The organism is Paracidobacterium acidisoli, assembly GCF_003428625.2.
GTDB lineage: Bacteria > Acidobacteriota > Terriglobia > Terriglobales > Acidobacteriaceae > Paracidobacterium > Paracidobacterium acidisoli.
Genome location: NZ_QVQT02000005.1, coordinates 1 through 57,671 on the forward strand (window position 1 = coordinate 1; position 57,671 = coordinate 57,671).

Sequence of the window (57,671 nt, forward strand, 5' to 3'; positions counted from 1 at the left end):
CGCGTCAGAATCGTCGCCCGGTGCGTCATCTGATAGTAGCTGCCCCGATACACCTGACGAAGCGGAACCCGCAACATCAACACCTCTATCCGGGTAATCTTCAAAGTCTGCAAAGACATCATCTGCTCCTGTGTGCCCGGCTCATCCGCGGGCTGTCTGTTTTTTGACTGGAAACGTTTCTAATCTAGGCTTTTCTCCTTTTTATGGTCAAGGGCCTGCATCGGCCACCCCTGCGTGTAGGATGTTGGAGCAGAGGCGCTCCTCAGGGCCCGGTTCTTCCGAAAGATGGCGATGGCATTGCAGAGGCCGCAGACGAAAGAGAAGAAAATCCCCGACCAGACTGGGATCAGGCAGGTCGCCAAACGTGCCGGGGTTGGAATCGGTTCGGTCTCCCGTGTATTTTCCGGCGCAGCCGGAGTCAGCGATCAGATGCGTGCCCGTGTCCTCAGGGCCGCTGAAATCGTCGGCTACTCTCCCAACATGCTGGCCCAGGCGCTGCGTCGTCAAAAGACGCAGTCGGTCGGCTTCGTTGTCTCCGACATTGCAAACCCCCTCGTCTCTTCCATCATTCACGGAGCCGAGGCCGTGCTCAGCGCCGCGGGATACTCCCTTCTGCTGACCAACTCCGGCGGCGAGCCCGCCGTCGATGCCAGGCGCATCCGTCTTCTGCAGCAGCGCCGCGTCGATGGACTCATCCTGCTGCCCGCAGTCGAAGATGATCCGGCCATGCTGGCAGCGCTCGGCGCCTCCGGCATCCCGCTCGTTGTCATCGATCGCAGCCTGCCGGACTCGATTGAAGCGCGGTACGTCTACTCCGATCACTACACCGGCGTCGGACAGGCCGCCCGCCATCTCCTCGAGCTCGGCCACCGGTCCCTCGGAGTCATCGTCGGTCTCGATGTGCGGCCTTCAAGAGAGCGCATTCGCGCCGTCACCGATGCCTATCGGGAAAGAAAGATGAAGCCGAAATTCCTGGTCGACGCCGGCCCGCTCTCCGCAGAGCACGGCGCAGCCACCATGAAGCGCTGGCTCAGTGCTCCCAATCCACCGACCGCTGTAATCCTCGGAGGCAATCAGCTTCTGGTCGGTGCTCTGGAGACGATTCGCTCGCGCAATCTCCGGCTCGGCCGCGATCTCTCTCTGGTCGTCTGCGATGACGTGCCGCTCGGCCGCCTCTTCGATCCTCCCATCTCCACCGTCATGCGCGACACCGATCTGATGGGCCAGACCGCCGCGCGCTTTCTGCTCGATGCCATCTCGCAGCCCGAACAGGCCGCTTCCATCGCCGTGCTTCCCACCTGGTACGTGCCCCGGGTAAGCTGCGGAGCGCCAGTCACCCGGTAAGTCCCTTTGCGGGTTGCGACAGACGCGCGAAACCGGAATATTGCATCGTCCATAGATCCGCCCTGGCTTGACCCTTTTTAAAACGGTCAAATACCATGCTCTCCGTAGGTGTTCACAGCATTGCATCCTTCGCTGCTCCAAAAGAGAACGCATCAGAGGAACTGAGCGGGCAGCTGGCCGCCACAGGAATGGAAACGTTTCCGGTTCGAGGGGAACCTCATTCCACAGCATGGAAAGGCTCTGCGTCCGTCCTGCGGCGTCGCGCCTGAAGTATCGGAAGGGGAATGACGAGCTTATGACCAGTCAGGTTGATAATGTTGAATTTCGCGCTCCTGTCTCAGCGCGGTATGCGGAGATTCTCACGCCGGAAGCAACGGCCTTTGCCGTAAAGCTGCAGCGGGCATTCAATGGCCGCCGGAAGGAGCTGCTCCAGCGCCGCGCAGACCGTCAGCAGCGCCTCGATGCGGGCGAATTGCCCAACTTCCTGCCCGAAACCAAAGAAATCCGCGACCGTGAATGGACGGTCGCTCCGCTGCCCGCGGATCTGCTCGACCGGCGCGTCGAGATCACCGGTCCTGTCGACCGCAAAATGGTGATCAATGCCCTGAACTCCGGCGCAAAGGTCTTCATGGCCGACTTCGAGGACTCCACGACCCCCATCTGGGCCAATGTTGTCGAAGGACAGCTCAACCTTCGCGACGCCGTTCGGCGCACCATCACCTTCGACGATCCATCTACCGGCAAGCACTACGAGCTGGGAGAAAAGCCCGCCGTCCTCTTCGTGCGTGCACGCGGATGGCACCTCGAAGAGCGCCATATGTTTGTCGATGGCGAGCCGATGAGCGGCTCCATCTTCGACTTCGCGCTTTACGCCTTCCATAACGCGAAAGAGCTGCTCGCGCGTGGCTCCGGCCCATATTTCTATCTGCCCAAGATGGAGAGCCATCTCGAAGCGCGTCTGTGGAACGACATCTTCGTTGAAGCGGAGCGCGATCTCGGCCTCGCCGCCGGCTCCATTCGCGCGACCGTGCTCATCGAAACCATTCTGGCCACATTTGAAATGGATGAGATTCTGTGGGAGCTGAAAGACCACTCCGCAGGTCTGAACTGCGGCCGCTGGGACTACATCTTCTCCTACATCAAGAAGCGCGCCGCCGATCGCTCCATCCTGCTGCCCGACCGTGCGCAGGTCACCATGACCACCCACTTCATGCGCAGCTATTCGAAGCTGGCCATCAAAACCTGTCACCGCCGCCGCGTCAGCGCCATGGGCGGCATGAGCGCGCTCATTCCCATCAGGAACGACGCAACTGCCAATGAGCGGGCCATCGCCGGTGTGCGCGCCGACAAGGAGCGCGAAGCGACCGACGGTCACGATGGAACCTGGGTGGCTCATCCCGGTCTGGTTCCGGTGGCTATGGAAGTCTTCGACCGTCTGATGCCGAACCCGAACCAGATCGACAAGCAGCTTCCGGACTTCAACCCCACCCCGCAGGATCTCCTTCAGGTGCCTCCCGGAACCATCACCGAGGCCGGGCTGGTGCAGAACGTCGCCGTCGGGCTTGGCTACATCGAAGCGTGGCTGCGCGGTATCGGATGCGTTCCGCTCTTCAATCTGATGGAAGATGCGGCCACCGCAGAGATCAGCCGCGCGCAGCTCTGGCAGTGGGTCCATCATGGAGCAGTCCTGCAGGACGGCCGTCCCGTCACCGCCGAGCTCTGCGACAGCTACATGCAGGCCGAGCTGGCGCGTGCCAAAGAGGCCGTGGATGCCAAACGGTATCAGGCATACGAGCAGGCCGCTTCGCTGATGCGGGATCTGATCCGTGCTCCGAAGTTCACCGAGTTCCTCACCGTCCCCGCATACGACAGAGTCATGTCGGCGGAGGCGGCAGTGACGGCCTCTGCGCGCTGACATATCCTTGTTCCCGTGATGGAAGCAGCGGACTCCATCACGGGCATCCGCATAACCCTCCGCCGCATAACGGTTCCCCATGCTTCCTGCCAGTGTGATAGCCGAATTCGAAACCATCGTCGGCACAGATGGTCTGATCGTCGAGCGCAGCCAGTTGCAGACGTACGAGTGCGACGGGCTCACCGCGATCCGCACCGTGCCTTCAGCCGTCGTGCTGCCGCGCACCGCCGGTCAGGTGCAGAAGATCGTGCGCCTCTGCTCGCTTCACACCATTCCCTTCGTCGCGCGCGGCGCAGGCACCGGCCTCTCCGGCGGAGCGCTTCCCGCAGCCGAAGGCATCGTCATCAGCTTCGCGCGCATGACGAGCATTCTGTCGCTCGATCTCCCGAATCAGCGCATCACCGTGCAGCCCGGCGTCATCAACAGCCATGTCACGCGGCATGTCTCGCCGTACGGATACTTCTACGCGCCCGATCCCTCATCGCAGAGCGTCTGCACCATCGGCGGCAACGTCGCCGAGAACTCCGGTGGCGCGCACTGCCTCAAATATGGGTTCACCACCACCCACGTTCTGGGCCTCGAGATCGTCACGCCCACCGGAGATCTGATGCACATCGGCGCTCCCAGCCTCGACGCGCCGGGCTACGATCTCACCGCCGTCTTTGTAGGCTCCGAGGGAACGCTCGGCGTCGCCACTGCGGTAACGCTTCGCATCGTGAAGAAGCCCGAGGTGGTGAAGGTGCTACTCGCCGCCTTTGACAGCATTACCGCGGCCGGGCAGACCGTCTCCGACATCATCGCTGCATCCATCCTGCCCTCGGCCATGGAGATCATGGACCGGCTCTCCATCGTCTCCGCCGAAGCCGCAGTCCACCCGAACTACCCGCAGTGCGAGGCTCTGCTGCTGGTCGAGCTCGACGGCCCGTCCATCGAAGCCGAGCTTCAGACACAGCAGGTACACGATCTCTGCCGCGCGAACGGCGCCTGGGAGGTTCGCCTCGCCCAGAGTGAGCACGAGCGCATGCTGATCTGGAAGGGCCGCAAGGCCGCCTTCGCTGCCGCAGGACGTCTGGCGCCGAACTACATCGTGCAGGATGGCGTCATTCCCCGCACCCGCCTGCCTGAAGTGCTCGAAGAGATAGGGCGCATGGCGCAGACCGTGGATCTGCGCGTCTCCAATGTCTTCCACGCCGGCGACGGCAATCTTCATCCCATCGTCCTGTACGACGCATCCATCCCCGGTCAGGAGCACATCGCCGTCGATCTCTCTCTGCGCATCCTGCGGCTCTGCGTCGACCTCGGCGGCTCCATCACCGGCGAGCACGGAGTCGGCAAAGAAAAACAGGAGGCGATGGGCTATATGTTCTCCGAGCCCGATCTCGACACCATGCAGCGCGTGCGCTGCGCATTCGATCCGCAGAACATCGCGAATCCCGATAAGCTCTTTCCCCGTCCGCGCCTGTGCGGCGAAAAAACCGGACCCTACACGCCCCACCCCCTCGAAAAGGCCGGCGTGGCGGAGTTCTTCTAGCTCGTCGCAGCACTCACTTCGATCTCAATGCCCATGCAATCAGCAGTCACGGAAAACATCACCGGCGCGATAACCGCCCTCTGCGGTGCGGAACACACAGCGTCTTCGCGCGGTGTCATCACCGTCGCTCCGGCCGATACCGATCAGGTGGCTTCTGTGCTTCGCCTTGCCGGTCAGGCCGGGCTGGCTGTTGAGCCGCGCGGCGCGGGCACAAAAACGGCCTGGCTCAATGACGGGCGCACCAGCCTCATCCTGCAGACGCATCGCTTCTCCGCACTGCGCGAGCACATCTGGCAGGACATGACCTGCACCGTCGGCGCGGGATGCGCTTGGTCGGCACTCCAGTCCGCGCTTGCCCGGCACGGTCAGTTCGTTGCGCTCGATCCGCTCTGGCCCGATCGCGCCACCGTCGGCGGCATCATCGCCGCAAACGACTCCGGAGCTCTGCGCCTTCGCTACGGCGGCCTGCGCGACATCGTTCTCGGAATGACCATCGTCCTCGCCGACGGCACCGTGGCGCGCAGTGGCGGCAAGGTCGTTAAAAATGTGGCTGGTTACGATCTGCATAAGCTCATGTGCGGAGCCTTCGGAACCCTCGGCATCGTCACCGAAGTGACCTTTCGCCTGCATGCGATTCCCGGAAACACTGCCACACTCACCGTCGTCTCGCCATCGGCTGAGCCGCTGGGCAATCTGCTGCTGCAGCTTCTCGACTCCCACTTCAGCACGCAGAGCATGCAGTTGCGCGCCTCCGGAGAAGCCTTTGCTCTCGATATCCGGCTTGCTGCCATTCCCGAAGTGCTCATGCCGCAGACCGAATCGCTCATCGCCCTGGCAGGGAAGCAGGGCCTCTCCGCGCAGCCGGCATTGCCTGAGGTCTGGTCGGCTCGCGAGAAGGTGATGGAGCATGCCGCCGCCTTCAAAGCGACCATGCTGCCCGATGAGATATCCCGCGCATCGGCCGCTGTTCTTGCTCTCGGCGGCACTGCCGTAATCCAGGCTACCGGCATCATGACCGGCAGCGTGCCCTCGGTCGCATGCTTTCCCGGCCTGATCGCTTTGCGCCGGCAGCTCGAATCCTCAGGTGGATCGCTGACGCTGCTCTCCGCCTTGCCGGAGGCGCAGATCGACCGTTGGGGCCGGCTTCCGCAGGGCACAGAGCTGATGCGTGAAATCAGGCGCCGCTTCGATCCTGGTGCGCTTCTCAATCCTGGCCGCTTCCTGGGGGGCATCTGAATGACTGAACTGGTTCAACTGGAAGCGGCGAAGACCTCCGGCTTCGACACGCATCACCCGCCGGAAAAAGAGCTGCTCGAAGACTGCGTCCACTGCGGCTTCTGCCTTCCCGCCTGCCCCACCTACGTGCTCTGGGGCGAAGAGATGGACTCGCCTCGCGGCCGCATCTACATGATGAACAAAATCTCTCGCGGCGAGAGCCCCCTGAATGAGCGCTTTCGCGAGCACATCGACCACTGCCTCGGCTGCATGGCCTGCATGACCGCCTGCCCCTCCGGCGTGCAGTACAACAAGCTCATCGAAGACACGCGGGGACAGATCGAGCGTAATCTTCCGCGCTCTGCGGAAGACGCTTCCTTCCGTAAACTGCTCTACGCCGTCTTCCCGCATGCCGGCCGTCTGCGCCTCCTTGCACTGCCGCTCCTCGTGTATCAGCGTACCGGCCTGCAGCGGCTCGTCCGCGCCTCCGGCCTGCTGAAAATGCTGCCTCGCCGCATGGCGGCCATGGAATCCCTGCTCCCGGCCGTTCCGTCAAAGCTCTTTCAGCGTCTGCCCGCAAAAATCACGCCCGCAAAACCGCGTCTGCGCGTCGGCATGCTCGCCGGCTGTGTGCAGCAGGTCTTCTTCCAGCATGTGAATCAGGCCACCGCGCGGGTGCTCGCTGCCGAAGGCTGTGAAGTCATCATCCCGCAGCAGCAGGAGTGCTGTGGTGCTCTCATGCTGCACTCCGGGCTTGAGGAAGACGCCGCCGGCCTCGCGCGTCGCATGATTGCAGCTTTTGAAGCCGCCTCCGTCGACATCATCGTCATCAACGCCGCCGGATGCGGATCGACCATGAAGGAGTATGGCTATCTGCTGCGCGACGATCCCGCCTGGGCCTCACGCGCCGCCGCCTTCAGCGCAAAATGCCGCGACATTTCTGAAATCCTGAGCGAGCTGCCCCCTCAGTCGCCGCGTCATCCGCTGCCACTCCGCGTGGCCTATCATGACGCCTGCCATCTCCGCCATGCCCAGGGCGTGTACGAGCCGCCGCGCGCGCTGCTCGCCGCCATTCCGCAGCTGCAGGTCGCCGAGCTCGAAGAGGCAAATCTCTGCTGCGGCTCAGCAGGAATCTATAACCTGCTTCATCCCGAGCCGGCCAGCCAGCTCGGCGATCGCAAAGTCGAAAATCTGCTCGCGGCCAAAGCCGAAGCCGTCGTCTCCGCCAATCCCGGATGTCTCCTGCAGCTGATGAGCGGTCTGCAGCGTCGCGGCGCCAGTGCCATGCCGGCCTTTCATATGATCGAGCTGCTGGACGCCTCCATTCGCAACGTCTCCGCCGAGTCTCTGCTGCAGCAGCGCCACTAAAAAATCTCTGACGGTAGCCGCATCGCGGTCTTGATCCAAAACGAATTGTCATCCCGACCGAAGCATCGCGGAGTGGAGGGATCTGCAGTTCTGCTTTTGAGCTGCAACATACTCTCTCGTGCATGCATGACACGATCGCGGCCTTCGATCACATCGCCGAGCGCACTTCGATCGACACCAGGTTTCGCACCGACCGCGCCGGACGCTTATCCGCCGTTACCACCAGCCGGAACGGCCCGGTTTTCGCATCGAGCGGCTTGCCGTCCATCGCATCGGCCACCAGAACATCGCCTGGATGAAACTCCGGGTCGGCCTCCGCCAGCGACACGACTGCCTTATAGCCGTCGGAGCCTGTCGCGACCACATACTCCGAGAGCGCCTTTCCGCGCATATCATGGCCGTGCGGAACGCCCTCCCTCGCCAGCAGATCCATCAGCGGCACCCCGGAGAATGTCTCGTCCGCGTCGGCATGCGGATTGTGAACCGTGACCGTGATGTGAGGCAGCGCTTTGAGAGCCGCCGGCAGCAGCGTCTCGCTCTTCTCCGGCGTCTGTATCTTCAGCGCGCCGGAGTTCGAATCCGCCGGCGATCCGGCAGGTGCCTGCGCCAGGCAGACAGAAGCAGCCAGCAGCACCTGCAGAGCCAGGGTACGGTGAGAAATTCGTATCCGCATCATGAGCCAGTCCTTTGCTGAGCAGGAATCCGTTTCCCTGCTGAGTGGGAATCGGTTTAGCGGTGCAGCGCCTGATTCTGACGAACACAGCCCGTGTAGCTTTCCAGAAAATGATTCCGCAGCTGCTCATACTCCCCATACGTCTGAAACTTTCGCTGCCATGAGCTCTGGTTCAGAAAATAAACCGTAGTGGCAATATGCGACAGATCGTCGAAGAGCAGATACATGCCGAGGACGTTGCCTTCCAGCTTGCCCCGGTCGGTTCCATGTACTTCAAAGCCGTGCAGTGCGGAAGGCAGCGCCTGGTTCGCCGCCGTTCCCGGAGACCGGCTGGCGACATAGGACAGGTTATCGATCAGCTCCCGCTTCAGCTCCGGATACTTCGCCGCAGGCAGCAGCTCTGCCTTCACATTGGCGAAGAAATCCGTAAACGGATACGAAAACAGCACCCGCACGCCTCCGTCCATGTCGATCTCTCCGGAGCCCTTCGCCGTCTCCACCGGACGCGACTGCACATCCTGCGGCAGCGGATCGAACCGGACCACCTGCAGCCCATCCGGAAAATTGCAGGCCGTATAAGCCGTCAGCGGTTTGGGATAAGACCCGCCCTGCCCATACAGCAGCCCGGGAAGAAGAAGGATCGCCGCCAGTCCGGCGACGGCAGCCGCGCACTTGCGTCTCAGCACAGGATTTCGTTTTTCCATCAGTCTGCTTTCCGGCAGGGAAGCCTGCGCATCTCGTTCCTGGCCGGAATCGGCCTGTATACTGTCCCTATGTCCATCGTGCGTAATATTGCCGCCATTAGTAAAGGCATGAGCATCACTTTTCGTGAGATGTTCCAGCCCACGGAGGTGGAGAACTACCCCGATGGTCCCGGCCCCGCGCGCGGTGCCGTGCTGCAGGAGCGCTTCCGCGGCGCCCACGTGCTGCAGCGCGATGAAAACGGACTCGAAAAGTGTGTTGCCTGCTTTCTCTGCGCAGCCGCTTGCCCGTCGAACTGCATTTACATCGAAGCTGATGAAAATACAGGCGAAAAGCGCATCTCCAGCTCCGAGCGGTACGCGAAAGTCTACAACATCGACTACAACCGCTGTATTTTCTGCGGATACTGTGTGGAAGCCTGCCCGACCGACGCCATCACGCATGGACATGGCTTTGAGCTGGCCAGCATGAATGCCACCAGTCTCGTCATGCGCAAGGAAGATATGCTGGTGCCCTCTGTGGGCATGCCCGGTGAGCTGGCCGCGCACTCTGATTCCATTAAATAGCAATCAGCCAAAGAGCAGGAACCAGCCGAAACGATCTGTGGGACAGGATCTGCATTCCATCGGAACGTGGTGTGAGTGCTCTGAGCCGTTGCCCGGCAGCCTGGGATTGAATCGTCAGCCTGCGTGAGCAGCTTCTCAAGCAGCGCTGTCAGGTGGACCAGACGCTTGCCATGACCGCATCATCCGGGCCGAATTTAATCCCCAGGCCATGGCCGATGGCGTAAAAAGATGATTCAATCGGAAAACTGGATAGTGTCCTAATTTCGCCAGAGGCAAAATATCAGGTCCATGCCAACATAAGGGCTATCGCTACCAGCCACAAAGAGTAGGCTAGAACCAAAAAGCGCTCAAAATGGCCCAATGGCGTTCGCGGTCTCCGGCCTGAAATTAGAGTCGCACCTATAAAGATGAGGAATCCACTCCACGGTAGGGCTGAGAGCGCGGGCAACCAATAACGAGCCGGGACCGACGCGACTTTACCGGCTGTGCCAATGTCGACGATCGTAGCCATGATCGGAAAAACCACGATAACGACGAAGGCGAACAGTACATGCAACGCGCCACTTCGAGTCTGTGCTTTTTGGGCCAACGATACGGGGTCGGTAACGAAAACTCCCGCCCCAGCAAAGCCAACGCTACAAATGATAAGCAATGCTGGACCAACCGACAGTGGAAGCGCCCATATGGCTGCCGCCAACACGCCACAGCTTAGAGCCATGCAAAAGAAGGCGAATTGCATGATCCAACCGTTAGGCCCACGGGCGTACTCGCTGATCATGCGAGTACGGGGATCAAGCTCAGGTTTGATGAAGTGCAGAAGCAGAATGATGATGAGCCACAGAGCAGCGGCGCCTGCAGTCGTCAATTCGAGTGGGCACGAGCTTGTCATGGTGCCTCATATAGCCTAAACAAATTAGGACACTACCGAAAACTGAATCAGAAAGCCGAATCATCGCGGCAGCGTATAGACTGAATGGTTTCAGCGGTCCCCCATACAAATTTTGATCAACAGGCTTTCATCGCACGGAGAGGAACATGAGTTCACCGCAGGACGATTTTCTTCTGAAGTCAGCCACAGCGGCGCAGGCTGCCGGTCATATTTTCCCGGAATACGCCGCCTGTGAAGCCGCTCTCGAGTCTGGCTGGGGAAACTCCCAGCTCAGTCAGCAAGCGAACAACCTCTTCGGACAAAAGCAGTCTCACCCTCCGGTCGATGGCACCGGAACGCTTACTCTGCCCACACGCGAGTTTCTCAACGGAGCATGGGTAACGGTGCAGGCCAACTGGGTAAGCTTTCCCGACCTGGCATCGTGCTTCGGAGCGCGCATGGCGCTGCTGCAGCGTCTGAGCGGCACCTATCCGCACTATCAGGCGGCGCTCGCTGCCACCACCGGCGAGCAGTTCATCAACGAAGTGTCGCAGACCTGGTCTACCGATCCCGGCCGCGCCGGCAAGGTGCTGGCCATTTATGACGCGCACAGCAGCGCCTTTGCCGGCCTCAGCTCGCCTTCTTCAGCGCCTGCCCCGGCCGCTTCTTAGTTGGGGTAAGCTGTTTGAACTCCGCCCTGAGCTGTGCTGCGCGAAGCGGCTTTTCGTGCAGCAGCAGCTCCACGGCCTGCATCTGCGGATTGGCATGGAACCAGCGCTGCACGGCCGCATCGTCCAGCAGGTTCAGCAGAGCGAGCAGCGACATCCCCAGATGGTGCGCCATCCACTCCCGTACAAGCGACGGATGCTTCAGCGACTCTGAATAATCCGCCGCCTCATAAAGTCCGTATATGCCCTTCCACTTCGACGCTTCCATCCGCCGCAGATTGTGGACCGCCGCCACCGGAGCCACGCCCAGCGCAAGATAAGTCGAATACGGCGAGATGAGCGGACCGGCCTCCGCATCCCACTTCAGCGCAATCTGCGGAATGCCGAACGCCTGGTAGTGATAATGGCCCGCATCGTCTTTCTTCGCGTAGCCCGACTCCGAAATACCCCATGGAATACCGTGCTCGCGGCCGAAGGCGCGCTGAATCTCCACGGCATTGACCAGAGACTTCGAGATCAGCGTCTCCGGATAGCTGTGCATCCATACCGACGGCATCAGATACTCGAACATCGTGCCCGTCCATGAAAGCAGCACCGGCCGCCCATAAGCCTGGGTATGCGTGCGCGACATGCGGAACCAGCCCTGCTGCGGCAGCTCGCCGCGCGCCACGGCAATGTAGGTGGCAATACGCGCCTCCGAGGCCAGCATGTCGTAGCAGGCCCAGTGAACCTTGCTGGTCGCCAGCTCATAGCCGATCGAGAGCAGTTGACGCCCCTCGTCCGCAAGGAAGGCAAAATCCATCTCTTCGGCCAGCCGCAGCGCCTCGGCAGAAACGGTGCGCACTCTGTCTGCCAGCTCTGTCATCCGGGCCCGTGCCGCCGGCAGCTCCGAGCGAAGCTTCTCCACCAGAAAGGCCTGATGACTGTTTCCGTTGGCCTCGCTCGCACTCAGCATCGCCCACAGCATCGCAAGACGCTGCTCCAGCGCCGCCGAAAAGTCTGCGCTCTCCTCCAGCACCGGGAATCCGCCTTTATTCTGCAGTCCCGCATAAGCATTGGTGAGCAGGAAGGCGTAATCGGAATGCAGCCACGGCAAATAGTCCCTCACAATGGCTGAAATGGCGAGCAGCCGGTTGCGCAGCTCATCCATCCACCAGATCGCCTCATCGGCCGACGGCCCGGTATATGCAGCGGCATCGGCAATGAAGGGAAGCTCCGCCGCCCGTGCAATCCATGCCATCCACTCCGTGGCCTCTGCATGCTCCCCCGGAAGCGCAAGGCTCTTTATCTCTGCGGGAGCTGTCTTCAGCCCGCGCAGCAGCAGCCACTGCGTGCGAATGCCTGCAAATAATCGCGCATCGATCAGCGGACGCTGCAGCAGCGAGCGCGCTCCCGTGCGCACCGTGTAATACGAAGCTGCCAGATTCCCGCTGTCCACCGAGGAAACCGTGATTGGCTGCAGCGGCTCCAGCGTATGCGTGTTGTACCAGTTGTAAAGGTGTCCGCGATACCGCGGCAGCTTCTCCACCGTGGCATAGCTGGCCAGCATCAGATCCGTGAACTCCGGAATCGTCAGGAATCCAAGCTCTACCGCTGCCTGGCGTGCATTCAGCAGCAGTCCGAAGTTGGTCGGCGATACGCGCGCGGCCTCGAACAGCCCCTCTTCCTCGACATTATCCGGAATCAGATAATTGTGCCGCGCTCCGCCGAACTCGTGAAAGAAGCGCCAGATGCGCAGCGCATGTTCGCGCAGAAAGCCCTCATCCTCCGTGCGTATGGCCTGCTTTTCTTCACGGGGCGGCGAATTCAGCCATTCCGTCACGCCGCTCTCAAAGCCCCACAGCAGCAAAATCGGCGCAGCCACCAGAAGTGAGATCGGTCTGAAGAAAGCAACCACGATCGCCAGCGCCAGCGAGAAAAGCGCCGTGAGCGCAAGATAGCGGTCGACCGGTGTTCGCAGCCCCTTCGACGATTCGGCCTCCGCCGCCGTCTCCCACTCCAGCAGCCGCTGGCCGGTAATAAAGCGGCGCACCAGCGAGCGAATGATGGCGTCGATCGAAAGCATCGTCTGGTGCGGCAGAAATGCCAGGTTCAGCAGCGTGATGAAGAGCGACTGCCAGAATCCCAGCAGCGCCTCGCGCACCGCGCCCTGCTGCTCGATAAACATCGCGCGGCCCACGCCGAAGGCAAGCTGCAGCAGCGTCGGCACAAAAAGCAGAAACAGCGTGACCAGCGTCCAGTAAAGCGCGCCGCCCGGCAGCCCCAGCCACCCGGCCACCAGCAGAATCAGCGTGAGCGGCTCCACCAGCGAGCGCCGCAGGTTATCGAAGATCTTCCACCGCGAGATCGTGGAGATCGGGTTGCGCACCCAGCGGCCCGACTCGTCCGGAACGCGCGAGAACAGCCACTGCGCAATCTGCCAGTCGCCGCGCACCCAGCGATGCTTGCGCCGGCTCCATGCGCTGTAGTGCGACGGGTAATCGTCGATCACTTCGATATCCGTCACCAGTCCTGCGCGGGCGTATGCGCCTTCGATCAGGTCGTGGCTCAGCAGCGAGTTGCGCGGAAAGCGGCGATCGAGCACCGCATGCAGCGTCGCGGCCTCGTAAATGCCCTTGCCCGTAAAGCTGCCTTCGCCGTACAGGTCCTGGTATGCGTCAGAGACGGCGCGCGTATACAGATCGAAGCCGGTCTGCCCCGAATAAAGCGAAGCCAGCCGCGAGCGCGAAGCCGAATGCACGCTCACCCCGACGCGCGGCTGCAGAATCCCGTACCCCTGCGAAACGATCCGGCTCTGCGGATCGATAATGGCCCGGTTCAGCGGATGAGCCATCGTCCCGATCATGCCGTGCGCCGTGCCGCGCGGAAGCTGCGTGTCGGAATCGAGAGTGATGATGTACTTCACCTTCTGCAGAATCTCCATGTTTCCGGCCTTCACCGGAAACGCGTCAAACTGCCCGGCAAGCAGTTTGTTCAGGTCCAGCAGCTTTCCGCGTTTGCGCTCCCAGCCCATCCACACGCCCTGCCGCGCGTTGAAGATGCGGTGCCGGTGCAGAAGCAGAATCGCTCCGTGCTTTCCATGCGATCTGTACTGCTCGTTCAGCTCGTTGATCAGACGCACCGCCAGAATCACCAGCGGGTCCGAGTCCTTCTCGCCCGGCTTCGACACCGAATCGGGCAGATCCGTCAGCAGCGCGAAGTGCAGGTTCGGGTCCTGATTGGCCAGAAAGCGTATCTCCAGGTCCAGAACCAGCTCCCGCACCTGTTTTTCATGCATCAGCAGGGTCGGCACCACCACCAGCGTGGCGCACTCCTCCGGAATGCCTTTGCTGTAATCGAGCTTCAGCAGCGGATGCGCGCGAAACAGTGCGGTCGTCGTGTTGTTCAGCAGATCGACTGCGCCCTGCGTCGCCGGCAGCAGCAGCAGCAGAAACGCAAACGTCAGGCCGCCAATGACGGAGTAGTTCGGAATCAGCGGCAGCAGAATCGCCGCGATCAGAATCACCGTCATGATCTCGATGCCGCCGATATAAAAATCGTCCGCATGGCGGTGGATCGTCATACGCAGACGATCGATAAAGCGCGGCCGCCAGCCGATCTGCAGCCGCAGTTGTTCAAAGCCCTGATCGAACAGGTAATAACCCACATGCGCGCGCCGCTCGTGCAGGCGAATATCCTCTGCCGGCCTCTGCGCCGCTTCCGCCGCCAGTTCCAGCGCCGCCGCGGCCACTTCAGACTCCGAGGAGTCCGCATGCCGCGCAATCTCCGCCACTCGCTTGCGGCAGACCTCGCGGCTGTCGAAATCCATGCGCGGATAAGCCCCCGCGGGGTCTTTCTGCAGCGCCGCATCGAAGGCCACCATCGGCTCCAGGATCGAAGGCCAGTCCGCATAGCCCGTCTCTCTCAGGCTTTTGATCGCCGCCGTCAACTGCTTCGCCGATTCGTCATCTCTGAAGCTGCCCGCATGCCGCCGCTCTTCGGCTCCCGCCAGAATGCGCTCCAGCAGAACCAGCCGCAGCATCACCGGCAGCACCCACAGCTCTTCCAGAAACAGAGGATCGGTCTGCTGCTCTTCATTGATGTAGATGTGCAGCGCCGCCGGGTCCCATGCCAGCCCGCTCGCAGAGAGATAGCCCGCCGCCACCGCTGCCGCGCGAGGCTCGTCCGCTCCATCCGGATGCATCTCCACCGGCAGATGCCGAACCTTGCGTATTACGGACTTCACCTCCACGGCAGCCGTCCGCAGCAGCCGCGGATTCTCGCGAATCTCAAGCAGCGGATCGGGACCGGCGACACTTTCCGCGGTCAGCGTATCGAGATCGGCGAGCAGCCTCTCGAGCGACGCCCGTGCCGCTTCCACCCGCATGCCGTAGCTCTGTGTTTTTGTCTGCGGTCTGTGCACCACATGGTGCCCCTGCGCCGCCGTCCGCGCCTCCGACCGCAGCCGGTCAATGGAGATCCCCGCCTTCGCGAGCCGTTGCTGATCAGCGTTCGTTATCTGTTCCGGCATGAGTCTCCATCAGCGATAACTTGCGGCCTGCATCTCGAACATCCGGGCATAGCGTCCTCCCAGCGCGATCAGTTGCTGGTGCGAGCCTTCTTCCACCAGCCGGCCGCCTTCAAGCACTACGATGCGGTCTGCCATGCGAACCGTCGAAAAACGATGCGAAATCAGCAGCGCCATCTTCCCGGCCGTCAATTCGGCAAAACGCTCAAAAACCTCCAGCTCGCTCTTTGCATCGAGCGCTGCCGTGGGCTCGTCGAGAACCAGAAGCTGCGCATCGCGCAGATAAGCGCGCGCCAGCGCCATCTTCTGCCACTCGCCGCCCGAGAGATCCACCCCGCCCTCGAAGCGCCGCCCCAGCATCTGGTCATACCCCTGCGAAAGCTTCTTCACCACGCCCTCTGCCAGGCTCTTCTGCGCCGCATGCTCAATCTCTTCTTCCGTGTGCGGAATCTCGATCCGTCCAACGGCGATATTCTCCCGCGCCGTCATCTCGTAGCGCATGAAATCCTGAAAGATCACGCCGATCTCTTTGTGCAGATCGTCCAGGTCGTATTCACGCAGATCCACGCCATCGAGCAGAATCTGCCCCTCCGTCGGATCGTACAGCCGCGTAATCAGCTTCACGATCGTCGTCTTGCCCTGTCCGTTTTCTCCGATCAGCGCAATCCGCTCTCCCGGGCTCAGCGTGAAGTTAAAGTTCTTCAGCACGCGCCGCTCGGTCCCCGGATAAACGAAGGAGACATTGCGAAACTCGAAGCCCCGCTGCACCGGACGCGGCGCCGGCAGCGCATCCGGCTTCGACTGCACCATCGGCTTCATCTCGAAGAAGGCGATCAGGTCGGTAAGGAACAGCGCCTGATCGGCAATGCCCGAGGCCGTCGAGAAGACCTGCTGCAGGTTCGAGCTCGCCTGCTGAATGGCGGTCGTGATGAAGACGAAGGTGCCGATCGAATACAGCCCATGAACCGCCCGCCAGATCACAAAGGCGTATGAGCCGTAATAGCCGAGGATGCCCAGCATCGAGAGCAGCCCGCCCCAGAAGAGCTTGCGCTTCGAAAGATCGACGTTTTCCAGGTAGATCTGCTCCGACAGCGCCGAAAACCGGTCGGTAAGATAGCCGCTCAGGTTGAAGAGTTTCAGCTCCTTGGCTGCTTCCTTGCTGCCTCCCACCTGGCGCAGATAATCCATCTGCCGCTTTGCCGGTGTCTGCCGGAAGTTCTTCGCATAGCCCAGAAAAGCAAAGTGCGTCTCACCCACGAATGACGGCAGCACGCCCACGCACAGCAGCAGTACCAGCCACGGCGAGTAATAGAGCAGCGTGCCGGTGAAGATCAGGGTAGTCAGAGCCTGCTGGAACAGCCGCCCCATCTGCTGAATCATCGCCAGCCGGTCCGTCGCCTGAACCCGCGCCCGCTCCAGCCGGTCATAGTAAGCCGGATCTTCGTAGGTGGTCAGGTCCAGCTGCGCCGCCTGCCGCATCACTTCAATGCTCACGTGATGGGTATAGCGGTCCGAGAGCAGCGCGTCGCAGTAGTCGATCAGCCGCCCCACCGCCGCCGTCAGCACCGCCAGCGCGACCTCGGCGCCTACGATCCACCAGAAATGCGGCCGCAGTCCCTCGTGCCGTATCACCTGCTCGACGCCCTGCACGATCCAGGCGGCGACCCGCGCAATCCCCCACGGCAGAGCCGCGAAAATAACCCGCAGAATGATGCCCCACGTCACCACTGCGGGACCGGACTCCCAGAGAATATGCAGCACCGGAGGAACATTCCTCAGTGCACGGATACGGTCTCCCCAGGCGTTCCCGGAACCCTGTTGCGCTTTCTTGGTCATGAGTCTCGTATGAAGCGTTTTACGCAGGTGGCAGCACTTCCGCAATGCGAACGGAAAGGGCGAATCTGTGGCTTTCTGATGCGTCTGTCCCGAGTTTATGTTGTATTGACGCGATTCCGCCAGAAGCGCCGCATTCCCTGCCGCCGCAGCCGCAAAGCCGGACGAAAGCTGGACAATGGCAGGGACTTTTCTGTAATGATGGTAGAGGATGAGAAAAGGTTTTCTCAGCGGACAGTCCTCCACCCGCCGTCCGCAGCTCTCCCCACGAACGAGACAGAGGAAAGAGAACAAATGACCGTCGTCGCCGGTGTCGATTTTGGAACCCTCAGTGTCCGCGTGACCCTGCTCGACAGCGAGCGCGGTCGCCTGGGAACCGCTTCGGCTGAATACCCGCTGAAGCGCCGCCGCGATGACCCCGACTTCGCCACCCAGTCTCACGCCGATCAGATGAGCGCTCTGGTCTCCGCCATGCGCGCCGTCCTCAGAGAGACCGGCTTCGACGGCAATCAGCTCGCCGCCATCGCCCTCGACACCACCGGCTCCAGCGTGGTCCCCGTCGATGCCTCCCTCCAGCCCCTCGACGATTACTACCTCTGGTGCGATCATCGCGCCCACGCCGAGGCGAACGAGATCACCATCCTCGCCCACACCCTCGGTCTCGAGGCCATTGAGTGGTGCGGTGGCGTTTACTCTCACGAGTGGGGCTTCGCCAAGCTTCTGCACTGGCTGCGCCACAACCCCGAAAAGCGGGAGCGCTTTGCCAGCGCCTTCGAGCACTGCGACATGGTCGCGGCGACCCTCACCGGGGTAACCGATCCGCGTCTGGCCAAACGCAGTGTCTGCGCCATGGGCCATAAATGGATGTGGAATCCGAAATGGGGTGGTCTCCCCGCGGAGGAATTCCTCGTCCAGGTCGATCCGCTCTTCGCCGGTGTGCGCGAAAAGCTGCAGGGCGACTACCGGACCTCCGACCACATCGCCGGATACCTCTCTGAACAATGGGCGAATGAAATGGGAATTCGCGCCGGCATCCCCATCCCTGTCGGAGCCTTCGACGCGCACTGGGACGCCATCGGCTCCGGCATCCGCGAAGGCGATGTCGTCAATGTCGTCGGCACTTCAACCTGCATCATCGCCATGTCGCGGCAGGCGCAGCTGGTCCCCGGTGTCTGCGGCGTCGTCCCCGGCAGCGTGCATCCCGCCTGGACCGGCATTGAAGCCGGATTATCCGCGACCGGCGATATCTTCGACGCCATCGCCCGCCGCGCCGGCAGCACCGTCGCCGCTCTCTCCGAAGGCCTGGAACGGTATCGCGCCGGACAGACCGGCCTGCTCCGCCTCAGCTGGGATAACGGCGACCGCACCGTCCTGGTCAATCCCGAGCTCGGCGGAGTCACCCTCGGCTGGAATCTCATCCACACCGCGCAGGACGAGCTCTTTGCCGCCATCGAAGGGACCGCCTTCCACACCCGCATCATCCTCGAGCGTATGGCAGAGCATGGAGTACCCGTGGATCGCGTCATCAACGCCGGCGGAGTTCCCCAGCGAAATGCGATCCTCAATCAGGTCTACGCCAACGTGCTGAACAAGCCGGTGCTGGTGCCCGATGGAGTGCCCACCAGCCTCGGCTCCGGCATCATGGCTCTGCTCGCCGCCAAAGCATTCCCTTCGATCGAGGAAGCCCAGCAGGCCATGTGCCTGCGTTACAGGACCATTACGCCCGATCCGGCCGCGGCCGCCGTCTGCGATGAGCTCTTTGTCCATTACAGCAATCTCTATTTCTCGCTTGGCCGTCGCGCGGCCTCCCCCGCTGCGCTCGGCTCCGTATTGCCCGACCTGCGCCGTATTGCCGCAAATGTCCGGAAGAAATTTAACGCGTGAAAATGGTCAGTTTCTGCATCGGCATTGCCGCGGCAATGTATCAGTTTTTCTGATACTTCCGGCCTGAAGCCGTTTTTGTTCATTTGCCGTTACAAATTGTTACAAAACACTGCCCCTTTCCGCCGTTCCGGCCGGCATTGCCGTGCAACAAAATCGGACCCTCGGGCGTCAACAAAAGTACACTCAGACCAGTGCGGCAATGCCCTGTCCGCTCGTAAAATAAAACTGGCTCTGCATTGTTCCTGAGCCGTTCAACGGTTTTGCGCCTGGCGGGCTGGAATGCCGGGATGTACAACCCTCGAATTCCCGACTGCCTGCGCCAAGGACCAACAGCATCAGATGCAAGAAGAAAAGAATCCGGAGCAAAAGCCTGCCTCGCACGTTCCGCTGGACCATCAGCTGCCCGCGCCCGGTGCCACCGCATCGCCACGTAAGCGCCACCGCTGGGTCTGGATTGTCATTCTGCTGCTGTGCGCGTTGTTTGCGTACGTCATCCTGCGCCATTCCGACCAGGGACAGGCCAAAGCGCCCGGATCAGGTCGGGGCGGCCGTCGTTTCGGCATGAGCGGCCCGGTGCCTGTCACCACCGCCACGGCAAAATCGGGAAGCATTGGTGTCTATCAGTCCGCAATCGGCACCGTGACGCCGGTCTTCACGGACTCGATCACCGCTCAGGTCACCGGTGTCATCACCGCCGTTCACTACCGTGAAGGCCAGAGAGTCCGCAAGGGCGATCCGCTGATCGATATCGACTCGCGGCAGTATGATGCCCAGCTCGAAGAGGCTCAGGGCGCGCTGCAGCGGGATCAGAACCTCCTCGCCGAGGCGGAGATGGATCTCGATCGTTACAAGACCGCCTGGGCGCATAACGCCATCCCGCGCCAGCAGTATGAGGACCAGGAGAAGCTCGTCCTCCAGACTCAGGGCACGGTAAAGAACGACGAGGGCACCGTTCACTACGATGAGGTGCAGGTCGGCTATTGCCACATCACCTCGCCCATCACCGGACGGGTCGGTCTTCGCCTCGTCGATCCGGGGAATCTGGTGACCGCCAACGGTGGTACGACGCTGGTCGTCGTGACCCAGGAGCAGCCCATCACCGTCGTCTTCACCCTCGCCGAAGACGGCCTGAATCAGGTGCTGGATCAGATGCACCACGGCAAGGCGCTCACCGTCGAGGCATGGGATCGCAGCCAGTCGAAGAAGATCGAGGATGGCCGTCTCATCACCATCGACAATCAGATCGACACCACCACTGGAACGGTCCGCCTGCGCGCGCAGTTTGACAACCGGACAGGCGAGCTCTTCCCCAATCAGTTCGTCAACACCCGTCTGCTGGTGCAGACGCTTCAGAATCAGACGCTGATACCGTCCTCTGCCGTGCAGCACAATGGCGACGAGGCCTTTGTGTACCTCATCCAGAACGGCGCGGTAAAAATGCAGCCTGTAAAAACCGGTGTCACCGACGGCGGGAATAGTGTTGTGGAGGGCATCAAGCCTGGGGATGTGGTAGCGGACAGCAGCTTTGAAAAGCTGCAGAGCGGATCGAAGATCACGATCTCGAAGGTCGTCATTCCGTCCACGTCGCCTGAGAGCAACGCCCCGTGAGTCCGTCTCGCCCATTTATTCTGCGGCCGGTCGCCACCTCGCTGCTGATGGCGGCGATTTTGCTGGCGGGTATTGTCGCCTTCACGCAGCTTCCGGTATCGGCGCTGCCTGAGGTGGACTATCCCACCATCCAGGTGCTCACGTTTTATCCGGGAGCCAGCCCGGATGTCATGGCCAGCACGGTCACGGCTCCGCTCGAGCGCCAGTTCGGCGAAATGCAGGGCCTCAGCCAGATGACCTCGACCAGCTCAGGCGGCGTTTCGGTCATCGTCCTGCAGTTCAGCCTCACGCTCAATATTGATGTTGCGGAAGAAGAGGTGCAGGCGGCCATTAACGCCGGCTCCAGCTTCCTCCCCTCCGATCTGCCGACGCCGCCGATCTACAGCAAGAGCAATCCTGCCGACGCGCCGATTCTTACCCTGGGCATTACCTCGAATACGATGGCGCTGCCCGAGGTGGAAGACCTCATCGACACCCGCCTAGCTCCGAAGATTTCGCAGCTGGCCGGAGTAGGCCTCGTCAGCATCAGCGGCGGCCAGAAGCCGGCCGTCCGCATCCAGGTCAACCCCGTGGCCATCTCCTCCTACGGCATCAATATGGAGGATGTCCGCACCGCCCTGACCTCGGCCAGCGTCAATGCCGCCAAGGGAAACTTCGACGGCCCGCGCCAGGACTATCAGATCGACGCGAACGATCAGATATCTGAGGCCGACGGATACAAAAACGTCGTCATCGCCTATCGCAACGGCGCTCCCGTCTTCGTGAAAGACGTCGCCACCATCGTCAACAGTGTCGAGAACACAAAGCAGGCCGCCTGGATGAACAAGACGCCTGCCATCATTCTCAACATCCAGCGCCAGCCCGGCGCCAATACCATCAGCGTCGTCAAAAGCATCCGGAACCTCATGCCTCAGCTTGAGGCCAACCTTCCGGCCGGCATCAAAATCACGACGCTCACCGACATGACCACCAGCATCCAGGCATCGGTCAACGACGTTGAGTTTGAGCTGATGCTCACCATCGGCCTGGTGGTTCTGGTCATCTTCCTCTTTCTGCGCAGCGTTTACGCCACCATCATTCCCAGCATCGCCGTGCCGCTCTCGCTGGTCGGCACCTTCGGTGTGATGTACCTGCTCGGCTACAGCCTCGACAACCTCTCGCTCATGGCGCTCACCATCTCGACCGGCTTCGTCGTCGACGACGCCATCGTGATGATCGAGAACATCGCTCGCTATCTGGAGGAAGGCGATCCGCCGCTGCAGGCCGCTCTCAAAGGCGCCGAGCAGATCGGCTTCACCATTCTGTCGCTGACCATCTCGCTGATCGCCGTGCTGATCCCGCTGCTCTTCATGGGCGACGTGGTCGGCCGCCTCTTCCGCGAGTTTGCCGTCACGCTGGCCGTCACCATCATCATCTCCGCCGTCGTCTCGCTGACCCTGACGCCGATGATGTGCGCCCGCATCCTGCGCCACAATCCGGAAGAGCAGAACACGCGCTTCTATCGTGCCTCGGAGCACGTCTTCAACAGCATGATCGAGTTTTACGGACGCACGCTGAAGGTCGTGCTCCGCTTCCAGGGGCTGACGCTGATCATCGCGCTCGCCACTCTGGTTCTCACCGTCATTCTCTACATCATCATCCCCAAAGGCTTCTTCCCGGTGCAGGACACCGGCGTGATCCAGGCCATCTCGCAGGCGCCGCAGTCCATCTCCTTCGATGCGATGAAGCAGAAACAGCAGGAAGCGGCGAATATCATTCTTCAGGACCCGGCCGTTTTAAGCCTGTCCTCCTTCATCGGTGCCGACGGCACCAACACCACGCTCAACAGCGGCCGCATGTCGATCAATCTCAAGCCGCTCGAGCAGCGCGATCTCAGCGCCTCCGACGTCATCCGCCGCCTGCAGCGATCGCTTGAAAAGGTGCAGGGAATCCACCTCTACATGCAGCCGGTGCAGAACATCACCGTCGATGACCGCGTAAGCCGCACGCAGTATCAGTTCACGCTCGAATCGCCCGACAGCCAGGAGCTGAACGACTGGACCAACCGGTTTGTCGCCCGCCTGAAGAAGCTGCCGGATCTCGAAGACGTGGCCACCGATCAGCAGACCGGCGCCCGCGCGCTTTCGCTCATGATCGATCGCGTCACCGCGTCGCGTCTGGGGATCGCGCCTTCGACCATCGACAACACGCTGTACGATGCTTATGGCCAGCGGCAGATCAACACGCTGTACACGCAGCTCAATCAATACCACGTAGTGCTCGAAGCGCAGCCGAAGTGGCAGCAGAATCCGGAAAACCTCGGAGACCTTTACCTGCGGGCCAATGCGTCGTCCGGAGCCAGCGGCGCCGGAGCGGTCAGCTCCTTCTCCACCTCTGCATCCGCATCGGCCGGCTCCAGTGCGACCACCACCTCGGTGCTTTACACGCCCTCCGGCGGCATTCTCGTCGCTCCGGCCAAAACCCTCACCGCCACCGGCAGCTCCAGCACCGCCCCAGGCTCTTCAGCGGGACAGGCCATTCCGCTCAGTGCCTTTACGCACCTGTCCACCACCACCGAGTCGCTCTCGATCAATCACCAGGGCCAGTTCCCGTCAGTGACCGTTTCCTTCAATCTCGGTCCCCATGCGGCGCTCGGAACAGCCATCTCCGAGATCGAAAAAGTTGTAAAGCAGATGAACTTCCCGCCCAGCCTGCAGGCGGACTTCCAGGGAACCGCGGCTTCGTTCCGCAATTCGCTCTCGAATGAAGCGCTGCTGATCCTTGCCGCTCTGGTGACTGTTTACATCGTGCTGGGCGTGCTCTACGAGAGCTTCATTCACCCCATCACCATTCTTTCCACGCTGCCTTCCGCCGGTGTGGGAGCGCTGCTCTCGCTCATGCTCTTCGGGCAGGATCTCAGCGTCGTCGCTATCATCGGCATCATTCTTCTCATCGGTATTGTGAAGAAAAACGGCATCATGATCGTCGACTTCGCGCTTGAGGCGGAGCGCGAACGCGGTCTCAGTTCGACCGATGCCATCTATGAAGCCAGCCTGCTGCGCTTCCGCCCCATCATGATGACCACCATGGCCGCGCTGCTCGGCGGAATTCCGCTGGCCTTCGGTACCGGACTCGGCTCCGAGCTGCGGCGCCCCCTCGGCATTTCCATGGTCGGCGGCCTGCTCCTCAGCCAGATCCTCACCTTGTACACCACGCCGGTCATCTATATCTTCTTTGACCGGATCGCGCAGCGCTTCTCCCGTAAAGCGAAGAACGAAAGTCACGGCGGCAGCACGGCAATGCCCGCAACGGAGCAGCCGTGAACCTCTCCGCCCCATTTATCCGCCGGCCGGTAGCCACCACGCTGCTCACCGTCGCGGTGGCCATTGCCGGCGCCATCGCCTTTGCGGTGCTCCCTGTATCGCCGCTGCCCCAGGTGGATTTCCCCACCATCAGCGTCAATGCGAGTCTGCCCGGCGCCAGCGCGCAGATCATGGCCTCCGCCGTTGCCACGCCGCTCGAGCGTCAGCTCGGCCATATCGCCGGCATCACCGAGATGACCTCTTCGAGCTCGCTCGGCAATACCAACGTCACCATGCAGTTCGATCTCAGCCGCAACATCGACGGAGCGGCGCGCGATGTGCAGGCGGCCATCAATGCGGCGCGTACCTATCTGCCCGCAAACCTGCCCTCCAATCCGAGCTATCGCAAGGTCAATCCCGCCGACTCGCCGATCATGATCATCGGTCTCACGTCGAATAAATACGACGTCACCAAGGTCTATGACCTGGCCTCGACCATCCTCGAGCAGAAGCTTTCGCAGATCGACGGTGTCGGACAGGTCTACGTCGGCGGCGGCGCCACTCCGGCCGTTCGCGTCGAAGCGAACCCCACCAAACTCGAAAGCTACGGCCTCACTCTCAGCAGCATCCGCTCCGCGCTCAGTCTGCAGAACTCCCACGAGCCGCGCGGCCAGATCTCAAACGGCGTGCTCACCGCCGATATCATCACCAACGATCAGATCTCGCACGCCGATGACTACAAGCCTCTGATCGTCGGCACCCACAACGGAACCGCCATTCACCTCTCCGATGTGGCCGATGTCATCGACTCCACGCAGGACGTCCGCAACGCGGGCTACATGGATGGCAGCCGGTCGGTTTTCGTGATCATCTTCCGCCAGCCCGGCGCCAATATCATCCAGACGATCGATCGGGTTCGCGGCCAGCTTCCGTTCCTGAATGCCGTCCTGCCGCAGGGCATCCAGTCCACCATCGTGCTCGATCGCACCACCACCATCCGCGCCTCCGTGCATGAGGTGGAGCGCACGCTGCTGGCATCGATCGCCCTCGTCGTGATGGTCGTCTTTATCTTCCTGCGCAGCCCCCGCGCCACGCTCATTCCCGCCGTCGCCGTTCCTGTATCGCTGATCGGCACCTTCGCGGTGATGTATCTGCTCGGCTACAGCCTCGACAATCTCTCGCTCATGGCGCTCACCATCGCCACAGGATTCGTCGTCGACGACGCCATCGTGGTCATGGAGAATATCTCGCGCCACGTCGAGGATGGCATGGAGCCCTTTGCCGCCGCCTTCAAAGGTGCGGAAGAGATCGGCTTTACCGTTTTCTCCATCAGCATGTCGCTGATCGCCGTCTTTATTCCGATCCTGATGATGGGCGGCATCGTCGGCCGCCTCTTCCGCGAGTTCGCGATGACGCTTTCCACCGCGATCCTCGTCTCCATGGTGGTGTCGCTCACCACCACGCCCACCATGTGCGCGCGGCTCTTCAAAACGCATGAGCGAGAGAAGAAGCACAATATTTTCTACCGCGCCAGCGAGAGTTTTTTTGACGGAATCCTCTGGGTTTACCGCCACTCTCTCCTGTGGGTCCTTGATAACCCGGTACTCACTCTCATCATTCTCGGCCTGACCATCGCGCTCAACGTCGTCGTCATTGTCCGGATTCCCAAAGGCTTCTTCCCGCAGCAGGATACCGGGGTGCTCGTCGGTGGCGTGCAGGGACCGCAGGATGCGTCCTTCCCCTTCATGAACTACTCCATCCTGCAGCTCGTCAAGATCATCAAAGCCGACCCCGCCGTCGAGCATGTCAATGCCTACACCGGTGGCCGCGGATCGACGAACGGCGGTTTTATCTTCGTCGCGCTCAAGCCGCTCGGCAGCGGTAAAGGCGAGCGCAAGGCCAGCGCCGCGCAGATCATCAACCGGCTGCGTCCAAAGCTCAATCGTCTTCCGGTGGCCTCCGCCTTCCTGCAGGCCGCGCAGGATCTCCGCATCGGCGGCCGCTCCAGTAACGCGCTCTATCAGTACACCATTCAGTCCGACAACATTCCCGATCTCGCTCACTGGGGCCCCATCCTGATGGCGCACATGAGCAAGCTGCCCGGCCTGCAGGATGTCAATATGGATCAGCAGAACGGCGGCCTCGAAGAGCGGATGACCTATGACCGCATGGCTGCGGCGCGTCTGGGACAGACCGCGCAGTCGCTCGACACCGCTCTGTACAGCGCCTTCGGGCAGTCGGAAGTATCGGTCATCTACACGCCTCTCAATCAGTACTACGTCGTGCTTGAGGTGGCCCCGAAATACTGGCAGTCTCCCGAAGGCCTGAAGAACATCTATCTCAGCACCGGGTCCAACTCCGGCCGGGCCGGCAGCAGCGCCATGGCTCCGCTCTCTGCCATGACCACGTCGCAGGTCGGAACCACGCCGCTCGAAGTGAACCATACCGGACTCTTCCCCTCCGTCACGGTCTCCTTCAACCTGGCGAACAATGTCTCTCTCAGCGACGCCACTCTGCTCATCGAAAAGATGCAGCAGGATCTCGGAACGCCATCCACGATCCACGGCTTCTTCGCCGGCACGCTGCAGGCCTATCAGCAATCCCTCGCCAGTGAGCCCATTCTTGTCACCACCGCGCTGCTGGCCGTCTACATCGTTCTCGGCGTTTTGTATGAGAGCCTGATCCACCCGCTCACCATCATCTCCACGCTTCCCTCCGCCAGCGTCGGAGCCATGCTGGCTCTCATGTTCTTCCACATCGATCTCAACGTCATCTCGATCATCGGAATCGTCCTGCTCATAGGCATCGTGAAGAAGAATGCCATCATGATGATCGATTTTGCGCTGGCCGCCGAGCGGCAGCAGGGCCTCAGCACATCCGACGCAATCTTCCAGGCCTGCATGCTGCGCTTCCGCCCCATTCTCATGACCACCATGGCCGCGATCTTCGGAGCTCTTCCGCTCGCCTTTGGTACCGGTACAGGGTCCGAGCTGCGCCGCCCCCTCGGCATCACCATTGTGGGCGGATTACTTCTCAGCCAGTTGCTTACGCTCTACACCACGCCTGTGGTCTATCTCACGCTCGACCGCCTCCGCCTGCGCATGCGCGGCAGAAGCCATGACACCTGGCCTGCCGAAGCCGAGGAGGCCACATCGTAAAACGGAAAGAATACGTATGACGATCTCCATGTTCAACACCGTAACCCGAACCGCCGCGCTCGCAGCGTGCTCTGCCGCCCTGCTCGCGGCCGTCGCCGGCTGCCGCGTGGGACCGAAATACACTGCGCCCGCGCCGCCTCCTGTAACTGCCGCAAGCTATAAGGAGCTGCCCGTCAAATTTCAGGACACCGGCGACTGGAAGGTAGCCAGCCCGCAGGATGCCATGCTCCGTGGCAAATGGTGGGAGATCTACAACGAGCCCGAGCTGAACACGCTCGAAGAGCAGCTTCAGATCGACAACCAGAATATTAAGGTCTACTTCCAGAACTTCATGCAGGCCCGGGCGCTCATTGCCGAGGCGCGTTCTCAGTACTGGCCCACCGTGACCACCAGTCCGGGATGGAACCGTTCGAGATCGTCCAGCAACCTGACAAACTCCTCCCAGGCCAACATAGGCCGCCAAAGCAATCTGCTCACCTTTCCCATAGATGTCTCCTGGGAGCCCGATCTCTGGGGCAAGATTCGCAATGAAGTCCGCGAAGCGCAGTACGGCGCTCAGGTCAGCGCTGCAGATCTTGAAAACGAGAAGCTCACCGAAGAAGCAAGCCTCGCCCAGTACTTCTTCGAGATACGCGGACAGGACGCTCTGCAGAAGATCCTCGACGACACCGTCGCTGCCGATCAGAAGGCTCTCGATCTGACCAAATCGCTCTACGACACGGGCGTCGATAACTACATCTCGGTCGTGGAAGCCCAGGCCACCCTCGACAGTGCTCGCGCGCAGGCCACCAACCTTGGCATTGCAAGAGCGCAGTACGAACATGCGATCGCTGTGCTGCTCGGCAAAGTTGCCTCGGACTTCTCCATCCCCGTCCGCCCCATGATGTACGTTCCCCCTCCGATTCCAACCGGCATGCCATCGCAGCTGCTCCAGCGCCGTCCGGACATCGCCGCCGCGGAAAGAACCCTCGCGGAAGAGAACGCCACCATCGGAATCGGCTATGGAGCCTTCTTCCCGTCCCTCACGCTGTCGGCGACCGGCGGATTCGAGGCCTCTACGTTTACACACTGGTTCGACTGGCCCAGCCGCTTCTGGTCCATCGGCCCGTCCGTCTCCGAAACGCTCTTCAACGGCTGGCTGTACCGCGCACAGCTGCACCAGTACGTCGCCATCTATAACGCTGACGTAGCTACCTATCGTCAGACCGTGCTCACCGCCTTCCAGCAGGTCGAAGACTCTCTGTCATCGGTTCGCATCTACTCGCAGCAGATCCAGCAGCAGCAGCAGGCGGTAAGCTCTGCGCAGCAGTTCCTCAATCTGGAGACGAGCCGCTATCAGACCGGCGTCGACCCGTACATCGACGTGCTCACCGCGCAAAACACATATTTGTCCGATCAGCAGAGCCTGGCGCTGATTCAGGTGCAGCGCATGGTCGGTTCCGTTCAGCTCGTTCAGGCGCTGGGTGGAGGATGGGACAGCTCGCAGCTGCCCACTCCGTCTCAGGTCTCACAGAAGACCAAAGCAGCCGACTACCAGATACAGCACTAAAAAATCAGCGCAGCACTCAGACAGGCTTCTGCAGAAAGATTCCCCTGCAGGAGCCTGTTCTTTTATTGCGTGACACAGTCTCAGTCGGTTTCGCGCAGATGGCGATTGAGGATCTCGGCAATCTCCGTCACGGAGGGCTCTGCCAGCAGCCCCGCGGGGCGGCCCGCAATGCGGTGTATCTCGATTCTTCTGGAATCGGCCGGAACCCATTCCGGAATCTGCGCAGCCTTCGTGCGTGCCGTGGAGTTCTCCATCTCGAACACCAGAACTCCGCCGATGCGGTCCGCTCCCTGGCTGGCCCTGCCCGTACCCGTCAGGCGCGTGCGCAGCTTGGAAAAGATTCCTGCTCTCTCTTCCTGCGAAGACGCCGGCGCGCTGCCATGATGTGTCGCATCTTCGATCAGCACCAGCCGCTCCACCGTCTGCTGCCGGTTGGCCAGCTCCGCGCTCACCGCCAGCAGCATCGCCGCGTCTGCCGAGGCGCCGCCCAGCAGATAAGGCCCCTTCGGCTGAAAGCTCTGCAGCTGATCCGCCAGCATGGCTGGCGGGTCAGCGGCCTTTCCTCGCTGTGCCGGCATAGTGCTGTACTGCAGCGCATACAGCGGCCGCTCCGCATCCAGATGCTCGCCCAGTCTTCGGTATCCGTCTATATCCGCAGTCAATCGATGCACGAAATAAAGAGGCAGCCTGCTGCCGCCCTCGCGAATTCCCGTGAGCGATGACGCCGGCTGAGCCCATCTCTCTTCGTGCACCTTCCGCGCAAGCTGTCGAATCGTCGGCGATTCAAAGAGCACGGAGAGCAGAAAAGTATTTCCCATCCTCTCCTGTATCTCCGAGAACAGACGAAACGCCAGCAAAGAGTGTCCACCGAGATCGAAGAAGTTATCGTCGATGCCGATCGGCCGGCGGTCGAAGCAATACTCCCACAGGTTCACAAGCTCGCGCTCCAGCCGATCGCGCGGCGGTTGCGGGCCGCGCATTTCATCTCGTGGAATCTGTATCGACGCGGCCAGCGCCCCGCGATTGATCTTTCCATTCTGTGTAACCGGGATGCGGTCAATGACTGCAATCTGTCCGGCGGTCATCCACGACGGAAGCAGCCGTTGCTGGTGTGCCGCCAGCTCTGCCGTATCGATCTCGATCCCTGCGCGTTTCACTACGCAGGCCACAAGAAAATCTCCCTGCGCCGCATTCTTCTGCAGAAGAACGGCTGCATCTTCGATCGCCGGATGCTGCCGCAGCACCGCTTCAATCTCGCCCAGCTCGATCCGGTAGCCGCGCAGCTTGATCTGCTGATCCATGCGTCCCAGGTATTCGATATCGCCGTTTGCGCGATACTTCGCCATATCGCCTGTCGCATACGCGCGCTCAGGTTCAGAGAGAAGGTTAAGAGGCACAAACCGCTCCGCCGTCAGATCGGGACGCTTCAGATAGCCGCGCGCCACACCCTCGCCCGCGATATAAATCTGCCCCGGCACGCCCGTCGGCACAGGTTGCAGATTCTCGTCCAGCAGATAAATGCGCGTGTTGGCCAGCGGACGTCCGATCGTCGGCGCCGCATCGGGTCTTCTGCGCGCAAACGTGGAATACACCGTGGTCTCGGTCGGCCCGTAAAGATCGCAGACATCGCGCACGCCGCTCTTCGCATACAGTTGTTGCACAAGTTCAGCGGTCAGCGGCTCACCCGCAAGATTCACGCATCGCACCGAAGGCGGAAGCGCATGGCTTCTCAGCAGTGCCGCTGCAGCGCTCGGAACCGTATTGACGAGCGTTACCTCTTCCCGCGCCGCCAGCTCCGGAAGCTGCAGCAGATCGTCCGCAAGGATGACCATGCCGCCCTGAGACAGCGGCAAAAAGATCTCAAAGACCGAAAGATCGAAGCAGATCGAGGTCGAAGCCAGCACGCCGCTCAGCAGCTCCCGCGAAAATGCCTCGCCGCCCCAGTGCAGGAGCGATACGACGCTGTGATGTTCAATCGCCACCCCCTTGGGTCTGCCCGTCGACCCCGAGGTGTACATCACATACGCGAGCGATCCACCGTTCACCGCAATCTCCGGCCGCGCATCGGATGCAGCCGCTACCGCCTCGCCATCCGCCTCACAGTTCGCCACTCCTGCCGTCAACGCAAGCCATTCCGGAGCGCCGCTCGCGTCCGTAACAACAATGCGGCAGCCGCTGTCTTCGACCATGGCGGAAAGCCGCTGCGCCGGATACGCCGGGTCCAGCGGTAGATACGCGCCGCCGGCCTTCAGCACGCCCAGCATGGCTGCAATCATGGCAGGCGAGCGCTTCATGCAGATACCGATTGGGTCTTCTCTGCGCACTCCGCCATCGATCAGGGTCTTCGCAATGCGGTTTGCATGGGCCTCCAGCTCGCGGTAAGACACGCGCTGCGACTCCCATCGAGCAGCGGTCGCATCCGGCGTGCGCTCCGCCTGCTCTTCAAAGAGAGAGTGAAGCGTCTGCCCCTTCTCGAAATCCATCGCCGTGTCATTCCACTCCACCAGAATGCGGTGCCGCTCCTCAGCGGAAAGCAGGGGAACATCCGCGATCGACGTCTCGGGATCACGCGCAATCGCATCCAGCATCACGGAAAAGCACGCGGCAAAGTTTTGAATATCGGCCGCGTCGAAAAGATCGGTTCGATACTCGAACCATCCGCTCACGCTGTCAGGCAGCTCCGTAAGCTGCAGCGTCAGGTCAAACTTCGCAATGCCCGGATCGGTATCCACCTGCACAAAAGCGGCCGTTCCCGGCTGCATAAAGGAATCGAGCGCAAACATGATCTGAAACAGCGGCGATGTGCCCGCTTCACGTTCATGGCGCAGCTCCGTTACCAGCCGCTGAAACGGTACATCTTTGTTTGCATACGCTCCCAGTGCGGTCTCCCGAATACGCCGCAGCAGCTCGCGAAAGCCGGGCCGCCCCTGCAGGTCGCAGCGCAGCACCAGAGTATTCACGAACATGCCGATCAGCGGCTCCGTCTCCGTGCGGCTGCGCCCCGTCACCGGAGAGCCGATACAGAAATCCTCTTTGCCCGTATATCGGTACAGCAGCACCGCAAAGGTCGTCAGCAGCGTCATGTACAGCGAGGCGTTCTCCGCCCGCGCCAGGCTGCGCAGTGCCCGCAGCGTATCGGCTGAGACGGTAAACGGATGTGTCGCCCCCGCGAAGGAGAGCATCGGCAGATGCCTGCGGCTGAAGGGCAGCTCAAGATGCACCGGCGCATCCCGCAGCCTGTCCTTCCAGTAGCGGATCTGCTCCTCGATCCTGTTGCCAGGCGCCTGCCGCTCCCACACTGCGTAATCGCCATACTGAATCGGCAACGGAGCCAGCTCCGGTACCGAATGATTCACCGCAGCCGCATAGAACCGGATCAGCTCGCTGCGCAGAATCCCCATCGACCACTGATCGGCGACAATATGGTGCACATTGACGAAAGCCACATGCCGCTTCCTCGCCAGCCGGAAGAGGTGAAAGCGAATCAGCGGCGGATGATCGAGGAAAAACGGCTGCCGCACAGCCTCGCGCAGAGCCTCATGCAGCTGCCTGTCCTGCTCTTCACCGTGAAGATCAGAAAGGTCCGTAAAACCGGACGGTGTGCTCAGCCACGCCGCAATACTCTGCATTGCCTCACCATGTACCGTCCGTACTGAGGTGCGCAGAGATTCATGCCGGGCCACCAGCCCATCCACGGCCGTCTGAAAGATCGCCGGATCGACCTCGTCTTCAATCAGAAAGGCCTCCGGCATGTTGTACGCAACATTGCCCGGATGAAAACGATCGACCAGCCAGATGTTTTCCTGTGCGAAGGTAAGCGGAACCGGCTGATCGGGCCTGCGCGGTTCCAGCGGAGGCAGCGGCCGAGCGGTCGCATTGCGCTTCAGATGATCGAGCAGCCATCCCTTGCGGCGCACCAGCTCCGCCTGCAGCTCAGCGTCGAGCACGCCTGGCGGGGCAGAGACGCGCAGCCGTCCGTCGCTGCTGCGCAGCTCGACGTTGCGCTGCCGCAGCAGTTCCAGAAACTGCAGGTCCGTCAGATCGTAGGCCGTATTCAGAAGCAGCTTCCGTTCGGTAAATCGTGTTGGGTACAGATCAACTGCATACTCGTTTAAATCTCGATCTCTTCGCGCTCTCCGCCGCCGGCCGCGGCCATACCCGAGGCCCATGGAATAGTACGGATCAGCTGAGCGAACTCCGCCGGAGTCGGAGCCTCAAAGACAGTGCGCAGCGGCAGGTCGACCCCAAATCGTTCGCGGATGCGGGCCATTACCTGGATGCCCAGCAGCGAATGCCCTCCGAGCTCGAAGAAGTTGTCATGCGAGCCCACCCGGTCCACGCCCAGCAGATTCTGCCAGATGATGGCGACAGCGCGCTCCGTCTCTTCCGTCGGCTCCGTGAACTCCTGGCTCAGCGCCGGGCGCGGGTGGAAGTTTACCGCAGCGCCCGCGGATGTATTCGTCAGCACTTCCCGAAGCAACGCATGCACGCCGGCCGACTTCGCCAGTTGCCGGTACAGATCGCGTGTGGAAACAATGATGCGGGTCTGCGGGCAGGCCAGCACTCGGTCAAAGACCTCCACTGCCTCGCGATTCGTAATGCCTTCGCCCATCGCCTCCCGTCGTATTTCGGAAGCGAAGCGATAACTCGCATCGGCGGCCATTCCCGTCTCGCTCCACCGGTCCCAGTTCACCGAAAGAACGCGCGTTCCGTCTTCACGGTCATGCGCCGCGGCAAAGGCATCCAGAAACGAATTTGCCGCTCCATAATCCGACAACCCAACTCCGGGCACAACGGCGCTGATCGAGGAAAACAGCAGAATGAAATCCGTCTCCTGCCCGGCAGTAAGATCGGGAATCCATGCGCAGCCTTCTGTCTTCGGCGCAAGCACCTTCTCGACCTCATCCCGCGACCGGCTCTGCATCATGCTGCTCGCGCCGAGCCCCGCAGCGTGAAGCACGCCGCGGATCGGTCCCAGCGTGGACCGCACAGAATCCAGCGCCGCCGCCATGCTCTGCCGATCGTTCACCTCCGCTCGTAGCAGATGAACCTCACCCCCTGCGGCGCGTATCCGCTGCAGCGCGCGAATTCGTGTCCTGAGCGCCTCTGCCGTCTCCGGAGCCGCCGCAATCTCCTCCCACCGCGCCTCAGCAGGAAGCTCCGAGCGTGTCGTCAGCACAACGCGGGCCTGTGCCGTGCATGCCAGGTGCTCCGCCAGAACCAGCCCCACACCGCCCAGGCCTCCGGTAATTACGTAAACACCACCGTTACGTATTCTCAGGGCATTGCCCGCGGGCGCATTCGTCGCCAGTGGCTCATACTCTTCGACCCAGCGCGTCCGGTGCCGCAGCGCGATCACTTCGCCATCGGGTTCTGTCTGCACTTCGCGTTCAAGCTGTCCCGCCAGCATAGCCGCGTCCACGGTGTCGGGATCGATGTCGATGACCTTGCAGGCAACGTTGGCATTCTCCAGCGGAATGACCTTGCAGAAGGTTGCCAGCGCCGCCGCGGCGGCATCGATCGTGCGCTCTCCAAAAACATGCTGCCCTCGCACAGTGACCACATGGATCGCAGCATCGCGTGTGGAGCTGACATCGGCAATAGCCTGTGCCAGGTACATCGCGCTGTACAGCCCTCGATCCCAGCAGCTCTTTCCACCGTCATCGGAGTCCCCTTCCGCCGCCCAGCCATGAAGGATCTGTTCCGGCCAGAGGCCGTCGTCGAGCAAATGCTGTATCAGCGCTGCATAGTCCTCGCGCTTTGAGAGATCGATCGTGTAGCGCTCCGCCGACTCCCGCAGAAGTTTCTTCCCGCTGCGCACCTGAATCACGCGAGCCTTCTGTGCCAGGCGCTCCCGCAGCATCCGCAGCGCCGGAAGAGTATCGTCTGCCAGCACCAGCCATACCTGCTCAGTATCCTGCTCTTCCCGCTCCGCAGGCACAGCCGTCAGGCTGCGCTTCCACGAAGGCGTATAGAACCATGAGGAAAGCTTCTGTTTGCTGTCTGTGCTTAGTGCCCCGGTCGTCGCAGCCGCTTCATGACCGGCAGTCCGCGCTTCAATCCAGTATCTCTGCCGCTCGAAGGGATAGGTCGGGAGAGACACACGGCACGGCGCTTCGCCTGCATGCAGTGCGCTCCACTCCATCTCCGCGCCGGCCAGCCACAGCCGCCCCGCGGCATCCAGCCAGTGCTCGTAATCCTCTTCGCGCGCAGACGGGTGGCGCATCGTGGAGATCAGATGCTTCGGCGCGTCTTTGCCGAAATGCTGCCGCTGCAATGAAAGCAGGGATTCGCCCGGTCCCGCTTCCAGCATCACAGCGTCGCCCTGCTGCCTCAGCGTGTCCAGCCCATCCGCAAAGCGTACGGCGCTGCGCATATGCCGTCCCCAGTACGCGGGGCTGGTCGCCTCTTCATCCGTAACCCATGTGCCGGTAACGTTTGAAAGATACGGTATCCGCGGAGCGTGCAGCACCACGCCGGCCGCCTCCGCCGTAAGCGCGTCAACCGCGGGGTCCAGCATGGCCGAGTGAAATGCATGCGACGTGCGCAGTCTGCGGCAGGGGACATGGCGCCCCTTCAGCAACGCTTCCAGCGCTTCAATCTCCTCCGCCGGTCCTGACGCAACCGTCTGGTTGTGCGCATTCACCGCCGCAACGCAAAGGCCATCACTCAGCAAGGGACGTGTCTGCTCTTCCGGCAGAGAGACCGCGAGCATCGCTCCGGCCAGCATCGACTGGATCAGCTTCCCGCGCACGGCAATCAGGCGCAGAGCGTCTTCAACCCGCATCACGCCGGCCAGACACGCCGCGACATATTCGCCGACGCTGTGCCCCAGCATGGCCGCCGGCTCTATCCCGCACGCCTGCCACATGCGGGCAGCGGCATATTCCACAGTGAACAACGCAGGCTGCGTCACCCATGTCTCGTTCAGCAGCGCTGCCGCCTCCTCTTCCCGTTCCGCGCCGGGATAAAGAATGCTGCGCAGGTCCAGATGCAGAAGCGGCGCGAGAATTTCGCAGCAGTGATCGACATGCTCGGCGAACAGGGGCACATTGCGATAAAGCCCCGCGCCCATCTGCACATACTGCGATCCCTGCCCGGGAAAGAGGAACACGATATCCGGCTGCGCCTGCTCCACAACGCTCGTTCGCGCGCGCGGGCTGCCTGTCTCCTGCAGTGCGCGGATCGCATCCTCTGCATCGTGTGCCGTCAACGTGCGCCGATAGCGAAAAGCCCGGCGGCCCGACTGCAGAGTAAAAGCCACATCTGCAGGACACAAATCCGGATTTGCTTCCAGATGTTCCGCCAGCCTCTGCGTGGCGCTCTCCAGCGCGGCCTCGCTGCGTGCCGACCACACCAGAAGCTGCGGCCGCTGCAATCGCGGCTCGTCCGGCTGCTGCCACTCCTCGAGCGAGACATGCGCGTTCGTCCCGCCGATACCAAAGGAGCTCACACCCGCGCGAAAGGGCGTCTCTGCCTCATAGCGATGCAGAGAGGTGTTCACGCGAAACGGGCTCTGCGCAAACGGAATGAGTGGATTCGGCGCGGTAAAGTGCAGAGTGGGCGGAATCGTTCGATGACGCACCGTGAGTGCGGCTTTTATCAGTCCCGCCACGCCGGCCGCCGTATCCAGATGTCCGATATTCGTCTTCACCGAGCCGATGGCGCAGAACTGCCTTCTGCTTCCTGTATTTCCGAAGGCCTGCTGCAGCGCCGCAACCTCTATCGGATCGCCGACCTCCGTTCCCGTGCCGTGGGCCTCGATGTATCCCATGGATGCCGGTTCAAATCCGGCCATCTCCATCGACCGGCGAATGGCGATGCTCTGGCCCTCCACGCTCGGTGCCGAATATCCCACCTTCGCTGAGCCGTCATTATTGATGGCGGCGCCCCGAATCACCGCATAGATATGGTCGCGATCGGCCAGCGCATCTTCCAGGCGCTTCAGCACCACAATGCCCGCGCCGCGCCCCGGCACCGTGCCCGCTGCCTTCGCGTCGAAGGCGCGGCAGTGTCCATCGGGCGAAAGAATCATGCCCGGCATAAACAGATAACCGCTTTTCTGCGGAAAGGCGATCGAAACCCCTCCCGCCATCGCCATATCGCACTCGCCGCGCAGCAGGCTCTCGAAGGCCATCTGCACAGCCACCAGCGAGGTGGAGCATGCCGTCTGCACGCTCACTGCCGGACCCTTCAGGTTCATCTTGTAGGCGGCCCGCGTCGCCAGAAAGTCCTTATCGTTGCCGAGCATCAGCTGATACAGCCCGACCGTCCCAACCGTCTCCGGGTTCGACAGCAGATTGACCGGTGCATACGTGTTCATGCCCGCGCCGGCAAACATGCCGACAGCCCCGGCATACTTCTCCGGATCGTATCCGGCATCCTCAAGCGCCTCCCAGGCGCATTCGAGAAAGACGCGCTGCTGCGGATCGATGATCTCCGCCTCACGCGCGCCGAAGCCGAAGAAGGGTGCATCGAAGGACTCAGCATCCTCCACCACGCCGCCGCTGCGAACGTAATCCGGATGGTCCGGCATCGACGCATCCACGCCCGCGGCCCGCAGCTCCTCATCGGTCGAAAGATGAAGCGACTCAACCCCCTCGCAGAGATTGCGCCAGTACTGCGCGACATTCCGCGCGCCCGGAAAACGGCATGCCATGCCGATGATCGCCACCGCCGTATCGCGCCGCTGCAGAGAGTCTGGTCTCATCGCTTCAAAGCCCTGTACTGCATCTCCCATCTGTTTCAAGCCATCCCGCCGGATACGGTCGTTGTCTTCTGTTGCCGTTCAAGAAATCCCGCCAGCGCGCCAATCGTCGGATACTGAAAGAAGCTCACCAGCGAAAGCTCCGGATCGATCTCACGCTTCAGCCGCTCATGTGCCTGCACAATCAGCAGTGAGTGCGCGCCCAGGTCGAAAAGATTGTCATCGATGCTCACCCGATCGATCTTCAGCAGCTCGCAGAACACCCGAGCAATCGATCTCTGCATCGCTGTTCGCGGAGGAAGAATCGCCCGCTCCGCTGTTTGCCCGCTCTCTTCCGGCGCCGGCAGCGCGGCGCGATCGAGCTTCCCGTTTGGAGTCCTCGGAAATTCGCTCAGGAAAACAAATTTGGCCGGAACCATATACTCAGGCAGCTCCTGCCGCAAAGCGGCTCGCAGCGCGGCAACAGAGGGCCGCTGCGGCTTCTGCCCGGCCGCCAGATACGCAACAAGCTGCCGGTCTCCATCCGCATCGCGCAGCAGAACGACCGCGTCCCCGATCCCCGGCTGCCGGCGCAGAGCGGCTTCTATCTCGCCCGGCTCAATGCGATAACCGCGCAGCTTCACCTGATGATCGAGCCTTCCTGAAAACTCCAGCGTTCCATCGCGCCGTCTGCGCACCAGGTCGCCCGTGCGGTACAGCCGTGCTCCAGGCACATCGCTGAAAGGATGCGGCACAAACTTCTCCGCCGTCAGCTCAGGCCGATGCAGATATCCATGTGCCAGCCCTTCGCCCCCGATCAGCAGCTCTCCGGCTACCCCGGCCGGCACCGGCTCACGCCGCGCATCCAGTACAAAGAACGACGTGTTTCGAATCGGCGGCCCAAGCGGAACTCTGCCGTCGTGAATCTCCCGCAGTTCGAGCACGGAAGACCAGATCGTCGTCTCCGTCGGGCCGTACATATTCCATACGCTCCGCACCCGCTCGATCAGCTTCTGCGCCAGTCCTGCTTCGAGTGCCTCGCCGCCACACAGCACCTTCAGTCTGCGGTCGCCCTCCCATCCCGCAGCCAGAAGCAGTTGCCACGTCGCCGGAGTCGCCTGCATCACCGTTGCAGCGCTGTGCCGCATATCCGCCATCAGCCGTTCTGCGTTGCCCGGTTCCAGAGCAATGTGAACCTGTCCGCCCGCAAGCAGCGGCAGATACAGCTCAAGCCCGGCAATGTCGAATGAGATGGTCGTGACCGCCAGCAGTACATCGTGCTCCGTAAACCCAGGCTCGCGGCGCATGCTCTTCAGAAAATTCATCAGCGCAGAGTGCGGAATCTGCACGCCCTTGGGCCTTCCGGTCGAGCCCGAAGTGAAAATTACGTATGCGGGATCATTCGCAGTCACCCCGCTCTCGAGGTTGGGCAAAGCGCCGCTCTCTGCCGGAGCAAAGATCTCTTCGAGAGTGAGCACGCGGCCGTCATGCTCGGGAAGCTGCGCGCCGAGGCTGTTCTGCGTCAGAACCACGCGCGGTTTCGCGTCTTCCAGAATCTGTGCAATGCGCTGCTTTGGATAAACAGGATCGAGCGGCAGATACGCCGCGCCCGACTTGAGGATGCCCAGCAGGCCGGCCAGCAGATGCGCCGATCGTTCGGCATAAAGCGCCACAAGCGATTCCGGTCCTGCTCCCGCGGCGCGCAGGCCCTGCGCTACTCGATTGGCCCGCTCATTCAGCTCGGCATAGGTCAGCGCTTCCGTTCCTGCCACCACCGCCATGCAATCCGGTGTTCTCTGCGCCTGCCGCTCGAAGTGCTGATGAAAGCAGAGTGCCTCATCTTCGGGTTCGAGGGTGCCGTTCCACTCTTCCAGAAGCTGCCGCCGCTCCTCCGTCGAAAGAAGCGGAATCTCATTGACCGTCTGCAATGGATCGGCAACCACCGCGCTCAGCACCGAGCGGAAGTGTCGCTGCAGCTGTTCCATGGTTTCGCGATCATACAGATGCGTGTTGTACTCGAAATCGATGTGCAGCTCGCCGTGCCGCGGCCATGCCTCGACCGTCAGATCATAGCGGGCCGTGCCGAAATCCATTTCGATCAGCCGGATCGTCAGCCCGCTCAGCTCCAGATCCTCAAGCGGAAAATTCTGGAAGCTGAACATCGTCTGAAACAGCGGAGCATGATTCAGATCGCGCTCCGGACGCAGCGCCTGGACCAGACGCTCGAAGGGCACTTCCTGGTGGTCATACGCCTGCAGCGTCATCTCGCGGACCCTGCCCAGCAAATCCCGGAACGATGGATTGCCTTCAAATCCGGTGCGCAGAACCAGGTTATTGACGAAGAAGCCGATCAGGCCGTGAAACTCGCTGCGGCTGCGGTTCGCCGACGGCGATCCCACCACAACATCGGTCTGCCCGGTATAGCGGTACAGCAATGTCTTGAAGGCCGCGAGCATCACCATGAACAGCGTCACGCCCTCGCGCTGGCCGAACCGCTCCAGCTCCGCCATCCTCTCTGCGGGCAGCACCATGCGCACGCGATGCCCATCCGATGTCTCGTGCCGCGGCCGGGGATGATCGGCAGGGAACTGCACCACCGCAGGCGAGCCCGCGAGCTGCGCCTTCCAGTAAACAAGCTGCCGCTCCACCTCGCCGCCTTCGAGCCACCTCCGATGCCACTCCGCATAATCGGCATACTGCACCGGCAGCGGCGGCAGCGCCGCCTCGCGCTGCTCCATGCCCGCGCGATACAGCTCGGTAAACTCCTGCACGAAGACGCCCATCGACCACCCATCGGAGATGATGTGATGCATCACCAGCACCAGCACATGCGACTCCGGCGCCAGCGTCAGCAGCGCCGCGCGAAACAGTGGCCCGGTCTTCAGATCGAAGGGGCGTTTTCCGATCCGCGTAGCAGCCTCCAGCATCTCCTCTTCCTGCAGCTCAAATGGAATATGCCGCAGATCGATCCGTTCCATTCGCCATGCCGGGCCATCGTCGATCACCGCATAAGGAACGCCGTCCTTCTGCGCGAAGCAGGTGCGCAGCGCCTCGTGCCGCCGCACAATGCCCGACAGGCTGTCTTCGAGTACCGCCTCGTGGAGCGGTCCGGTAAGCTGCAGCGCCGCCGCCATGTTATAGGCGGGGTTTTCCGCGTCAAGCTGATGCAGAAACCACAGCCGCTGCTGCGAAAACGAAAGTGGCAGCGCCCGGGTGCGATCCACGCGCGGAATCCCCGCGCTGCCCGAGCGCGCCGCTTCACGCGAGATGCGCAGAAAGCTGAGAATCTCCTGCTTCCTGCCGGTCAGCTCCTCGCACAGCTCTGCCGTCAGCACGCCCTTCGGCGCGCTGCACTTCAGCGACTCGCCTTCGAGCGAAAGCATCACGCCTGCCACGCGCAGCTCACTCAGGAACTCGAGAGTCGACCTCATAGGCGAATCTCTTCCTGCTGCAGGCCGCCGCCTTCCGGCGCCATCGTCTCCTGCATCGTCCACAGGATCGTATCGAGCGCATCGGCCAAAGCCAGCACGGTCGCCTGCTCGATCACCAGCCGCAGCGGAATCTCCTGTCCCAGCACCGCGCGCAGCCGGTTCTGCAGCGTGATCGCCATCAGCGAATCGAGCCCCAGGTCGGTCAGCGGCACATCGAGGGGCGGTACCACGCCAGGCTGCAGTCCCAGCACCGCCGCCGACTCACGCTGAATAAACTCACGAATCAGCCTTTGCCGCTCTTCTCCCGACGCTGCCCGCAGCGATAAGAGAGCCGTCTCCCAGGCTCGGGCATCGAAAGATGCCTGTGCCGAGTCCTGCCCTCGCGCCGCGTGATCTTTCACTGCGGTCGCGCCCTCCGCGGCTTCTTCAAACCAGAACCGCTCATGCTGCCAGGCATAGCGCGGTAAAGAGACCACGCGTCCCTTCGCCGGCAATACCTTTGTCCAGTCGCAGCTTCTGCCGCTCACGTAGCGCGTTCCCGCATCGGCTGCGGAAGCGGCAATCTCCATCGACGAGGCCAGCGCAGTGCCCGCAGGCTGCGCGTATCCCACATGTCCCCACTGCGCGTGGCCGCCGCTGCGCCCGGCGAAATAATCCTTCAGTCCGCTGCGAAGCTCTTCTTTTGTTTTCCCTGTGACCGCAAGCCGCCATTCGTAATGGCTGCGGCGCAGCGCCGCCGTCCGGCAAATCTCCTCGGCAGAGGCCTCTGTCCATGCAGAGGAGTCATCGAATGCCGCCGCCATCTGCCGCAGAGCCTTTTCGCTGCGTGCCGACAGCAGCAGAAGAAAATCCTGATCCGCAGAAGCCATCGCGTCTTTCGTCACTGCCAGTGCCGGAGCCTCTTCGAGAATCACGTGCGCATTCGACCCGCTCATTCCGAATGAGCTCAGCCCGGCAAAGCGCGGACGCTCGCCGCGCGGCCACCATGCGCCCTCGCTCGCCGGAACCAGCCGCGTTCCCTCCAGAGAAATCTCCGGATTCAGCCGCTCAAAATGCAGGTTGCGCGGAATGCGCTCCTGCTGCAGACTCAGCGCGACCTTCATCAGTCCGGCCATTCCCGCCGCAGCTTCCAGATGTCCGATATTCGTCTTCACCGCGCCCAGCATGCAGGGCGCAGCTCCTGCGGCCTCTCCATATACGGAGCACAGCGCGCCCACCTCAATCGGATCGCCAAGGGATGTGCCCGTTCCATGCGTCTCCACATACGTCACATCCGACGCACGCACCGCTCCGTTTTCGAGCGCCGCGCGCATCACCGCCTCCTGTGCCGGTCCGCTCGGAGCGGTCAGCAAAGTCGACCGGCCGTCCTGATTCACCGCCGTGCCGCGAATCACCGCGTGGATACGGTCCTCAGCCGCCAGCGCGTCCGCCAGCCGCTTCAGTATCACCACGCCGCAGCCCTCGCCCGGCACAAACCCATCGGCGCGGCTGTCAAATACCTTGCATCTTCCATCCGCAGCCAGCATGCCCCACTCCGCCGATGCGCTCGCTTCTTCGGGCGAGATCTTCAGATTGCTCGCGCCCGCAATCGCCACACTGCACTCGCGCAGCCGCAGGCTCTGGCAGGCAAGGTGCACTGCAGTCAGCGACGACGAGCACGCCGTATCGACCACCAGGCAAGGCCCATGCGCATTCAGCAGAAAAGCGATCCTGCCCGCGGCCATACTCTGCGCCGCGCCCGGTCCGGTTCTTGCGCCGGTCCGCTTCGCATGCTCGAGCTGGCTGCGCAGATAATCCTGATTGCAGAGCGCGACAAAGACGCCCGCCCTGCTGCCCGAAAGCGCAATCGGAGGAATTCCGGCATCGGCCAGCGCCTCCCACGTCACCTCCAGCAGGAAGCGCTGCTGCGGGTCCATCTCCCGCGCCTCGACCGGAGAAATGTCGAAGAAGGCCGCATCGAACTGATCCGCATCGTCGCGCCAGCCGCCATAACGCGTGCGCTTCGCCAGCCTGTCTGTATCACTCCACCGTCCTGCGGGAATCTCACGGATCGCATCCACGCCCGCATCCAGCAGCTTCCGGAAGTCGTCAGGTGAGTTGACATGGCCGGGGAAACGGCAGGCCATGCCCACAATGGCGAGTGGTTCGGAGCCCGGCAGATCCGCATCCGGATTCTGCCGCGCCTGTCTCACGGCGAGCGCAAGCCGGACCGCCGACAGAGTCGGTCTGGATTCAGCCATGCGACCCTCCGCTCATCGCCTTCTCCGGATGCATCAGCAGCGCCAGTGCCTCATCCTCCGAAAGCGCGGCAACCGAGCGCAGTGCAGCATTTTCCGGCATCGTCTGCGATGCATCCGCCATCGCGTCAGCATGCGTCTTCAGACCTCTGCTGTTGTCCAGGCCCAGGCGCTGCAGAACCTGATCGGCCAGCTGCTTTACCGTTGGATAGTTAAAGACCGTTGTCGCCGGCAGCCGCAGCCCCAGCCCTGCATTCACGCGCCGCACAAACTCCAGCGCCATCAGCGAATCCACGCCCAGCGTCCCCAGCGGCCGTTCGCGCTCGATGCGCTCCGGTGCCAGCCGCAGCACGCGGCCCAGCTCCTGCTGCAGATGATCCTCGAGTATCTCCCGTTGTTCCGCAGCCGTCTCCGCCGCAGCCAGCACATCCACAATCGAAGCCCGGCCTGTCTGAACTGTGTCTTCTCTTCGCACAAAGCTGTCGACCATACCGGCAAAGGCCGGAGGAATTCCATTGCCGGAGTGAAAGCGCGCAAAGATCTCCGGATCGAAGTTCATCGCAACCGCCTGCACCGGCCTGATCGCAAGCGCCTCGCGCAGAGCCTCCAGCGCCTCCTCGGGAGAAAACGCCATCATGCCCTGCAGCTCATATCCTTCCAGGCTTCGCGCCGTGCCTGCCTCCTGAATCAGCCCCGTATCTTTCCAGCCGCCCCAGTTAATGGAGATCGCCGGTGTGCCCTGTGCGCGCAGACGATGCGCGAACGCGTCCATAAACGCATTGGCCGCTGCATAGCTGCCGTGACCGGCCTGCGGCAGAACCGCGGCAATCGACGAGAAGAGCACAAAAAACTCCAGCGCTTCATCCCGTGTCGCCTCGTGCAGATTCCACGTACCCGTCACCTTCGGTCCCATCACCGCATCGAAGCGCTCTGCGGTCAGGTCCATAATCAGCCCATCGTCAATCACCACCGCCGCGTGCAGAATGCCGCGCAGCGGCGGCATCTCTTCGCGAATGCGCTCTATCAGCTTCGCAACGGCATCTGCATCGAGCACATCGGTCCGGTCATGCACCACCTTCGCGCCGTGTCTTTCAATGCGCTCGATAATCGCCTGTGTCTCTGCAGAAGACGCCCGGCGCGAAGCCAGCACAATATGCCGCGCTCCGTTCCGCGCCATCCACTCCGCCACCACCGACCCCACGCCACCCATGCCGCCTGTAATCAGGTATGTCGCGTCCGCCGCGAAAAGAGACCGCGCCCGCTCCGGCAGCACCTTCACGTCGCGCGTCATCTGCACCACGACCTTGCCGATCTGTTTCGCCTGCGCCAGAAAGCGAAAGGGAAGATCCGGCTCCGCCGCGCTGAAGCACTGCACCGGCAGCGGCTTCCACTCGCCCGCATCCAGATGACCGATCACCGTCCGCAGCATCGTCTCCATATAATTGGGACGCTCTTCCACCGCAGCGGCAAGATCGACCGTATGGTACGAGATGTTTCTGCGGAAGACCTTCATGCCGATCCGTCGGTCGTCGTAAAGATCGCGCTTGCCGATCTCCACAAAACGTCCATAAGGAGCCAGCACATCGAGACTGCGTGAGAGAAACTCGCCTGTCAGCGAGTTAAGCACCACATCCACGCCGCGCCCACCCGTAATCTCCATCACGCCATCGGCAAACTCCAGCGATCTCGACGGCAGCACATGCTCAACGCCGATGCTGTGCAGCCACGCATGCTTCTCCGGTGAGCTGGCCGTCGCAATGATCCGCGCTCCCAGCTTCTGTGCAATCTCCACACATGCCAGCCCTGTTCCTCCGGTAGCAGCGTGAATCAGCACCCACTCGCCGGCGCGCAGCCGCGCCAGCTCCACCAGCGCATGCCATGCAGTCAGAAAAGCCACCGGTGCCGCTGCCGCCTCTTCAAAGCTGAAGCTCTTTGGCTTGCGTGCCACCACCCGCTCCGGCACAACCACCTGCGATGCGAGCATGCCGACCGTCGCCGTGTACGGCGTAATGGCAATGACTTCATCGCCCGGCTGAAATGCCGTTACCCCTTCGCCGATCTCGATAATCCGGCCTGCGCACTCCGTTCCCAGAGCCACCGGATCGCGCGGATCGACGCCCGGACACGTTCCCAGCGCCCGCGTCACATCCAGCAGATTCACCGCCGCCGCTGCGACCTCAATCGCGACCTCTCCTCGTCCAGGCTTCTGTCTCTTCACTGCCCGCAGCGCAAGGTGATCGAGCGTTCCCGTCTGCTCGGTCTCGATGCGGTACTCCTGCTCCTGCCGCAGCGATACGCTCTGCTCAGTCACCGCAGCCGCGCAGCGGCCGAAACGTGCCGCATACTTCTTCTTCCCGCGCAGCGCCAGCTGCGCTTCCCGCTCATCGGAGAGAATCGCGCGCGCCAGCGCATCGATTTCACCCGCAGACGGCGATGCGCTCAGATCCGCCAGTACCGTCCGCAGCTCCGGATGCTCCCACGCAATCACCCTGCCGATTCCCCATGCAGGTGCCGCTGCAAGGCCCGGCGCCGCATCCTTCACAGCCTCCACGCTCACCGCGCCCTGCGTCACGGCCCACATGCGCGGAGGATTCTCCCATCCCGCCTTATGAATCGCCTGCACCACCGCCGGCAGATGATAACTCCCCATCGCCTGTGCCTTCAGAACCGATGCCAGGTCCGCTTCGTCTTCCTTCGCGGAGTCCAGCCCCCACAGGTGAATGACCGCTGCAGGCGCGCCAAAAAGCAGCGCAGCTTCCCGAAGCACACGCTCCGCGTCCGCGGCCGTTGTGGTCGCGGCCGCCTCTGCGATTGAAGCGCCTGCGCCATTTCCGTTCCCGCTGTGATGCTGCGGTGCCCGATATGCCTCGCCTTTGTGTATCAGCGTGCAGCGCACTCCCGCGGCAGCCAGCCGTTTCGCCAGCGTCTGGCCCGAGCCTCCGTCGTCCGTAAAAAGGATACAGTGACTATTACGATTATCCTGGACTTTGCTTTCTTCCGTTACTTCCTGCCACGTCAGCTCAAAGAGCGAATCGGAAAACTCATTCTTCGCTCTCTGCGTAACGCGCTGCGCCGCCAGTCCGTCAATCGCCGCAATCACCGAGCCATCCCCGCGCAACAGGCGCAGATCGACGGCAAAGACCTTGCGCCGCTCGTCATACTCCGCCAGCCTTCCGTGGACAAAGACATCGCCCTCTGCCGGAGCCGCGCCAAAGACGCGCATGCTCTCCACCGCAACCGGCAGCCATGTATCGCCGGCCGCGGCGTGCCCGTTCAGCGGATTCAGATGCAGCATCGACTGAAAGCAGGAGTCCAGCATCGCCGGATGCAGCACATATCCTGAAGAGCCATTCGCGCGCACACGGCACAGCACCGCATCACCGCGTTTCCAGCTCTCCGCAAGCAGCCGGAACGCAGGCCCATACTCCAGCCCGCGCCGCGCCATCTGCCGGTAATGCTCTTCCGCGCTGCCGTGCACAGCGGCCTCTCGCAAAAACGCTGCAGGATCGATCGCCGCCGGAGCCTCCGCGTTCTCTGTCTTTCGCAGCCGCCCCTCCGAGTGCAGCGTCCAGCCATGATTCGCCTGCGGCTCGCCGCTCCTGCTGCGAATCTCGAAGCGATAGCCGTCACCGCCTTCGCGCCGCAGCACCAATTGAAACTCCTGCGCTTCGCTCTCGGACAAATACGCCGCCGCAGTCAGCGAGATATCGCTCAGCGCGAAATCCTCACCCGGACGCTCCGCGCGCATCGCCTCCATCGCCAGCTCAAGATGCGCCGAAGTAGGCAGAAGCGCCGACCCCAGCACGCGATGATCGCCCAGCCAGGGATGCGTCGTCAGATCCACTTCGGCCTGCCATGCCACTACATCCGGATCGGCCGGCGATTCGAATCGCTGCTTCAGCATCGGACCATACAGGCTGCGCATCTTCTGCTGCGTCCGTCTGCGATCTGTCGATACCAGGTCCGGCCAGTAGCGTTCACGCTGAAAGGGATAATTCGGCAGCCGCACACACTGGCCGCCCGCGCCATAAAACCGATTCCAGTCCATGGCGCAGCCCGCTGTATATAAGGTTCCCAAAGCCGTCAGCATCGCAGTCTGCTCCTGCTGTCCGCGTCGCAGGCAGGGTACGATGACCGCCTCCGGATGCGATGCCTGCAGCGTGGCCGCACTGGCAGGCAGCAGAATCGGATGCGGACTCAGCTCGACAAAAATGTCATGCCCTTCATTGGCAAGCGTCTCAACGGCCTTCGCAAACAGTACCGGCTGCCGCAGATTCCGTACCCAGTAATCGGCCGTCATCTCTTCGCCGGACACAAACTGCGCCGTCACCGTGGAAAACATCGGCGTCGCCGCAGGCTGCGGAGCTACGTCATGCAGTTGTTCTCGCAGTGCGCCGAGAATCGGATCGACCTGGGAGCTGTGCGAAGCCACATCGACGTTGACGCGCCGCGCAAACACCTCACACCGCTCCAGCTCGGCCAGCAGCATATCGATCGTCGCTGCATCGCCGGAAAGAATCGTTGTGCGCGGGCTGTTGCTGGCCGCCACGGAGACAAGTCCGTTCGTCGTGCGCAGCAGCGGTTCCGCCTCACTGACGGAAAGCTCGACCGTCGCCATCGCGCCCGACCCGCGAATGCTTCGCATCAGGCGGCTGCGACGGCAGATCACCGCAGCGGCATCGTTCAGGCTGAGAATCCCGGCAATGTGGGCCGCAGCCACCTCGCCCATGCTGTGCCCCACCACCGCATCGGGCGTCACACCCCATGAGCGCCACAGCGCCGCCAGCGCCACGCTGATCGAGAACAGCGCAGGCTGCACAAAATCAATTTCCTCAAGATGGGTTGTGGTCTCAGCTCCGAGCAAACGCTCGATCAGCGACCATCCGGTCTCTGCGGCAATAGGCGTATCCAGCGCTTCAAGCGCCGCTCGAAACGCCGGCTCGCGCTCGTACAGCTCCCGCGCCATGCCCGCCCACTGCGAGCCCTGCCCTGGCGCGACAAAAACGATGCGCCGTCTGCCTTTGCTCGCCGCGCCCTTTACCACCTCGGCGGCATTTTCGTGCCGCAGCGCCGCTTCGATGCCCGCTTCTACTGCCTGCCTGTCGCTGCCGGTGATCGCAGCGCGATATTCGTGATGCGTGCGCCGTTGGGCAGCCGTAAAGCAGATGTCCCGCAGTGCCGCGTCCCGGCCTTCGACGCGCAGATACGCAAGGTCCGCCTGCAGTACCGCATCCAGCGCCTCCGGAGTATGTGCCGAAGCCGTCAGCAGGTATGGCCTGTTCTCGTCGTCGTGCCGCTCCGGCACTTCGTCTTCTGTACCGCTCCACGCTTCCAGCACCGCGTGCGCATTCGTTCCCGTCAGGCCGAATGAGCTCACTCCGGCAAGAATCGGACCTTCTGTCCCGCTCAGGTCAAGCGGCTCCGTCAGCACCCGCAGCGGCAGCGTATCCCAGTCAATCTTCGGATTCGGCGTCTCGCAGTGCAGGCTGCGCGGTACCAGTCTGTGCCGCAGCGCCAGCGCCGTCTTGATCAGTCCACCAATGCCTGCGGCCGATTCCGTATGTCCGATATTGCTCTTGAGCGAGCCGACGCCGCATGGCCTCTCCACACCCGCTGAAGCCAGTGCCTCGCCCAGCGCCTCCAGCTCCGTCGGATCGCCCACCCGGGTCCCTGTTCCGTGCGCCTCGATATAGCGCAGGTGCTTCGGATCGATGCCCGCATCCTTCCATGCCTGGCGCAGCATCTGTCCCTGTCCGGCCACGCTCGGCGTCATCATCAGCCCGTTGGTGCGTCCATCGCTGTTGACCGCCGTGCCGCGAATCACCGCGTAGATCGGATCACCCGCGGCCTGGGCATCGCGCAGCCGCTTCAGCACCACAACGCCCACGCCCTCGCTGCGTACAAAGCCATCCGCCGAGGCATCGCCGAACTTGCACCATCCATCGCGCGACAGCATCCCCGCCGGCGTAAAGAGCTCCGTGATCGTCGCCGAAAGAATAATGTTGGCGCCGCCCGCCAGCGCCATCTCGCACTCGCCCGCCCGCAGGCTGCGGCACGCCAGATGCACCGCCACCAGTGACGACGAGCAGGCCGTATCCACCGCCAGGCTCGGGCCTTCCAGGCCAAACGTGTATGAGAGCCTGCCCGCCGCCGGAGCGCGTCCTCCGCCCGTGGTCACATAGAAATCGAGATCCGAGCCCGAAGCATACAGGCACGACTCGAATTCGCTCGACCACAGCCCGACAAAAACTCCCGTGCGCGATCCGCGGTACGACTCCCGTGTCTGTCCCGCATCCTCCAGCGCATCCCATGCCGTCTCCAGCAGCAGGCGCTGCTGCGGGTCCATATAGGTGGCTTCCCGCGGCGATATCTCGAAAAAGCGTGCATCGAACCGGTCCAGGTCGCGCAGAAATCCGCCCCGGCTGGTCGTGATTCGCCCGCCCGTGCGTTCGAACTCCTCATATACCGAGTCGATCTCCGGAAAGCGGTGGCCGGGATAAACGCCGATCGCGTCGCGGCCTTCCGTCAGCAGCTGCCACAGTTCCTGTACGCTGCCCGCTTCCGGAAAGCGGCATCCCATGCCGACAATGGCTATCGGTTCGTGGTCACGCTCGTAAAGCTGATCAGCATCTGACATTCCAGCTACCCTGCATGGTCTGCAGTCGCCACGTGCGCGTCCCTGCGTATTCTGTCGGGCGTGCCTGCGGCAATCGCCCCGTCTCCAAAAAGCCGGTCCCGAATCACTTCCAGCAATGCATCGCGGCTCGTGTTCAGGAAGAAGTGGTCTCCGGGCAGAATCTGCATCGCAAATCCGCCTCCGGCATGCCTTTCCCACTGCCGCGTAATCTCCGGTGTCACCAGCCTGTCTTCAGCTCCGGTCAGCACCGTCATGGGCGTCTGCAGCGGCGCGGCCTCGCTGCAAAGGTACGTCTCGTACGCGGTAAAGTCCGCGCGCAGCACCGGCAGAAACATCTGCAGCAGCTCCGGCTCGGCCCGAACCTCCGCGGGTATTCCCGCATACCGGTTCTGAATCGCCTCCAGAAACCCCTCGTCCGTCATGTTCCGGATCGCCGGTGTCAGCGGTCCCAGATGAGGCGGCCGCGACGCTCCGGCAAAAAAGTGTGCAGGCTGGCGGCGTCCATCCATGCGCAGTCTGCGCATCACCTCAAAGGCAACCCACGCGCCCAGACTGTGACCGTAGAATGCGAAAGGCCGGTCGCGCCAGGCAGACAGCGCCTGCGTGGCCTCATCGGCCATGGCATCCAGTCCGGTATAGCCGGGCTCGATAAATCTTGCTCCCCGCCCTGGCGGCTGCACGCAAACCACCTCGATCTCCGGTCCCAGCAATTCTGCCCAGGAAAAGAAAGAAGCAGGCGCACCCCCGGCGTACGGAAAGCAGAACAGACGCATTCCGGCATCAGGGACTCGTTGCGGCCAAAGCAGAGAAGACGTGGGCTTCTTCCCAACCAAAATAAATCCTTAATAACGCGGTCTTGGGTCGATATCGGAAGTACGACTCTATAACTCGAAGGCTAGCCACATTGCCTTTTAGGGTCAATACAACTTTTATACCGGGCGGATAGCCTCTTTTGTGCCTGCCGGATTCCGCAGGCCGCCTTCCCAGGAAATCTTCCGGCCCTCGCCCATCGGCTTTATATCATTCTTACATCGGAGCTTATCCGCTGCAGGCAGGCATCCAGCTGCTCCGCCAGCAGGCTCACATTCGGCTCGGCCAGCACCTGTCCATGATCGCCCGGCAGCGGATGAAGATCCACCCCTCCGGCGGCCACCGCGCCCCATCCCAGGTCCTGAGGCAGCCTCCAGTCATTCTCGCCCGTCGCCCGGAAGAGCGTCACCTGCCCCGCATAGGGAAGCACCGGGTACTGGATGCCCGCAATCCAGTTGATATCGCGCACGCTTTTCATTGACTCCGAGATCTTTCCGCCGCCCCGCGCTGCCAGGTAGCGGTAAAACACGCGCAGCGCCCGGTTCCGCAGCCGGTTGCGGAGATAAATCATCTTGTGCGGCAGATTCAGCCTGCGCATTCCCAGCCACACCAGCCGCAGCCGCTGGTAAACCCGCACCGGCAGCGATCCGGGATTCGGCAGCCGCTTCATATAGCTCGGCTGCCAGGTATCGAGCATGCCCAGCAGCCCCACCGTCTCGCCCGCCGCAAGCAGCTGCCTGGCCATCTCATACGCCACCAGCCCGCCGAAAGAGAGCCCCAGAAACGCATACGGTCCATGCGGCTGCAGCCGGCGAATCTCGCGGACGTAATGCGCCGCCATATCCTCCAGCGATACGTGGATCTTCGCCCCCGGCTGCAGTGACTGCGCCTGCACGCCATACACCGGCTGATCCGCAGGCAGATGCTTCACCAGGCTGAAAAACCCCAGCACATTGCCGCCAATCCCGTGGATCAGAAACAGCGGCCGCCGGTTCCCGCCCGTCCGGATCGGCACAATGCACCAGCTCTCCGCCGACGCCTGGCGAATCTGGATATAATCCGCCATCTTGGCGATGGTCCGGGCGTCGTAGAAGTCTTCAGCGGGAATATCGACCCGGTATTTTCCCCGCACTTTGGCGCGGATCGTCTCCGCCAGGACCGGACCGCCCCCGAGCATGAAGAAGTCCTCGTCGGGACCGATCTTCACCGCCCGGAACAGCTCCTTCCACCATCCGGTGAGCGTGGATTCGAGATCGTCTCGCTGCCTGTCATCCACACCATCCATGAACGCCTGAACCGGCATTGCGCGCGAGCCTCGAAGAACAAAGTGGGTCTCTTGAGTGTACCGGGAATGATAGTAATTCGTAACTATCCGCGTGCAGATCCGGAAGTGGAGCGGGTTCCCAAAGAGGTCCTGCATCGCCGCCATTCCCGATCGGCCGTAATCACCGTGCCTGCCTTCCCGGCCGGTCTGTATGCAGCCGGCTCGTCGATCTCCGGATCACGAGCTCCGGTTCCACACGGATCGAAGCCGGCAAAGTCTGCCCGTTCGCCCCCCGAATCGCGCTCAGAAGCGTAGCCGCTGCAATCCGTCCCATTTCTTTGAGCGGCTGCCGCACCGTGGTCAGTCCCGGATGAACCGCCGCCGCCAGCGGAATATCGTCGAACCCCACCACGGACACATCCCGCGGCACATGCAGACCCGCCTCATGCAGCGCCGTGATCGCGCCCAGCGCCGACATATCGTTGAACGCGAAGATCGCCGTAAACGGCCTCTTCCGCTCCAGCAGCGCCCGCGCCGCCAGATACCCCGGCTCGCTGCCCGACGCTGCGCCCTGCATCTGCACCACCAGCTCCGGGTCCTGCTTCAGGCCGGTCTCCGTGCAGACCTTCCGAATCGCGCCCCACCGCGCACTCGTATCCGAGCTGAAGCTCTGGCCTTTGATAAAGGCGATTCGTCGATGCCCCAGCTCCGCCAGGTGTCCAAGCGCGTATCGTGCTGCGCTCAGATGGTCCAGTTCGATCGTCACCATCCCCTTATGCTTTCCATGCCCTGAGACCGCCACCACCGGCACCGTCAGCGTCTCGCGTATCGGCGTATCGACCGCGATAATGCCCTCCACCGCCCGTGCCAGCAGCAGCCTTGGATACCCCTCCAGCAGCTCCGCCCGGTGCCGGTGGCTCACCACGAAATAAAAGAACTCCTCCTGCAGCAGCGTGTCTTCAATACCGCTCAGCACCGCCGCCGCATAGCCTTCGCTGATCTCCGGAACCATCACGCCGACCGTAAAGCTGCGTCTGTGGCGCAGCCCCCGCGCATAGGCGTTCGGCCGGTAGTTCATCAGCGCAGCCGCCGCCAGAATGCGCTTCTGCGTCGCCTCCGGAATCCGCTCCGCTGCCGGAGTCTGGTTCACGACCCGGGAGACCGTGGTCGGGGAAAGGCGCAGATGCTGCGCCAGCTCTTTCAGGCTGACCGGCGGGTTCGCAGTCTGTCGTCTCATCGGCCTTCCGTCACATCCCGGCCAGCGCCGCCGCCGGCGCTCTTGCTTCGCCGGAGTGCGTCTGGTCTGGGTTGAGAATCTACAGGCAGCTTACCCGATCACCCGCTCTTTGCGGCCCTGATCTCTTTGCGGCCTGAACTCTTTGCGGTTCCTGATCCTTCCTCGCCGCCGGCTCCCGCAGAGACCTTCCCTCAGGGACAGCCACCCCGCAATTACTTCCCGTCCAGCAACCCGGCATGAAAGGGCAGCATCCGGTAATCATGAAGGTGCTGAAACTGTGTTCTGTATATTCCCCCGCATATACGGCATATTGCAGCGCGTGTCTGAGCTGATCTCTTCCGCTTTCCTGCATCTCTTCCAGCCGGCCATGCCGGCTTCCCGCTCTCCGATTCCACTCTGAAGGCTTTTCTTTGCGAAGGGGCTTTTTATGCGGACACTGCACAATCGATTGCGCAAGCGGGGAAACGGTACACGGTCGGCTCCGCTCTTCCGGGAGTGACGGCGCAGGCGTGAATTCGGCGGCACAGCCGGATCACAGATCACGCGTCCACCCCGGCACGGCAGTTACAGGTTTTCTGGAGGCAACATGCGATTCACAACCGGCTTTCGGACGAAAGCACTCTTTCACACGCTGGCTCTGCTGTCGGCTATCTGCCTGATCCCGGCCCTCGCCCACGCGCAGTACCGTACATCCATTCAGGGAGTCGTGACCGACAGCACAGGCGCGGTCGTCCCCGGCGCAACCCTGACCCTCGTCGATACAGGAACCAATGAAACCCAGGTGCGCACCAGCGATGCCAGCGGCGTCTACAACTTCAACGCTCTGCCGGCCGATGTCTTTACCCTTACGGTCACCAAAGATGGCTTCCAGAAGCGGGTTCTCGACAAGCTGCAGCTCATTCCGGAGCAGGCAAACTCCGTCAACGTCACCCTCGACGTCGGCACCAGCACCCAGACCGTGACCGTCGATGCCTCGACAGCGCCCGCCCTCGACACCGAGACGGCCAACAACGGCCGTACCATCTCCGATACCGAAGTCCAGCACATGCCCGTCTATGAGCGCGACCCAACCAGCCTCATCCGTCTGGCTCCCGGTGTTCTGGCCGACGGCTCGCAGCAGGCCGGCGGCGGTGGATTTCAGGCCCCGGGCACACAGACAAACGCCTCTTCCGGCGGCGGCGGCAATTTAGGACATTCAAGCAGCATCTTCGCCTCGGAAAACGGTGCATCCGCCAGCGCCAACGGCGGCCAGTACGACACCAACGGCTATACCGTCGACGGCATCAGCACCGTAAGCGCCGTCTGGGGCGGATCGACGGTCATCACTCCCAGTGAGGATTCGGTCGCCAATATTCAGATCGTCACGAATGCCTACGACGCGGAAAATGGCCGTTTCTCCGGCGCTCTCACCGAGATCACATCGAAGAGCGGAACCAACAATTTTCACGGCAGCCTGTTCGCTCAGATCACCCGCCCGGGTCTGAACGCTTACCAGCGCTGGAACGGTCCGCAGTCCGCCACTGCCGTCGGTCCGGACGGAACAAGGCTCACCCCCGAGGCGCGCGGCCTGCTCCGGGACTCAGACCGGTACAACCAGTGGGGCGGCAGCATCGGCGGACCCATCTGGAAAAACCGGCTCTTTGCCTTCTTCAGTTATGAAGGCCAAAGCCAGAACGTTCCCGTGCCCACCACCGCATGGTTTCCCACCTCGGCGCTGACAAGTCTCGCTCCCGCAAACAGCATTGCCTCCACCTACCTCAACTTTCCCGCGGCCTCTCCTCTCGGGACGGTGATCGCCGCTACCACCTGCAAAGATGCCGGACTGACGGAAGGCACGAACTGCCGAACCATTGCCGGCCAGGGTCTGAACATCGGCTCACCGCTCACGAATGGTCTGGGCAAACAGGATCTCTCGTACGTGAATAACAGCGATCCCGGCGTCGGCAATGGGCTCTCCAACGTCCCCGATATCGCGGAGTACAGCATTCAGAATCCGACAAGCAGCGACTTCAAGCAGTACAACGGTCGTCTCGACGCCGACGTCACCGGCAGGGACCACGCCAGCTTTGCGATTTACTGGGTTCCCGCCGCCACCACCACATCCAACGGCGGTCTTGGATACCAGCTCTACCATCACGATCAAATCAACGACGCCTTTTCCGTGATCTGGAATCACACCTTCACGCCGACATTTCTGAATGAAGCCCGCGCCAATGCCGCCGGATGGCGCTACAACGAGCTCGCCAGCAATCCCCAGGCGCCCTTCGGTCTGCCCCAGGATACGGTCATGCAGATCGGCAGCGCCAATCTCGGCAAAATCGGCGTGCAGTCGCCGAACCACCTGGATCAGTGGACCTACGGCTACAAGGACGTAGCTACAAAGGTTCTGAATACGCAGACCATGAAGTTCGGCTTCGACTACACCCGGCTTAACTACCTGGTCGATCCCATCAGTGCGCCGAGCTTCACCTTCTATAACCTCTGGGATTTTATGAACGACGCTCCGGAGGCCGAGTGCTGCAACTTCCAGGCCACCACCGGCCTTCCCGGCGGCTATCGCAACGACAATCGCGAGAATATGTACGGCATCTTCTTCCAGGACGACTGGAAGGCGCGCCCCAACCTCACGCTCAGCGCCGGGCTTCGCTACTCTTACTTCGGTCCGCTCACCGACAAAGACAACAACATGGGCGTTCTTGCCTTCGGCGGTGGTACCAGCCTTTTAACCGGAATCACCATTCGGCCCGGCATCGGAGCATGGAAGGCGCAGAAGCTGAACTTCGGACCGCAGTTCGGCTTCAACTGGAGCCCGGCTGCCTTTCACGACAAAATGGTGGTGCGCGGCGGGTATGGCCTGAACTACAACCAGGAGCAGATCGCAACGGCCAACGCGAACGACAACAACCCTCCGGGATACAGCTCCGTACCCGGCTCCAGCACCAGTCCTGCGAACATCAACCCGAATATTCTTTACCAGGTCTCCAGCAGCTCCACCAATATCTTCGGATATCCGCCGAACCCGCACACCATCACCACGTTTAACTCCGCCGGACTCCCGACGGCGGGCAATGCAAACCTGAGCGCTCTGCCCGGCCGCATGCCCACCGAATATACGCACCACTATTCGCTCGACATCGAGTGGGATCTGGGACACGCCTGGGTCGCCACTCTCGGCTATACCGGCAGCACCAGCCGTCACCTTCTGTACAACTACGACGCCACCGCGCTTGGGCAGCTTACCGGAGCTCCGCAGAATCCGCTCGTCAACAGCGTCAACACTTTCGGCAGCAGCGGTAAATCGAATAACAACATGATGCTTGCCGGTCTCAAGCATCAGTTCTCCCACACCTTCTCCGTGGATGCACAGTTTACCTGGGCTCACAGCATGGATACGAATTCAGGCCCCTATTACCGCGATCCCTATCTGTACAATCCGGCCTTCGCCGTCGGCCGGTCTGCCTTTGACATCAACAAATCCTTCAAGCTCTTCGGCGTCTGGCAGCCCGTGCTCTTTCACAGCGGCCACGCATGGGCGGAGAAGATGGCAGGCGGATGGACGCTCAGCGGCATCATGACCCTTCACACTGGTTATGGATGGAACCCGGTCTATCAGGCGCCGCACCAGTTTTACTGCAGCACCTGCCAGTATGGGTACCAGAACCTGCGTCCCTACTATCTCGGAGGAGGCGGCCACAACACCAGCAACAAGGCCTTTCAGACCGGCACTAACTTTTCAAACCCGGGCGCTGCCAATACCGGCACGAACAACGATCAGTTCATCAACAACTACTTCCTGATGCCGAACTATTCCGCGGACATCACCGACAATCCCGGGCAGACCGCGGATGTCATCCCTCCTCCGGGAATCGGTCGTAACGTCTTCCCCGGTCCGGGTTACCGCGATATCGATTTCACCTTTGCCAAGGCTTTCGGACTGCCGAAGATGCCGGTGCTCGGTGAAAATGCGAAGTTCGAGATCAAGGCCAACATGCTCAACGCCTTTAACCTGCTGAACCTGGTAGGAGGCGGAGAAGACATCATCGGCGCCGGCATCGTCAACAATGTCGGCTCTCCGAACTTCGGCGAAGCGCAGAAAGCGCTCGGTTCGCGATCCATCGACTTTCAGGGGCGGTTCAGCTTCTGATGCACTGAGTCTCCACAGAGGAGCCTTCGGGCTCCTCTCTTTTTTGCGAGGCCACAGTCCATTCATCCACACCCATAGGCTCTACACTGCTGAAAGTCGCTATGGAAGCATCCGTCACTTCACACCCCGGTCGCATTGAAGTCATCACCGGTCCTATGTTCTCCGGCAAATCCGAGGAGCTCATCCGCCGCCTCAAACGCGCGCGCATCGCAAAGCGCCGCGTCGCCTGCTTCAAGCCCGACTTCGACGTTCGCTATCATCGCACCGCCATCGCCTCGCACAGCGCGCAGACGCTCGACGCCATTACCGTCGCCAACGTTGCCGAGCTCAGGTCCGTCCTCATGCCCCGCATCGACGAGGTGGAAGTCATCGGCATCGACGAAGCGCAGTTCTTCGACTCCGCTCTCGTCAGCTTTTCGAGTGAGCTCGTTCATCTCGGCAAGCGGATCATCCTCGCCGGTCTCGACACCACCTTCACCGGTGAGCCCTTTCCGCCCGTCCCCGATCTGCTCGCCATCGCCGACGAAGTCATCAAGCTGTCCGCCGTCTGTGTCT

At 62.0% G+C, this 57,671-nt stretch carries 27 protein-coding genes (1 of these 27 running past the window's edge); 14 read left to right on the top strand and 13 right to left on the bottom strand.

The window, feature by feature from the left end:
• Window positions 1-291: 291 nt before the first annotated feature.
• The 5 genes from D0Y96_RS14190 (at window position 292) to D0Y96_RS14210 (ending at window position 7,373) form a co-directional block, all read left to right on the top strand.
• Window positions 292-1,344 (top strand): LacI family DNA-binding transcriptional regulator, encoded by a 1,053-nt coding sequence (locus tag D0Y96_RS14190; protein ID WP_158562394.1) that lies wholly within the window; start codon window positions 292-294, stop codon window positions 1,342-1,344.
• A gap of 295 nt (window positions 1,345-1,639) precedes the next feature.
• A complete protein-coding gene (gene aceB / locus D0Y96_RS14195) occupies window positions 1,640-3,259 on the top strand; it encodes a malate synthase A (protein ID WP_117301893.1) in 1,620 nt (539 codons plus the stop codon).
• Between the two features lie 79 nt (window positions 3,260-3,338).
• Window positions 3,339-4,790, top strand: coding sequence for an FAD-linked oxidase C-terminal domain-containing protein (locus D0Y96_RS14200; protein ID WP_117301131.1), 1,452 nt, complete (start codon window positions 3,339-3,341; stop codon window positions 4,788-4,790).
• Window positions 4,791-4,823: 33 nt separating this feature from the next.
• Window positions 4,824-6,026 (top strand): FAD-binding oxidoreductase, encoded by a 1,203-nt coding sequence (locus D0Y96_RS14205; RefSeq protein WP_158562395.1) that lies wholly within the window; start codon window positions 4,824-4,826, stop codon window positions 6,024-6,026.
• Window positions 6,027-7,373, top strand: coding sequence for a (Fe-S)-binding protein (locus tag D0Y96_RS14210; protein ID WP_117301135.1), 1,347 nt, complete (start codon window positions 6,027-6,029; stop codon window positions 7,371-7,373). It begins immediately after the preceding gene.
• Between the two features lie 148 nt (window positions 7,374-7,521).
• On the opposite strand, the gene D0Y96_RS14215 is transcribed toward D0Y96_RS14210, so the two are convergent.
• Window positions 7,522-8,049, bottom strand: a complete 528-nt coding sequence (locus D0Y96_RS14215; protein WP_117301138.1) for a molybdopterin-dependent oxidoreductase — start codon at window positions 8,047-8,049, stop codon at window positions 7,522-7,524.
• A gap of 53 nt (window positions 8,050-8,102) precedes the next feature.
• Window positions 8,103-8,750 carry a hypothetical protein gene (locus D0Y96_RS14220; RefSeq protein WP_117301139.1) on the bottom strand — a complete coding sequence of 216 codons (648 nt, stop codon included), beginning with the start codon at window positions 8,748-8,750 and terminating at the stop codon, window positions 8,103-8,105.
• Window positions 8,751-8,819: 69 nt separating this feature from the next.
• Between D0Y96_RS14220 and D0Y96_RS14225 the strand changes: the two genes are divergently transcribed.
• Complete coding sequence (locus tag D0Y96_RS14225; protein ID WP_117301142.1) at window positions 8,820-9,314, top strand: NuoI/complex I 23 kDa subunit family protein; 495 nt, start codon at window positions 8,820-8,822, stop codon at window positions 9,312-9,314.
• A gap of 280 nt (window positions 9,315-9,594) precedes the next feature.
• On the opposite strand, the gene D0Y96_RS20780 is transcribed toward D0Y96_RS14225, so the two are convergent.
• Entirely contained in the window at window positions 9,595-10,203 is a 609-nt protein-coding gene (locus tag D0Y96_RS20780) for a DUF998 domain-containing protein (RefSeq protein ID WP_117301144.1), read from the bottom strand.
• Between the two features lie 146 nt (window positions 10,204-10,349).
• Between D0Y96_RS20780 and D0Y96_RS14235 the strand changes: the two genes are divergently transcribed.
• Complete coding sequence (locus tag D0Y96_RS14235; RefSeq protein WP_117301146.1) at window positions 10,350-10,853, top strand: glucosaminidase domain-containing protein; 504 nt, start codon at window positions 10,350-10,352, stop codon at window positions 10,851-10,853.
• Here D0Y96_RS14235 and D0Y96_RS14240 read toward each other — a convergent pair.
• Window positions 10,813-15,360 (bottom strand): glucoamylase family protein, encoded by a 4,548-nt coding sequence (locus tag D0Y96_RS14240; RefSeq protein WP_117301148.1) that lies wholly within the window; start codon window positions 15,358-15,360, stop codon window positions 10,813-10,815. The two genes, D0Y96_RS14235 and D0Y96_RS14240, sit on opposite strands and share 41 nt — an antisense overlap.
• Window positions 15,361-15,369: 9 nt before the next feature.
• Window positions 15,370-17,118 carry an ABC transporter ATP-binding protein gene (locus tag D0Y96_RS14245; protein WP_350449083.1) on the bottom strand — a complete coding sequence of 583 codons (1,749 nt, stop codon included), beginning with the start codon at window positions 17,116-17,118 and terminating at the stop codon, window positions 15,370-15,372.
• A gap of 366 nt (window positions 17,119-17,484) precedes the next feature.
• Here D0Y96_RS14245 and D0Y96_RS14250 point away from each other — a divergent pair, with 366 nt between their 5' ends.
• The 5 genes from D0Y96_RS14250 (at window position 17,485) to D0Y96_RS14270 (ending at window position 28,670) form a co-directional block, all read left to right on the top strand.
• Window positions 17,485-19,074, top strand: a complete 1,590-nt coding sequence (locus D0Y96_RS14250) for a ribulokinase (RefSeq protein WP_117301150.1) — start codon at window positions 17,485-17,487, stop codon at window positions 19,072-19,074.
• A 339-nt stretch (window positions 19,075-19,413) separates the two neighbouring features.
• A complete protein-coding gene (locus D0Y96_RS14255) occupies window positions 19,414-20,682 on the top strand; it encodes an efflux RND transporter periplasmic adaptor subunit (RefSeq protein ID WP_117301152.1) in 1,269 nt (422 codons plus the stop codon).
• Entirely contained in the window at window positions 20,679-23,984 is a 3,306-nt protein-coding gene (locus D0Y96_RS14260; protein WP_117301154.1) for an efflux RND transporter permease subunit, read from the top strand. Before D0Y96_RS14255 ends, D0Y96_RS14260 begins: the two co-directional genes overlap by 4 nt.
• Entirely contained in the window at window positions 23,981-27,121 is a 3,141-nt protein-coding gene (locus tag D0Y96_RS14265; RefSeq protein ID WP_117301156.1) for an efflux RND transporter permease subunit, read from the top strand. Before D0Y96_RS14260 ends, D0Y96_RS14265 begins: the two co-directional genes overlap by 4 nt.
• A gap of 16 nt (window positions 27,122-27,137) precedes the next feature.
• Window positions 27,138-28,670 (top strand): efflux transporter outer membrane subunit, encoded by a 1,533-nt coding sequence (locus tag D0Y96_RS14270; RefSeq protein ID WP_252263803.1) that lies wholly within the window; start codon window positions 27,138-27,140, stop codon window positions 28,668-28,670.
• Window positions 28,671-28,750: 80 nt separating this feature from the next.
• Here the strand turns inward: D0Y96_RS14270 and D0Y96_RS14275 are convergent, their stop codons facing one another.
• The 8 genes from D0Y96_RS14275 to D0Y96_RS14310 form a co-directional block, all read right to left on the bottom strand.
• Window positions 28,751-32,839 (bottom strand): non-ribosomal peptide synthetase, encoded by a 4,089-nt coding sequence (locus tag D0Y96_RS14275; protein WP_117301158.1) that lies wholly within the window; start codon window positions 32,837-32,839, stop codon window positions 28,751-28,753.
• Entirely contained in the window at window positions 32,782-37,380 is a 4,599-nt protein-coding gene (locus tag D0Y96_RS14280; RefSeq protein ID WP_158562397.1) for a type I polyketide synthase, read from the bottom strand. The genes D0Y96_RS14275 and D0Y96_RS14280 overlap by 58 nt, the downstream gene beginning before the upstream one ends.
• Before the next feature lie 35 nt (window positions 37,381-37,415).
• Window positions 37,416-40,787, bottom strand: a complete 3,372-nt coding sequence (locus tag D0Y96_RS14285) for a non-ribosomal peptide synthetase (RefSeq protein ID WP_117301162.1) — start codon at window positions 40,785-40,787, stop codon at window positions 37,416-37,418.
• Window positions 40,784-43,027 carry a type I polyketide synthase gene (locus D0Y96_RS14290; RefSeq protein WP_117301164.1) on the bottom strand — a complete coding sequence of 748 codons (2,244 nt, stop codon included), beginning with the start codon at window positions 43,025-43,027 and terminating at the stop codon, window positions 40,784-40,786. Before D0Y96_RS14290 ends, D0Y96_RS14285 begins: the two co-directional genes overlap by 4 nt.
• Window positions 43,020-49,661: a type I polyketide synthase gene (locus D0Y96_RS14295; RefSeq protein WP_117301166.1), complete on the bottom strand. Its 6,642-nt coding sequence runs from the start codon at window positions 49,659-49,661 to the stop codon at window positions 43,020-43,022. The genes D0Y96_RS14290 and D0Y96_RS14295 overlap by 8 nt, the downstream gene beginning before the upstream one ends.
• Window positions 49,662-49,666: 5 nt before the next feature.
• Entirely contained in the window at window positions 49,667-50,434 is a 768-nt protein-coding gene (locus D0Y96_RS14300; RefSeq protein WP_117301168.1) for a thioesterase II family protein, read from the bottom strand.
• A 242-nt stretch (window positions 50,435-50,676) separates the two neighbouring features.
• Window positions 50,677-51,774 carry a thioesterase domain-containing protein gene (locus D0Y96_RS14305; protein ID WP_158562398.1) on the bottom strand — a complete coding sequence of 366 codons (1,098 nt, stop codon included), beginning with the start codon at window positions 51,772-51,774 and terminating at the stop codon, window positions 50,677-50,679.
• Window positions 51,775-51,916: 142 nt separating this feature from the next.
• Window positions 51,917-52,972: a LacI family DNA-binding transcriptional regulator gene (locus D0Y96_RS14310; protein WP_117301172.1), complete on the bottom strand. Its 1,056-nt coding sequence runs from the start codon at window positions 52,970-52,972 to the stop codon at window positions 51,917-51,919.
• 586 nt (window positions 52,973-53,558) lie between these two features.
• Here D0Y96_RS14310 and D0Y96_RS14315 point away from each other — a divergent pair.
• Together D0Y96_RS14315 and D0Y96_RS14320 are read left to right on the top strand one after the other, a co-directional pair.
• Window positions 53,559-57,116, top strand: coding sequence for a TonB-dependent receptor (locus D0Y96_RS14315; RefSeq protein WP_117301174.1), 3,558 nt, complete (start codon window positions 53,559-53,561; stop codon window positions 57,114-57,116).
• A gap of 101 nt (window positions 57,117-57,217) precedes the next feature.
• On the top strand, window positions 57,218-57,671 hold the 5' portion of the coding sequence (locus D0Y96_RS14320) for a thymidine kinase (RefSeq protein WP_117301176.1). Its footprint extends 164 nt past the window's final position; only the first 454 of its 618 coding nucleotides appear in the window; its start codon is at window positions 57,218-57,220; its stop codon lies off the right edge, out of view.

What these genes read in the sequence shown, in the direction of transcription:
- D0Y96_RS14215 (WP_117301138.1), bottom strand. Translation starts at nt 8,049, where the DNA reads ATGATGCGGATACGAATTTCTCACCGTACCCTGGCTCTGCAGGTGCTG.
- D0Y96_RS14200 (WP_117301131.1), top strand. Translation starts at nt 3,339, where the DNA reads ATGCTTCCTGCCAGTGTGATAGCCGAATTCGAAACCATCGTCGGCACA.
- D0Y96_RS14250 (WP_117301150.1), top strand. Translation starts at nt 17,485, where the DNA reads ATGACCGTCGTCGCCGGTGTCGATTTTGGAACCCTCAGTGTCCGCGTG.
- D0Y96_RS14315 (WP_117301174.1), top strand. Translation starts at nt 53,559, where the DNA reads ATGCGATTCACAACCGGCTTTCGGACGAAAGCACTCTTTCACACGCTG.
- D0Y96_RS14280 (WP_158562397.1), bottom strand. Translation starts at nt 37,380, where the DNA reads ATGAGACCAGACTCTCTGCAGCGGCGCGATACGGCGGTGGCGATCATC.
- D0Y96_RS14220 (WP_117301139.1), bottom strand. Translation starts at nt 8,750, where the DNA reads ATGGAAAAACGAAATCCTGTGCTGAGACGCAAGTGCGCGGCTGCCGTC.
- D0Y96_RS14270 (WP_252263803.1), top strand. Translation starts at nt 27,138, where the DNA reads ATGACGATCTCCATGTTCAACACCGTAACCCGAACCGCCGCGCTCGCA.
- D0Y96_RS14255 (WP_117301152.1), top strand. Translation starts at nt 19,414, where the DNA reads ATGCAAGAAGAAAAGAATCCGGAGCAAAAGCCTGCCTCGCACGTTCCG.
- D0Y96_RS14190 (WP_158562394.1), top strand. Translation starts at nt 292, where the DNA reads ATGGCATTGCAGAGGCCGCAGACGAAAGAGAAGAAAATCCCCGACCAG.
- D0Y96_RS14275 (WP_117301158.1), bottom strand. Translation starts at nt 32,839, where the DNA reads ATGGGCCTCGGGTATGGCCGCGGCCGGCGGCGGAGAGCGCGAAGAGAT.
- D0Y96_RS14225 (WP_117301142.1), top strand. Translation starts at nt 8,820, where the DNA reads ATGTCCATCGTGCGTAATATTGCCGCCATTAGTAAAGGCATGAGCATC.
- D0Y96_RS14210 (WP_117301135.1), top strand. Translation starts at nt 6,027, where the DNA reads ATGACTGAACTGGTTCAACTGGAAGCGGCGAAGACCTCCGGCTTCGAC.
- D0Y96_RS20780 (WP_117301144.1), bottom strand. Translation starts at nt 10,203, where the DNA reads ATGACAAGCTCGTGCCCACTCGAATTGACGACTGCAGGCGCCGCTGCT.
- D0Y96_RS14235 (WP_117301146.1), top strand. Translation starts at nt 10,350, where the DNA reads ATGAGTTCACCGCAGGACGATTTTCTTCTGAAGTCAGCCACAGCGGCG.
- D0Y96_RS14305 (WP_158562398.1), bottom strand. Translation starts at nt 51,774, where the DNA reads ATGCCGGTTCAGGCGTTCATGGATGGTGTGGATGACAGGCAGCGAGAC.
- D0Y96_RS14240 (WP_117301148.1), bottom strand. Translation starts at nt 15,360, where the DNA reads ATGCCGGAACAGATAACGAACGCTGATCAGCAACGGCTCGCGAAGGCG.
- D0Y96_RS14300 (WP_117301168.1), bottom strand. Translation starts at nt 50,434, where the DNA reads ATGCGTCTGTTCTGCTTTCCGTACGCCGGGGGTGCGCCTGCTTCTTTC.
- aceB (WP_117301893.1), top strand. Translation starts at nt 1,640, where the DNA reads ATGACCAGTCAGGTTGATAATGTTGAATTTCGCGCTCCTGTCTCAGCG.
- D0Y96_RS14290 (WP_117301164.1), bottom strand. Translation starts at nt 43,027, where the DNA reads ATGGCTGAATCCAGACCGACTCTGTCGGCGGTCCGGCTTGCGCTCGCC.
- D0Y96_RS14295 (WP_117301166.1), bottom strand. Translation starts at nt 49,661, where the DNA reads ATGTCAGATGCTGATCAGCTTTACGAGCGTGACCACGAACCGATAGCC.
- D0Y96_RS14310 (WP_117301172.1), bottom strand. Translation starts at nt 52,972, where the DNA reads ATGAGACGACAGACTGCGAACCCGCCGGTCAGCCTGAAAGAGCTGGCG.
- D0Y96_RS14285 (WP_117301162.1), bottom strand. Translation starts at nt 40,787, where the DNA reads ATGAGGTCGACTCTCGAGTTCCTGAGTGAGCTGCGCGTGGCAGGCGTG.
- D0Y96_RS14205 (WP_158562395.1), top strand. Translation starts at nt 4,824, where the DNA reads ATGCAATCAGCAGTCACGGAAAACATCACCGGCGCGATAACCGCCCTC.